Origin of the sequence: Pseudomonas sp. Je.1.5.c, assembly GCF_051129895.1 — a bacterium.
Taxonomy (GTDB): domain Bacteria; phylum Pseudomonadota; class Gammaproteobacteria; order Pseudomonadales; family Pseudomonadaceae; genus Aquipseudomonas; species Aquipseudomonas urmiensis.
The window spans coordinates 1-57,671 of the sequence record NZ_JBCPSP010000016.1 but is presented as its reverse complement, the minus strand read 5'-3'; the positions used below and the strand labels follow the sequence as shown (position 1 = coordinate 57,671).

Annotated in this window: 51 protein-coding genes (1 of these 51 running past the window's edge); 50 read left to right on the top strand and 1 reads right to left on the bottom strand. The window is 61.2% G+C overall.

What is annotated here, in order from left to right; all coding sequences use genetic code 11:
* Positions 1-923, top strand: partial view of a chemotaxis protein CheV gene (locus AAZU54_RS13955; protein WP_186555938.1) — the 3' portion only. Its footprint begins 7 nt before the window's first position; 923 of the gene's 930 nt are visible here — the last part of the coding sequence; its start codon lies off the left edge, out of view; the stop codon is at positions 921-923.
* 50 nt (positions 924-973) lie between these two features.
* Entirely contained in the window at positions 974-1,801 is an 828-nt protein-coding gene (gene cheR, locus AAZU54_RS13950; protein ID WP_186555939.1) for a protein-glutamate O-methyltransferase CheR, read from the top strand.
* A 107-nt stretch (positions 1,802-1,908) separates the two neighbouring features.
* Here the strand turns inward: cheR and AAZU54_RS13945 are convergent, their stop codons facing one another.
* Positions 1,909-4,509 (bottom strand): autotransporter domain-containing protein, encoded by a 2,601-nt coding sequence (locus tag AAZU54_RS13945; protein ID WP_405129330.1) that lies wholly within the window; start codon positions 4,507-4,509, stop codon positions 1,909-1,911.
* A gap of 361 nt (positions 4,510-4,870) precedes the next feature.
* Between AAZU54_RS13945 and flgB the strand changes: the two genes are divergently transcribed.
* The 48 genes from flgB to flhB all read left to right on the top strand — a co-directional run bounded on the left by flgB (position 4,871) and on the right by flhB (position 57,411).
* Positions 4,871-5,278, top strand: coding sequence for a flagellar basal body rod protein FlgB (flgB, locus tag AAZU54_RS13940; RefSeq protein WP_186555941.1), 408 nt, complete (start codon positions 4,871-4,873; stop codon positions 5,276-5,278).
* 2 nt (positions 5,279-5,280) lie between these two features.
* Positions 5,281-5,724 carry a flagellar basal body rod protein FlgC gene (flgC, locus tag AAZU54_RS13935; RefSeq protein ID WP_186555942.1) on the top strand — a complete coding sequence of 148 codons (444 nt, stop codon included), beginning with the start codon at positions 5,281-5,283 and terminating at the stop codon, positions 5,722-5,724.
* 15 nt (positions 5,725-5,739) lie between these two features.
* A complete protein-coding gene (gene flgD, locus AAZU54_RS13930) occupies positions 5,740-6,450 on the top strand; it encodes a flagellar hook assembly protein FlgD (protein WP_186555943.1) in 711 nt (236 codons plus the stop codon).
* A 31-nt stretch (positions 6,451-6,481) separates the two neighbouring features.
* Positions 6,482-7,849 carry a flagellar hook protein FlgE gene (gene flgE, locus AAZU54_RS13925; protein ID WP_186555944.1) on the top strand — a complete coding sequence of 456 codons (1,368 nt, stop codon included), beginning with the start codon at positions 6,482-6,484 and terminating at the stop codon, positions 7,847-7,849.
* 61 nt (positions 7,850-7,910) lie between these two features.
* Positions 7,911-8,096, top strand: a complete 186-nt coding sequence (locus AAZU54_RS13920) for a hypothetical protein (protein ID WP_186555945.1) — start codon at positions 7,911-7,913, stop codon at positions 8,094-8,096.
* A 181-nt stretch (positions 8,097-8,277) separates the two neighbouring features.
* Complete coding sequence (locus AAZU54_RS13915) at positions 8,278-9,018, top strand: flagellar basal body rod protein FlgF (RefSeq protein WP_186555946.1); 741 nt, start codon at positions 8,278-8,280, stop codon at positions 9,016-9,018.
* A gap of 48 nt (positions 9,019-9,066) precedes the next feature.
* Positions 9,067-9,852 carry a flagellar basal-body rod protein FlgG gene (gene flgG / locus AAZU54_RS13910; RefSeq protein ID WP_186555947.1) on the top strand — a complete coding sequence of 262 codons (786 nt, stop codon included), beginning with the start codon at positions 9,067-9,069 and terminating at the stop codon, positions 9,850-9,852.
* Between the two features lie 47 nt (positions 9,853-9,899).
* On the top strand, positions 9,900-10,595 hold the full coding sequence (gene flgH / locus AAZU54_RS13905) for a flagellar basal body L-ring protein FlgH (RefSeq protein ID WP_186555948.1): 696 nt from the start codon (positions 9,900-9,902) through the stop codon (positions 10,593-10,595).
* Between the two features lie 12 nt (positions 10,596-10,607).
* Positions 10,608-11,717, top strand: coding sequence for a flagellar basal body P-ring protein FlgI (locus tag AAZU54_RS13900; RefSeq protein ID WP_186555949.1), 1,110 nt, complete (start codon positions 10,608-10,610; stop codon positions 11,715-11,717).
* Between the two features lie 9 nt (positions 11,718-11,726).
* Complete coding sequence (gene flgJ, locus AAZU54_RS13895) at positions 11,727-12,923, top strand: flagellar assembly peptidoglycan hydrolase FlgJ (protein ID WP_186555950.1); 1,197 nt, start codon at positions 11,727-11,729, stop codon at positions 12,921-12,923.
* Positions 12,924-12,935: 12 nt separating this feature from the next.
* Complete coding sequence (gene flgK / locus AAZU54_RS13890; RefSeq protein ID WP_428625411.1) at positions 12,936-14,969, top strand: flagellar hook-associated protein FlgK; 2,034 nt, start codon at positions 12,936-12,938, stop codon at positions 14,967-14,969.
* A gap of 13 nt (positions 14,970-14,982) precedes the next feature.
* On the top strand, positions 14,983-16,581 hold the full coding sequence (locus AAZU54_RS13885) for a flagellar hook-associated protein 3 (RefSeq protein WP_434727283.1): 1,599 nt from the start codon (positions 14,983-14,985) through the stop codon (positions 16,579-16,581).
* 178 nt (positions 16,582-16,759) lie between these two features.
* A complete protein-coding gene (locus AAZU54_RS13880) occupies positions 16,760-20,335 on the top strand; it encodes a glycosyltransferase (RefSeq protein WP_434727282.1) in 3,576 nt (1,191 codons plus the stop codon).
* A 54-nt stretch (positions 20,336-20,389) separates the two neighbouring features.
* Entirely contained in the window at positions 20,390-23,131 is a 2,742-nt protein-coding gene (locus tag AAZU54_RS13875) for a glycosyltransferase (RefSeq protein ID WP_186555954.1), read from the top strand.
* A gap of 134 nt (positions 23,132-23,265) precedes the next feature.
* The gene (locus tag AAZU54_RS13870; protein WP_434727281.1) at positions 23,266-23,967 is read left to right on the top strand and encodes a WbqC family protein; all 702 of its coding nucleotides are present in this window, start codon (positions 23,266-23,268) and stop codon (positions 23,965-23,967) included.
* A 55-nt stretch (positions 23,968-24,022) separates the two neighbouring features.
* Entirely contained in the window at positions 24,023-27,568 is a 3,546-nt protein-coding gene (locus AAZU54_RS13865) for a glycosyltransferase (RefSeq protein ID WP_434727280.1), read from the top strand.
* A 59-nt stretch (positions 27,569-27,627) separates the two neighbouring features.
* Positions 27,628-28,356 (top strand): class I SAM-dependent methyltransferase, encoded by a 729-nt coding sequence (locus AAZU54_RS13860; RefSeq protein ID WP_312151908.1) that lies wholly within the window; start codon positions 27,628-27,630, stop codon positions 28,354-28,356.
* Positions 28,353-29,201, top strand: coding sequence for an NAD-dependent epimerase/dehydratase family protein (locus AAZU54_RS13855; protein WP_434727279.1), 849 nt, complete (start codon positions 28,353-28,355; stop codon positions 29,199-29,201). The genes AAZU54_RS13860 and AAZU54_RS13855 overlap by 4 nt, the downstream gene beginning before the upstream one ends.
* Positions 29,198-30,175 (top strand): ATP-grasp domain-containing protein, encoded by a 978-nt coding sequence (locus AAZU54_RS13850; protein WP_434727278.1) that lies wholly within the window; start codon positions 29,198-29,200, stop codon positions 30,173-30,175. The genes AAZU54_RS13855 and AAZU54_RS13850 overlap by 4 nt, the downstream gene beginning before the upstream one ends.
* On the top strand, positions 30,156-30,842 hold the full coding sequence (locus tag AAZU54_RS13845; protein WP_434727277.1) for a metallophosphoesterase family protein: 687 nt from the start codon (positions 30,156-30,158) through the stop codon (positions 30,840-30,842). The genes AAZU54_RS13850 and AAZU54_RS13845 overlap by 20 nt, the downstream gene beginning before the upstream one ends.
* Before the next feature lie 50 nt (positions 30,843-30,892).
* Positions 30,893-32,038 (top strand): dTDP-4-amino-4,6-dideoxygalactose transaminase, encoded by a 1,146-nt coding sequence (gene rffA, locus AAZU54_RS13840; protein WP_312152184.1) that lies wholly within the window; start codon positions 30,893-30,895, stop codon positions 32,036-32,038.
* Positions 32,039-32,256: 218 nt separating this feature from the next.
* On the top strand, positions 32,257-33,192 hold the full coding sequence (locus AAZU54_RS13835; protein WP_312152183.1) for a ketoacyl-ACP synthase III: 936 nt from the start codon (positions 32,257-32,259) through the stop codon (positions 33,190-33,192).
* Positions 33,193-33,546: 354 nt separating this feature from the next.
* A complete protein-coding gene (locus tag AAZU54_RS13830) occupies positions 33,547-34,407 on the top strand; it encodes a flagellin domain-containing protein (RefSeq protein ID WP_186555963.1) in 861 nt (286 codons plus the stop codon).
* Positions 34,408-34,478: 71 nt separating this feature from the next.
* A complete protein-coding gene (locus AAZU54_RS13825; protein WP_186555964.1) occupies positions 34,479-34,865 on the top strand; it encodes a flagellar protein FlaG in 387 nt (128 codons plus the stop codon).
* A gap of 78 nt (positions 34,866-34,943) precedes the next feature.
* Positions 34,944-36,344, top strand: coding sequence for a flagellar filament capping protein FliD (fliD, locus tag AAZU54_RS13820; RefSeq protein WP_186555965.1), 1,401 nt, complete (start codon positions 34,944-34,946; stop codon positions 36,342-36,344).
* Between the two features lie 133 nt (positions 36,345-36,477).
* The gene (gene fliS / locus AAZU54_RS13815; RefSeq protein ID WP_186555966.1) at positions 36,478-36,873 is read left to right on the top strand and encodes a flagellar export chaperone FliS; all 396 of its coding nucleotides are present in this window, start codon (positions 36,478-36,480) and stop codon (positions 36,871-36,873) included.
* Positions 36,874-36,888: 15 nt separating this feature from the next.
* Positions 36,889-37,185: a flagellar protein FliT gene (locus AAZU54_RS13810; protein ID WP_186555967.1), complete on the top strand. Its 297-nt coding sequence runs from the start codon at positions 36,889-36,891 to the stop codon at positions 37,183-37,185.
* Positions 37,186-37,351: 166 nt separating this feature from the next.
* Complete coding sequence (gene fleQ / locus AAZU54_RS13805; protein WP_312152182.1) at positions 37,352-38,827, top strand: transcriptional regulator FleQ; 1,476 nt, start codon at positions 37,352-37,354, stop codon at positions 38,825-38,827.
* A 203-nt stretch (positions 38,828-39,030) separates the two neighbouring features.
* On the top strand, positions 39,031-40,248 hold the full coding sequence (locus tag AAZU54_RS13800; RefSeq protein ID WP_434727276.1) for a sensor histidine kinase: 1,218 nt from the start codon (positions 39,031-39,033) through the stop codon (positions 40,246-40,248).
* The gene (locus AAZU54_RS13795; RefSeq protein WP_186555970.1) at positions 40,248-41,624 is read left to right on the top strand and encodes a sigma-54-dependent transcriptional regulator; all 1,377 of its coding nucleotides are present in this window, start codon (positions 40,248-40,250) and stop codon (positions 41,622-41,624) included. Before AAZU54_RS13800 ends, AAZU54_RS13795 begins: the two co-directional genes overlap by 1 nt.
* Before the next feature lie 108 nt (positions 41,625-41,732).
* Complete coding sequence (gene fliE, locus AAZU54_RS13790) at positions 41,733-42,065, top strand: flagellar hook-basal body complex protein FliE (RefSeq protein WP_186555971.1); 333 nt, start codon at positions 41,733-41,735, stop codon at positions 42,063-42,065.
* A gap of 14 nt (positions 42,066-42,079) precedes the next feature.
* Complete coding sequence (gene fliF, locus AAZU54_RS13785; protein ID WP_186555972.1) at positions 42,080-43,858, top strand: flagellar basal-body MS-ring/collar protein FliF; 1,779 nt, start codon at positions 42,080-42,082, stop codon at positions 43,856-43,858.
* Positions 43,851-44,870, top strand: a complete 1,020-nt coding sequence (gene fliG, locus AAZU54_RS13780; RefSeq protein ID WP_186555973.1) for a flagellar motor switch protein FliG — start codon at positions 43,851-43,853, stop codon at positions 44,868-44,870. The genes fliF and fliG overlap by 8 nt, the downstream gene beginning before the upstream one ends.
* Positions 44,871-45,014: 144 nt before the next feature.
* A complete protein-coding gene (gene fliH, locus AAZU54_RS13775) occupies positions 45,015-45,788 on the top strand; it encodes a flagellar assembly protein FliH (protein ID WP_186555974.1) in 774 nt (257 codons plus the stop codon).
* A complete protein-coding gene (fliI, locus tag AAZU54_RS13770) occupies positions 45,778-47,136 on the top strand; it encodes a flagellar protein export ATPase FliI (RefSeq protein WP_186555975.1) in 1,359 nt (452 codons plus the stop codon). The genes fliH and fliI overlap by 11 nt, the downstream gene beginning before the upstream one ends.
* Before the next feature lie 6 nt (positions 47,137-47,142).
* On the top strand, positions 47,143-47,595 hold the full coding sequence (gene fliJ / locus AAZU54_RS13765; protein WP_186555976.1) for a flagellar export protein FliJ: 453 nt from the start codon (positions 47,143-47,145) through the stop codon (positions 47,593-47,595).
* 360 nt (positions 47,596-47,955) lie between these two features.
* Positions 47,956-48,261, top strand: a complete 306-nt coding sequence (locus AAZU54_RS13760) for an STAS domain-containing protein (RefSeq protein ID WP_186555977.1) — start codon at positions 47,956-47,958, stop codon at positions 48,259-48,261.
* Positions 48,262-48,269: 8 nt separating this feature from the next.
* Positions 48,270-49,961, top strand: coding sequence for an ATP-binding SpoIIE family protein phosphatase (locus AAZU54_RS13755; RefSeq protein ID WP_312152595.1), 1,692 nt, complete (start codon positions 48,270-48,272; stop codon positions 49,959-49,961).
* A 58-nt stretch (positions 49,962-50,019) separates the two neighbouring features.
* On the top strand, positions 50,020-50,367 hold the full coding sequence (locus tag AAZU54_RS13750) for an Hpt domain-containing protein (RefSeq protein ID WP_186555979.1): 348 nt from the start codon (positions 50,020-50,022) through the stop codon (positions 50,365-50,367).
* 72 nt (positions 50,368-50,439) lie between these two features.
* Complete coding sequence (locus AAZU54_RS13745; protein ID WP_186555980.1) at positions 50,440-51,741, top strand: flagellar hook-length control protein FliK; 1,302 nt, start codon at positions 50,440-50,442, stop codon at positions 51,739-51,741.
* Positions 51,742-51,989: 248 nt separating this feature from the next.
* Entirely contained in the window at positions 51,990-52,487 is a 498-nt protein-coding gene (gene fliL, locus AAZU54_RS13740) for a flagellar basal body-associated protein FliL (RefSeq protein ID WP_186555981.1), read from the top strand.
* A gap of 9 nt (positions 52,488-52,496) precedes the next feature.
* Positions 52,497-53,465, top strand: coding sequence for a flagellar motor switch protein FliM (gene fliM, locus AAZU54_RS13735; protein WP_186555982.1), 969 nt, complete (start codon positions 52,497-52,499; stop codon positions 53,463-53,465).
* 47 nt (positions 53,466-53,512) lie between these two features.
* On the top strand, positions 53,513-53,977 hold the full coding sequence (gene fliN, locus AAZU54_RS13730; protein WP_186555983.1) for a flagellar motor switch protein FliN: 465 nt from the start codon (positions 53,513-53,515) through the stop codon (positions 53,975-53,977).
* Between the two features lie 12 nt (positions 53,978-53,989).
* Positions 53,990-54,424: a flagellar biosynthetic protein FliO gene (fliO, locus tag AAZU54_RS13725; RefSeq protein WP_186555984.1), complete on the top strand. Its 435-nt coding sequence runs from the start codon at positions 53,990-53,992 to the stop codon at positions 54,422-54,424.
* A complete protein-coding gene (gene fliP, locus AAZU54_RS13720) occupies positions 54,424-55,191 on the top strand; it encodes a flagellar type III secretion system pore protein FliP (RefSeq protein ID WP_186555985.1) in 768 nt (255 codons plus the stop codon). The genes fliO and fliP overlap by 1 nt, the downstream gene beginning before the upstream one ends.
* A gap of 21 nt (positions 55,192-55,212) precedes the next feature.
* Positions 55,213-55,482 (top strand): flagellar biosynthesis protein FliQ, encoded by a 270-nt coding sequence (gene fliQ, locus AAZU54_RS13715; protein ID WP_312152603.1) that lies wholly within the window; start codon positions 55,213-55,215, stop codon positions 55,480-55,482.
* 7 nt (positions 55,483-55,489) lie between these two features.
* Positions 55,490-56,266 carry a flagellar biosynthetic protein FliR gene (gene fliR, locus AAZU54_RS13710; RefSeq protein WP_186555987.1) on the top strand — a complete coding sequence of 259 codons (777 nt, stop codon included), beginning with the start codon at positions 55,490-55,492 and terminating at the stop codon, positions 56,264-56,266.
* Positions 56,267-56,268: 2 nt separating this feature from the next.
* Positions 56,269-57,411: a flagellar biosynthesis protein FlhB gene (flhB, locus tag AAZU54_RS13705; RefSeq protein WP_186555988.1), complete on the top strand. Its 1,143-nt coding sequence runs from the start codon at positions 56,269-56,271 to the stop codon at positions 57,409-57,411.
* The last annotated feature ends 260 nt before the right edge of the window (positions 57,412-57,671 follow it).

Here is a 57,671-nt window from a genome sequence, read left to right as displayed (position 1 = left end):
GTGTTATGGATTCGGTCAACCAGCGCACGCAGCTGGTTGGGCAGAATCGCCTGGAACTCTTGCTGTTCCGCCTCAATGGCGATCAGCTTTATGGCATCAACGTGTTCAAGGTCCGGGAGGTGCTGCAGTGCCCGGAATTGACCGTGTTGCCCAAGTCTCATCCGGTGGTACGCGGCGTTGCCAACATACGCGGGGCGACCATCCCAATTCTTGACCTGTCGATGGCTACCGGCTTGCCGGGCCTGAAGGAAGAAACCCGCAACAGCTTCGTGATCATCACCGAGTACAACACCAAGACCCAGGGCTTTCTGGTGCATTCGGTCGAACGCATCGTCAACATGAACTGGGAAGAGATTCATCCGCCACCCAAGGGCACCGGTCGCGACCATTACCTGACCGCGGTTACCCGGGTCGACAACCGCATGGTGGAAATCATCGACGTCGAGAAGGTGCTGGCCGAAGTGTCGCCGTCGTCCGAGTCGGTGTCTGCCGGCGTGGTCGATGCCGAGGTGCAGGACAAGGCGGTACTGCTGCGAGTGCTGACAGTCGACGATTCGTCGGTGGCGCGCAAGCAGGTCAGTCGCTGCCTGCAAACCGTCGGGGTCGAGGTGGTGGCGCTCAATGATGGCCGTCAGGCGTTGGATTACCTGCGTAAGCTGGTCGATGAGGGTAAGCGTCCGGAAGATGAGTTCCTGATGATGATCTCGGACATTGAAATGCCAGAAATGGATGGCTACACCCTTACCGCAGAGATTCGCAGCGATCCGCGCATGCAAAAATTGCACATCGTCCTGCATACTTCCCTGTCTGGGGTGTTCAACCAGGCCATGGTCAAGAAAGTCGGCGCCGACGACTTCCTGGCCAAGTTCAAGCCGGACGACCTTGCCCAACGGGTGGTCGACCGGATCAACGCGACGCATTGAAACGGCCGGGGCACGTCCCCGGCCCCAGCGATTGAAAAGAGGCGGCAGCATTGTCTACGGGTAATTTGGATTTCGAACAGTTCCGGGTCTTCCTGGAGAAAGCCTGTGGCATCCTGCTGGGCGAGAATAAGCAGTACCTGGTCTCCAGCCGTCTCAACAAGCTGATGGAGCAGCAGGGCATCAAGTCTCTGGGTGAGCTGGTGCAGCGCATTCAGAGCCAACCGCGAAGCGGCCTGCGTGAGCAGGTGGTCGACGCCATGACCACCAACGAAACCCTGTGGTTTCGCGATACCTATCCATTCGAAGTGCTCAAGAACAAAGTCATCCCTGAGTTCCTCAAGGGTAACCCTGGGCAGCGTCTGCGCATCTGGTCGGCGGCTTGCTCCTCCGGGCAGGAGCCGTACTCGCTGTCGATGGCCATCGACGAGTTCGAGCGCAGCAACCTTGGCCAGTTGAAAATGGGCGCGCAGATTGTCGCCACCGACCTATCCGGGGCGATGCTGACCAACTGCAAAAGTGGTGAATACGACAGCCTGGCGATTGCCCGTGGCCTCTCGCAAGAGCGTCTGCAGCGTTATTTCGACCCGAAAGGGCCGGGGCGCTGGGCGGTCAAGGCGCCGATTCGCAGCCGGGTCGAGTTCCGCTCGTTCAACCTGCTCGATAGTTACGCGAGCCTGGGCAAGTTCGATGTGGTGTTCTGCCGCAACGTGCTGATCTACTTCTCGGCTCAGGTCAAGAAGGACATCCTGCTGCGTATTCACAGCACGCTCAAGCCTGGCGGGTATCTGTTCCTGGGCGCTTCGGAGGCGCTCAACGGTTTGCCGGATCACTACCAGATGGTTCAGTGCAGTCCGGGGATCATCTATCAGGCCAAGTGATTGGCCCATGTAAAAAGGCCGGTGTCGCGAGACACCGGCCTTTTTGTTTTGCGTTGCTTGCACTGGGCTTATCGCCAGACAAGCCGCAGCGCTATCTCAGGGCAGGCTTAGAAGTCGTAGCGCACCTTGGCCGAGAACACGTCGGCATCAAAGCCCGACTTGCCGATGTAGTCGTAGTTCAGGCCCAGGGTCACCGCGCCCAGCTTGTAGTCCGCGCCCACACCCGCTTCATAGCTGTCACGCACGGCGCTGGCGCCATGGGTCACGAACGGCGTGTTGCCAAGCAGGAAGGTCGAAGTGCTGCTGGCCTCGTCGGCGGCAAAGTCGTGATAGGCCATCAGCTTGAACTGCGGCTCCAGGGTGCCGGCGCCCAGGTTGTAACTGCCCGCAACACGCATGCCGGCGCCCAGCTCGATGGCTTCGTAACGCTGGTCCTCGACCTTCAGAGCTGCAGACGAGCCCTTCTCGCGGTAGCCGTCGATTTCCACGCGGCTGTAACGCGCAGCCAAGCGTGGCTCGACCAGCAACTGCGGGCTGATCCGGTAGGTGTAGCCACCGACCAGGTTCAGGCCGAGCAGGTCGCTGTCATAGTCAGCCTTGGCCTTGGTGCCAGCGATCTCGCGTTTGCCTTGGTTGTCGTTCAAGCCATAGGTCAAGCTGGCATCGACGAAGTAGTTGCCTTGCTCGAAGCCGCCATACAGGGTGAAGGCGTGGCTGTCGACTTCAGTCTGGTTACCGCCTTTGCCGTTGACGTCGGTGTTGATGAAGCTATACGCCAGGCCCAGGGTGAGCTGGTCGTTGAGCTTGCCATCGGCGCCGACGGCGATACCGCGGCTGTAGGCGTTGTAACCGGCGATGCCGTCACGCTGACCTTGAGTGGCATCGCTGTACAGCGATTGCACCCACACGCCGGTCTCTTTGAAGGCTTCACCGGAAGAGGCGCCGCGCAGGCCGCTGGTGCGGCTACTGGTGACACTGCTGACCAGGCTTTGGCTGGTGGTGGCAGCCTGGGTGGCGCCGCCGTTGGTTTCCGGGGTCAGTTGCTCGGCGAGCTTGGCCAGCTCGGCGCCGCTGGCATTTGCCGCGGCGCGCAGCAGTGGATCGTTTTCGCCCAGCTTGCCCAGGATGCCGTCCTGGACCAGGGCGCCAAGCGAGCGCTTGTGGTTGTCCGAGCCACCATGCTGCTCAAGGATCTGGTCGATGCCTTGCTGGCTCTTGGTGGTGACCACCGCCACCACTTGATTGTCACGAATGACGCTGCTGTCGACATTGAGCAGGGCCGACGTGCTGGTGACGGCGATGGTGCCTTGTGGGTCGACATTCTCGCCGCTGGCATCGAGCACTTGCAGTTTGCCAGCCTCGATCAAGGTGTAGCTGCTGCCGTTGGCGCTGAAGTCGTTGCCGCGCGCGGCCAGTTTCAACTGGGCGCCTTGACCGAATTCGGCAGTGCCGCTGACCTGTACCACCGCCCGCGACGGATCGGTGTCGGCACCCAGGGTCAGGCCCAGTGCCGAGTTGCCCGCTACGTACAGGTTGCCGGCAATGCTGGTGTGCGCCGACTGCAGCGACAGCGTGGTGGCCAGGTTGTCGCTGGCCGAGCCGACATTGATCCAGCCGTTATCCTTCAGGCGAATGTTGGCGCCATCGGCGCTGCTGTCGGTGCCGGTGAACGAGGTGTCGCCCTCGACTTCGATGTTCGACAGGTCGATCAGGTTGCCGACGATGACGCTGCCTTTGCGGAGGATCAGCTCGACCGGGCGGTTAGCCTCGGAAGCGTCGATGGCTTCATCCTGGGAAATGATGCTGCCGCTGTTGTAGATGTTCAGGTCGCCGTGTTGCTGATACCAAGGCTGCAGACCAGGGCCATCGAAATCGACGTTGCCAATGGTGATCGCGGCGTCTTGGGCAATGATCTTGCCGGTGTTGAGCAGGTGGACACCGTCGGCGCTGCTCAGGCTGGCGCCATCGAGCATGATGCCGTTGGCATCTTCACCGGTGGCGATGATGGTGCCGTGGTTTTCGATGCCCGCCAGGTCAACCATGTCGCCGTACTTGCTGGTGGTGGCGTCGATGGCCGTGGCGCCATCGCCGCTGACTTCGATAGTGCCGAAGTTGATCAGCTTGCCCTTGATGGTGCCGCCTTCGAGGTTGATCCCGCGCGAGTCTTCACCTTTGGCGACGATGCGGCCGGTGCTGGCATTGACCAGGTCGCCTTCGATCAGCGAGGTGCCGGAGAAGTCCAGGGCACGGGCCACGTCGATTTCGCCATCGTCATCCAGCGGTTCGCCAATCGCTGCCAGCAAGCCTTGGTTGATTACGCTGCCGCCGATGTAGGCCGGATCGATCATCAGCGCGTTGGCGCCACCGCCCGTGGCGGTGATGCTGCCTTTGTTGATCACGTCGCCTTCGATGGTGTTGCGTGCCCAGCCCAGGTTGTCTTCCCAGCTGTCCATGTCGACGCCACCGGCAAAATCACCGGTGCTGTTAATGGTGCTGTTGAGGATCAGGTTGCCGGTGATGGTCGAGCCATTGAGCTCGATAGCGTCTTCGTCACTGCCGCCGGTATAGCTGCCAGTGAATTCGAGGTCGCCGTTATGGGTCTGGTGTTCGCTCTTGTAGCCGGCATTGGTCAGTTGCACGGTTTCGGCGAAGGCGGGCAGGGCGCTGGTGGTGATGGCCAGGGCCAGCAAGGTTTTGCGGAAGGTCAACGGAGCCACGGGTTCTTTCCTTGGAAAACAGTGGGAAAACAACGCGCATCCATGCGTGGCGTGAGACCTTCGATCCATAAGATAGTGGCCTCATGCCACATATCAGCGCGGTCGCGGATGCTAGCGTAATTGATGGCTAATTGACACTTTTGCCTGGCGTCAATTTTTTGCTTTGCCGCTTTTGCCGCTGATCGATTGCCGCTTGCCGCTGCGTGAGCGGAAGCAGTTTGCCGCTTTTCTGGCATGACGGCGTTGGCCGAGGTGGACCAAGCCCAGGCTTTCCGGGCTTTTCCAAGATTGGCACAGGCCTTGCTATAGCTTGGCCAACGACACTCCGGTCAACCGTCGAAGGTTTCCAGACATGAGCATCAGTTTCGACAAGGCGCTTGGCATTCACGAAAAGGCTCTGAGCTTCCGCGCCCAGCGCGCTGAAGTGCTGGCCAACAACATTACCAACGCCGACACGCCCAACTTCAAAGCGCGCGACTTGGATTTCTCCTCGGTGCTGGCCGCCGAGGCCGACAAGCAGCAGAAGGGGCGTATTGCCCTGGACCGGACCAACACCCGGCATATCGAGGCCGAAGGCCTGGCCATGGCCGACGACACCCTGCAATACCGCACGCCGATGCAGCCGTCGATCGACCAGAACACCGTGGATGCCCAGATCGAGCAGGCCAACTATGCCGAAAACGCGATCGGTTTCCAGGCCAGCTTCACCATGCTCAACAGTAAATTCAAAGGGCTGGTATCGGCCCTGCGCGGAGAGTGACCATGTCCCTTGCCAACGTTTTCAATATCGCCGGTAGCGGCATGAGTGCGCAGAACACCCGCCTCAACACCGTGGCGTCGAACATCGCCAACGCCGAGACCGTGTCCTCGAGCATCGACCAGACCTACCGTGCGCGTCACCCCGTGTTCGCCACCACCTTCCAGCAGGCCCAGGGTGGCGTAGGCCAGTCGCTGTTCCAGGATCAGGGTGAAGCCGGTCAGGGTGTGCAGGTCATGGGCATCGTGGAAGATCAGAGCAACCTTGAAGCGCGCTACGAGCCGAATCATCCGGCGGCGAACAAGGATGGCTACGTCTACTACCCGAACGTCAACGTGGTTGAAGAGATGGCTGACATGATCTCCGCCAACCGTTCGTTCCAGACCAACGCCGAGCTGATGAACACTGCCAAGACCATGATGCAGAAAGTACTGACCCTGGGTCAGTGATAAGGAATCCGGACCATGGCAATCGATACTTCAAACGGTGTGAACCTCAACGATGTGATCTCGGCATCGGGCGTCAGCACCGGCACTAAAAAGACCACGACCGATACGGCGTCCAAGACCGGTACCGATAGCTTGGGCAAGGATGCGTTCCTGCAGCTGCTGGTTACCCAGATGCAGCACCAGAACCCGCTGGACCCACAGGAAAACGGCGAGTTCGTTGCCCAGCTGGCGCAGTTCAGCAGCCTGGAAGGCATCACCTCGTTGAACGAGTCGGTCAATACCATTACCAACTCGCTGGGCTCGTCCCAGGCCCTGCAGGCCTCTTCGCTGGTCGGTCGCTCGGTGATCGTGCAGAACGACAAGGCGGTGGTCGACACGGCTGAGAGCTTCAATGCCCAGTTCGTTGTGCCGCAGGCCATCAGCGAAGCGAAGATCACCATCAAGGACAAGGACGGCAACACCGTCAAGACCATCGAGTTGGGCGAGCAGAAAGCCGGTTATGCCGACTTCATCTGGGATGGCACCAACGACAAGGGCGAGAAGGTCGATCCGGGTACCTATACCTTCACTGCCTCCACCACCGTGGAAGGCCAGTCGGTGCAGATGAACACCCTGCTGCCGGCCAAGGTAACCAGCGTCAGCTTCAGTGCCAATGGCGAGATGGTGCTCAACCTTGCAGGGGTGGGGAAAGTTTCCCTGTCCGACGTCCAAACCATCGGGATTTAAGGCCGACTAGAACGGCAAAAGGAGTAGCTATATGTCTTTCAATATCGGTCTTAGCGGTCTGTACGCGGCCAACAAGCAACTGGACGTTACCGGCAACAACATTGCCAACGTCAACACCACCGGCTTCAAATCCTCGCGCGCCGAGTTCGCCGACGTCTACGCTGGCGCCAACCGCCTGGGCGTGGGCAAGAACCAGATCGGTAACGGCGTGCGTCTGGCTGCGGTGTCCCAGCAGTTCTCCCAGGGCGACATCAACAACACCGGCAACGTGTTGGACATGGGTATCCAGGGCCAGGGCTTCTTCGTTCTTTCCGACAACGGCTCGCGGGTGTATACCCGTGCTGGCGCCTTCCAGACCAACAAGGACAACTTCGTGGTCACCTCGGACGGCCTGCGCCTGCAAGGCTACGCCGCCGACTCGAGCGGCAAGATCCAGAAGGGCGTGTTGAGCGACCTGAAGATCGACACCTCGGCGCTGGCGCCGAAGTCCACTACCCTGATCGACCAAGGCATCAACCTCAACTCCTCGGCTGATTCCATTCCGCTGATGGTCGATGACGGCAACAACTCCACGCCGCCGGTGCTGGTGCCCAACAAGGTCTTCGACCCGTCGGATGAAACCACCTATACCAAGTCGTTCCCGACCAAGGTCTACGACAGCCAGGGTAACGAGCACACGATGGAGCAGTTCTATCGTAAGACCGGTACCAACGAGTGGACCATGTACACCCTGGTCGATGGGCGCAACCCGTTCGACCCAAGCAGTGAGGTCCCGCTGACTGGCACCATCAGCTTCAACAGCGACGGTTCGGTAAGCTCCATGAGCGCAGATAACACCGGTCACCCAGCTGGCGCCTCGTTCAGCGTTACCAACAATGTCTTCACCATGACTGGCTGGGTGCCAGCGGCCAAAGATGCCTCGGGTAACTGGGCGGCCAATGGTGCTGAAGGCAATGCCGCAGGCATGCGTCTGTCGATGAACAGCACCACCTCCTACAACACTGAGACTGCGCGTATGTCGCAATCCCAGGATGGTTATGCCACCGGTATCCTGTCGAGCTTGAGCATCGACTCCACGGGTGTGATGTTCGCAAGCTTCAGCAACCAGCAATCTCGCGCCATTGGCCAGGTAGCGATTGCCAGTTTCGCCAACGAGCAGGGTCTGCAGCAGGTTGGTGGTACGCGCTGGACCGAGACCTTCTCCTCGGGTATCCCGGGCATCGATGCGCCGAAGACCGGCACCTTGGGTAGCGTTGAATCCAACTCGCTGGAAGCCTCCAACGTCAACCTGACCCAAGAGCTGGTCGAGCTGATCAAGGCGCAGAGCAACTACCAGGCCAACGCCAAGACCATCTCCACTGAAAGCACCATCATGCAGACCATCATTCAGATGACCTGATGGTTGTCTTGGGGGTTGGGGTTGCTGTGCAGCCCCACTTCCCCAGCGTACGGAATAGTCCATGAAAAAACTGATCATCACCTGCGCCGCCGCCTTCTTCCTGCTCCAGGCCCAGGCGGCCACTGCGCCCTGGTGGCGCTGGGAAAGCCAGGTCGATGGTCGTTTGGTCTGCTCCCAATGGTCGCCAGGGGAGGGGTGGAAGAAATTTGCCGGCCCGTTCAACAACGGCGGTTGCCGCGACATGTAATCGGTTTGCCGTCATCGGCAAGCAGGCGCCGGATATCCGGCGTCGACCTTTCCCTGATGTACCGCAAAGGCCCGTATTTACGGGCTTTTTAATGCTTTTGAAAAGTTGGTTCGGAACTTGCTTTATTGCCTGTACAGCAACGGCGAGCGGTAAGCAATCGCCAGTGCAGCGGAGGATGACTGTGGACAAGATGCTTTACGTGGCCATGACCGGCGCCAGCCAGAACGCGCTGGCGCAGAAGGCCCATGCCAACAACCTGGCGAACATTTCCACCAACGGCTTCCAGCGTGACCTGGAGCAGGCGCGTTCGATGCCGGTGTTCGGTGACAGCTTTCCGGCGCGCGCCTTTGCCATGAGCGAGCGTCCAGCCACTGATTTCAGTGCTGGTGCCATGGTCGAAACCGGCCGTGAGTTGGATGTCGCTGTCAGCGGTGACGGATTTATCGCGGTCCAGGCGCCAGATGGCAGCGAAGCTTATGTGCGCACTGGCAGCCTGAACATCGACGCACTTGGCGTGCTGCGTGCCGGCAACGGCATGCCGGTAATCGGCAACGGCGGCCCGATCGCCATTCCGCCAGAGCAGAAAGTTGAGGTCGGCGAAGACGGCACCATCAGTGTCCGTGCCATGGGTGAAGACCCGCGGGTGATGGCCGAGGTCGACCGGATCAAACTGGTCAATCCGGACACCAAGGGCCTGACCAAGGGTCTGGACGGAATGATCCACACCACCAATGGCCAGCCAGCCGATGTCGACAACAACGTCAAGGTTGTGTCGGGCTTCCTGGAGTCGAGCAACGTCAACGCCGTCGAGGAAATGACCTCGGTGCTGGCGCTGTCCCGTCAGTTCGAGCTGCACGTCAAGATGATGAACACGGCCAAGGAAGGCGATGAAGCCATGGCGCGTGTTTTGCAAATCGGCTAACCACATTTGAACGGGTGCCGTAAAACAGGCGCACGAGGAGAACACTAAATGCTTCCGGCTCTTTGGGTCGCTAAAACCGGCCTGTCCGCCCAGGACACCAACCTCACGGTCATCTCCAACAACCTGGCCAACGTCTCGACCACCGGCTTCAAACGTGATCGCGCCGAGTTCCAGGACCTGCTGTACCAGACCAAGCGCCAGCCAGGTGCCCAGTCGACCCAGGACAGCGAGCTGCCGTCGGGTCTGCAGGTCGGTACCGGTGTGCGCATCGTCGGCACCCAGAAGAACTTCCAGACCGGCAGCCTGCAGACCACCGAGAACCCGCTGGACATGGCAGTCAACGGTCGCGGTTTCTTCCAGATCCTGCAGCCGGATGGCACGGTTTCGTACACCCGTGACGGTACCTTCCACCTGAACTCCGACGGCCAGATCGTCAACGCCGATGGCTTCGCCCTGGAGCCTGCGATTGTCGTGCCCAACGATGCCCAGACCTTCACCGTCGGCCAGGACGGCACTGTGTCGATCACCACCGCCGGCAACCCGGCCGCGCAGATCATCGGCAACCTGCAGACCGCCGACTTCATCAACCCGGCCGGCTTGCAGGCGATTGGTAACAACCTGTTCCTGGAGACCGCCGCCAGTGGCGCGCCGCAGGTCGGTACCCCAGGCCTGAACGGCTTCGGCACCACCCTGCAGCAGACCCTGGAGAACTCCAACGTCAGCACCGTGGAAGAGCTGGTCAACATGATCACCACCCAGCGTGCCTACGAGATGAACTCCAAGGTCATTTCCACCGCTGATCAGATGCTGTCGTTCGTTACCCAGCAGCTCTAACCCTAAGGTCGCTGTCGCAGCGTCTGTTCCACCGTGAGGTAAGCGTCATGAATCGTCTGTTGTCCGTATTCGCCCTGGGGGGGGCGGTGTTGTTGGCCGGTTGCGTCGCGCCGACGCCCAAGCCCAACGACCCGTACTACGCGCCGGTATTGCCGCGCACCCCGTTGCCGGCGTCGGCCAACAACGGTTCGATCTACCAGGCTGGTTTCGAGCAGAACCTGTACAGCGACCGTAAGGCGTTCCGGGTCGGTGACATCATCACCATCACCCTCAATGAGCGCACCTCGGCGAGCAAGAGCGCCAACTCGCAGATCGACAAGGACAGCACCGCCAATCTCGGGCTGACCTCGTTGTTCGGCGCCGTGCCCAACACCAACAATCCGTTCGGCAGCGGCGACCTGTCGCTCGAAGCCGGCTACAGCGGCAGCCGTGCGACCAAGGGTGACAGCAAGGCAGCCCAGGGCAATACCCTGACCGGCTCCATCACTGTGACCGTGGCCGAAGTGCTGCCCAACGGTATCGTCGCGGTGCGCGGTGAGAAGTGGATGACGCTCAATACCGGTGACGAGCTGGTGCGTATCGCAGGGTTGGTGCGCGCCGATGACATTGCCACTGACAACACCGTGCCCTCGACCCGTGTCGCCGATGCGCGCATCACCTACTCGGGGACGGGTTCGTTTGCCGACGCCAGCCAGCCCGGGTGGTTGGATCGCTTCTTCATCAGCCCGCTTTGGCCTTTCTGAGTGCGGATGCCCATGTTCAACTTCAGGCAGCTGATTGCCGCAACCGTTCTTTTGTCCGCAGCGTTCGGCGCTCATGCCGAGCGCCTGAAGGACATCGCCAGCATTTCTGGCGTACGTACCAACCAGCTGATTGGCTATGGCCTGGTGGTGGGCTTGAACGGCACCGGTGACCAGACCACGCAAACCCCGTTCACCCTGCAGACGTTCAACAACATGCTCTCGCAGTTCGGCATCAAGGTGCCGGCGGGCTCCGGTAACGTGCAGCTCAAGAACGTCGCCGCGGTGTCGGTGCATGCCGACCTGCCAGCGTTTGCCAAGCCGGGCCAGGTGGTGGATATCACCGTCTCCTCGATTGGTAACTCCAAGAGCTTGCGCGGTGGCAGCCTGTTGATGACCCCGCTCAAGGGGATCGACGGCAACGTCTACGCCATCGCCCAGGGCAACCTGGTGGTCGGCGGCTTTGACGCCGAAGGCCGCGACGGCTCGAAGATTACCGTCAACGTACCGTCGGCCGGTCGGATTCCAGGTGGCGCCAGTGTCGAGCGTGCAGTGCCGAGCGGTTTCAACCAGGGCAATAGCCTGACCTTGAACCTCAATCGCCCTGACTTCACCACCGCCAAGCGCATCGTCGACAAGGTCAATGATTTGCTCGGCCCAGGCGTCGCCCAGGCGGTCGATGGTGGTTCGGTGCGCGTGACTGCGCCGATGGATCCAAGCCAGCGGGTCGATTACCTGTCGATCCTGGAGAACCTTGAGATCGATCCGGGCCAGGCGGTGGCCAAGGTCATCATCAACTCGCGCACCGGCACCATCGTTATCGGTCAGAACGTCAAGGTTTCGCCAGCAGCGGTCACTCACGGCAGCCTGACTGTAACCATTACCGAAGATCCGATCGTCAGTCAGCCAGGGCCATTCTCCAATGGCCAGACTGCCGTGGTGCCGCGTTCGCGGGTCAACGCCGAGCAAGAAGCCAAGCCGATGTTCAAGTTCGGCCCCGGCACCACGCTGGATGAAATCGTCCGCGCGGTGAACCAGGTCGGCGCGGCACCCAGCGACTTGATGGCGATCCTTGAAGCGCTCAAGCAGGCTGGCGCGTTGCAAGCTGACCTGATCGTGATCTGAGGACCGAGCATGAACTCCAAGAGCCTGGTTTCCAGCCCAGCCGACAGCGGTGCCTACACCGACCTCAATCGCCTGACGTCACTCAAGCACGGAGATCGCGACAGCGAGGCCAACGTGCGCAAGGTGGCTCAGGAGTTCGAGTCGCTGTTCATCAGCGAGATGCTCAAAGCCTCGCGCAAGGCCACCGATGTGCTGGCCGAAGACAACCCGATGAACACCGAGACGGTCAAGCAGTACCGCGACATGTACGACCAGCAGTTGGCGGTGAGCATGTCCCGCGAAGGTGGCGGTATTGGTTTGCAGGACGTGCTGGTGCGCCAGCTGTCCAAGCAGAAGAGCCCAGTGGCCAGTACCAGCCCGTTCCCTCGTGGCGAGGGCGCTGGCCCGGCCTTGTGGGGCAATAGGGTTGCCGAGCCGGTCCATGCAAGCTCCGGCAGCGCTGCGCGCAACGATGTGGCGGCGCTCAATTCGCGGCGCCTGTCGTTGCCGGGCAAGCTTACCGATCGGTTGCTGGCAGGTATCGTGCCGTCGGCGGGCAACCCTGCGGTTGCAACCAATACAGCGGCGATTCCTGCCCGCGATGGGCAGTTGGTCAATGGTGTGGTCAAGGGCGACTGGGAGCCGGCGCAAGCCTTCGCTGCTGCCGATGGCGGCACGCGCATCCTCGGCCGGGCCATGGCCCAGCCACCGCTGGCGCCGAAGAAAGCCTTTGGCAACAGCGACGAGTTCGTCGCCACCATGTTGCCGATGGCCGAGCAAGCCGCCAAGCGAATCGGCATCGATCCGCGCTACCTGGTGGCCCAGGCGGCGCTGGAAACCGGTTGGGGCAAGTCGGTCATGCGCAACACCGATGGCAGCAGTAGCCACAACCTGTTTGGCATCAAGGCCACCGGTAGTTGGCAGGGCGGTGAGGCGCGGGCGATCACCAGCGAGTTCCGCGACGGCCAGTTCGTCAAGGAGACCGCAGCGTTCCGTTCCTACGACTCCTACCAGGACAGCTTCCACGACCTGGTTAGCCTGCTGCAGAACAATTCGCGCTATCAAGATGCGGTGAAGTCAGCCGATAACCCAGAACAGTTCGTGCGAGAACTGCAAAAGGCCGGGTACGCCACCGACCCGAACTACGCCAGCAAGATCTCGCAAATCGCAAGACAGATGAAGTCGTACGAGAGCTACGCAATGCTCGGTACCACAACGCAACTTTAAGGGTAGGGATCCATGGCGAGTTTGATCAATATTGGCATGTCCGGGCTGGGAGCTGCCCAGTCCGGGATGTATACCCTGGGTAACAACATCGCCAACGCCGATGTCGAGAGCTACTCGCGCCAGCAAAACGTGCAGAAGACCAAGGGCGGCCAGCAGACCGGCCAGGTCTTCATCGGTACCGGGACAACCCTGGCCGACGTGCGCCGGGTGTACAACGCCTACCTGGAAAACCAGCTGCGTACCACCACTTCGCTGTCCAGCGACGCCACTTCCTACCTGAACCAGATCACGCCGCTCGATACCGCCCTGTCGAGCGCTGACACCGGTATTACCGCCGCCCTGCAGAGCTTCTTCAGCGCCATGCAGGATGCCTCGGCGAAGCCGACCGAAGATGCGTCGCGCCAGTTGCTGCTGACCAGTGCCCAGACCCTGGCCAAGCGCTTCAACACCCTGTCGTCGCAGCTCAACCAGCAGAACAGCAACCTCAACAGCAACATGGCCTCGCTCGCCACTCAGGTGAACAACCTGACCAAGACCATTGCCGATCTCAACGAGCAGATCTCCAAGGTCGGCGCCATTACCGGTCAGCCCAATGACTTGCTCGACCAGCGTGACGGCGCAGTGCGTGAGTTGACCGCACTGATCGGTGCCGATGTCGTCGAGCAGAAAAACGGCAACTACGACATCTACCTGAAGAACGGTCAGGCACTGGTGCTGGGCAGTACCACCCAGACCATCGGCGTTGAGCCAAGCGCGACCGATCCGACCCGCATGAGCCTGATCCTCAATCGCGGCTCGACCAAGATGGACATCACCAACAGCACCACCGGTGGTGAGCTGGGCGGGCTGATTCGCTACCGCAAGGAAACCCTCGACCCTGCGCTCAACGAGCTCGGCCGGGTGGCCTTGGTCGTCGCCGACGCAATCAACAGCCAGCTGGCCCAGGGCATCGACAAGAACGGCAACTTTGGCGCCAGCCTGTTCGGTGACATCAACAGCCTCAAGGCCATCAGCGAGCGCAGCGTGCCCAAGCTGGGCAACAGCGCAGGCTCCGGCAACCTCGATGTGACCATCAAGGACACCGGCAAGCTGACCACCAACGACTATCAGGTGACCTTCACCAGCGCCACCGAATACACCGTGCGCCGCCTGCCCGACAACACCGAGATGGGCAGTTTCGACCTCACCACCACGCCGCCACCGGTGATCGACGGCTTCACCCTGTCGCTCAATGGCGGCGGCTTGGCGGCCGGTGACAGCTTCAAGATCACCCCGACCCGCAATGCTGCGGCGAGCATCGAATCGGTGCTGACCGATCCCAAGCGCCTGGCCTTGGCCTCGCCGTTGACCGCCACCAGTGGCTCGGGCAACAAAGGTACCGGGGTGATCACCCAGCCGACCCTGACCACTGAACTGGACATCTACGATTCGGCCCAGCTCAGCGCCATGCAAAATGGCCTGAAGTACTCGACGCCGGTCAAGCTGGTGTTCGGTGACGACGCCAGCTCGCCGCAGTCGTACACAATGTTCGACGCCCAGGGTAACTCCATCGGCAGTGGCACCATCATCCCAGGCCAGGAAAACAAGCTGCAGCTGTCGGTGCCGATGCGCGACGCCAGCGGCAACGCGACGGGCGAAAGCTTCAGCTTCGAAATGAGCGTCTCCGGCGCGCCGAAGAATGGCGATAACTACACCGTATCGCTGACCGGCGCAGGTTCTGCCGATAACCGCAACGCCCAGTCGGTGATCGACCTGCAGACCAAGTCGACGGTCGATGTCGGGGACAACGGCAAAGGCATCAGCTTTACCGATGCCTACGCCAAGCTTGTGTCCAACGTCGGTGGCAAGGCCGGTCAGGCGAAGATGGACAGCGATGCCACCACCGCGCTGCACACCTCTGCACTGGACAGCCGCAACTCGTTGTCGGGCGTCTCGATCGACGAAGAAACCGGCAACCTGATCAAGTTCCAGCAGTACTACACCGCGTCGTCGCAGATCATCAAGGCGGCCCAGGAAACCTTCGCCACCTTGATCAACAGCCTTTAAGGAGCCGTAGACCGTGCGCATTTCCACTTCGCAGTTCTACAACACCAACAGCGCCAACTATCAGCGCAATTTCGCCAACACGGTGAAGACCCAGCAGGAAGCCAGCGACGGCATCCGCGTGCGCACTGCCGCAGACGATCCGGTTGGCGCTGCGCGCCTGCTGCAGCTTGAGCAGCAGCAGAACATGCTCAAGCAGTATTCGGGCAACATCACCAACGTGCGCAATGCGTTGGGCACGGCCGAAAGCACCTTGAACTCGATTGGCACCATCCTGCAGCGGGTCAATGAACTGGCAGTGAGCTCTGGTAACGCAAGCTTCACCGATGCCGATCGCAAGGCCAATGCCGATGAGCTGTCTTCGCTGGAAGACCAACTGTTCTCGCTGATGAACAGCAAGGACGAAAACGGCAAGTACCTGTTCTCCGGCTCCAAGGGCGACACCCCACCCTACGTTCGCAATGCTGATGGCACCTACAGCTACCAGGGCGATCAGAGCAGCCTGATGCTGCAGGTCGGCGACATGCTCAGCCTGGCCGCCAATGAGACTGGTTATGACGCTTTCGAGCAAGCGCTGAATACCAGCCGCAGCGAAACCAAGCTGACCGTGCCGAGCACTGACGATGGCCGCATCAGTCTGTCCAATGGCCAGGTCTCGGGTAGCTCGACGTTCAACGATCGCTTCCGCAGTGGCGAGCCGTACAGCATCGAGTTCACCAGTAGCACCCAGTTCAAGATTACCGATACCAACGGCAACGACGTCACCCTGGAAGCGACCCAGGGCGGCAAGTTCGACCCTAATGGCGAGAACACCTCGATCAATTTCCGTGGAGTCGACCTGCGTCTGGACATCACCTTCAAGCCCGGTGACGAGGTCGACTACGATGCCGCCCTGGCGGGTCATACCTTCACTTTGGGGGCCAAGCCAGACTCCATCAGCGGCACCCGCAGCCCAGGCAACGGTGCTTCCGGCAGCCAGGTCACCGGCGCCAGCATTACCGATGAGTCGCTGTACAAGGCCGCATTCCCAGGCGGTGGGGCGATCCTGAAGATTTCCGACAGCGATCCGACCAAGTTCGATTTGTATGCCGCCCCCTTGGATGCAAACAGTCGGCCGATCGGCAGTGGCACGCTGGCGGGTACCGGCTCCGCCGCCGACCCATTCACCGCGACTGCGGCAGGCGTGACATTCGAGCTCTCCACAGCCCCGGATGCCGGCGACTCGTTCGCGATCAAGGCGGATACCCACCAGACCCAGAATGTCCTCGATACCATCGGCCAGCTGCGTACCGCGCTGATGACACCGATGGACAAGGATCCGGCGGCCCGGCAGAACTTCCTCGCCTCCCTGGACTCGGCCATCGGCAACATCGCCAGCGCTACCAACCAGGTGTCCTCGTCGATCAGTGCCATTGGTGGTCGCGGCCAGGCGCTTGACGTCCAGGCCGAGACCAACGAAGCCTTGAGCACCGAGAATCTGAAGACGCAGAGCTCGATCCGCGAAAGCGATCCGGCCGAAGTAATGCTGCGCCTGCAAATGCAGACCAACATGCTCCAGGCCTCGTTGCAGGCCTACGCCAAGGTCGCAGGCCTGTCGCTGGTCAACTACATCTGATCGAAACCTGGTAAGCGAGGGGCCTGCTCGCCGGGCCTTCCTCGCCGCCGCTGAATGGTTTGGCGGCGGCCGCACCCAAAGGATTGCGGCTCATGCGGGGCCTAGGGAGCAATCACTCCCGCCTCGATGGAGTGCCAATCACTTCGAACAGATTGAACAACCGCTTAAGTGAGCCCTCGTGAACGCAAGCCCCCTCGTCAGTATTGCCATCCCAGCGTTCAATCCTGAGTTTTTCCGCAGCACGTTGAGCAGTGCGCTGTATCAGGACTACCCCAACCTTGAGATTGTCGTCTGCGATGATAGTCGAGGGCCTGAGATCGAGGCGATCTGCCGAGAGCTGGGCGAGGGATCGGCAGTGCCGGTGCGCTATCAGCGCAATTCCGAGCGGTTGGGCTTTGCACGTAACCTGCTGGCGTGCCTTGAGCAATCCTCAGGGCAGATGATCAAGTTCCTATGTGACGACGACACCCTGTTCGGTGGCTGTGTGCGTGCCCAGGCAAAGGTTATGCAGGACTGGCCGCACATCAGTCTGGTGATCTGCCAGCGCCTGCTGTGCGCTGCCGATGACGTGCTGTTGCCGTCGCGGGCGCTTAACTTTGTCATTTCGACGCGTAGCGCAGTGCTCAATGGCACTGATCTGTTGGCCAGTATCGCCGACAGCGCCCCTAATCTGTTTGGCGGGCTGAGCCACGCCTTGCTGCGTCGTGCTCAGGTCGAGCAGTACATGGCGACCTTGGTTCAGGACGGGCAAGGCTTTGCTGCGCGCCTGGACCTGGCCTTGTATGCCTGTGTGTTGCGCCGTGGCCACTTGTGCAGCCTGGATCAGGTGCTGAGCCTGGAGCGCGTTCACCCCGGCCGATTGAGCCATCAATCGAGCATGACCAGTGCCTACCAGGCCGAAACCGAGTGGCTGACGCAAATGCTCGGTGCCAGTACTGCCGAGGCCGCCCCGGCCGATGGTTGGGTGCGCTACCAGTCACTAGCTGATTATGCCGGCGAGGCGCAACCTGCCTGGGAGGAGTTCGACCTGCGCCGTTATTTTGCCGGGCAGATGGCTAACTTCAATCAATACGTCGGCACCAACAGCCTCAGCTTTGCCGAGCTGTATGGCGAGTGGCTCGAGTGCCGCAGCCTCACAGCGGGCCAGCAGCGCCTTCTGCCCAAGCGCATCGAGCAATGGCCAAGTCAGCCACGGATCGTGCCCGTGGTGTTCTGTGAGGAGGGCGACCAGGCTGGGTTACGTCTGACCCTCGACAGCCTGGCCGGGCAATCCTACCCCGCGCATCGGCTGTTGGTGGTAGGCCCTGCATCGCTGCAGGCGGTGGCAGGCGGCCAGGCCCAGTACCTGAGCGCTGAGCAGGCGACGGCGGCTACGCTCAACCCTTGGCTGCTAGGTGCTGATCAGGTCGACTGGATGTTCTTGCTGCGTGCGGGTGATCGCTTGCATGAACATGCCTTGGTGATCATGGCCGAGCGCATGGCGCTGCGCACTGACAGCGTGTGCCTGTACACCGATGAGGGTGCCAATGACAATCTGGCGCCCTCCAGCCCAATCTTCAAACCCGACTTCAACCTGGACCTGATGCGCAGCGTGCCCTATGTGGGGCGAATGCTTGCATTCAACGTACCCGCCATTCGTGCGCTGGGCGGCTTCGATGGCCAGTTCGCCAGCTTGGCGCCCCAGGATCTGCTCTGGCGTCTGGTCGAAGCCCATGGCTTGCAAGTGGTCGAGCATATCGCCGAAGTGCTGGTGCAGTGTCAGCACAGCTACGCCGATTGGTTGACTGAAGCCAGCGCCCAACTACACGCACCGCGTGTCGTGCAGGCGCATTTACAGCGCCTGGGGGTGAGTGCTCAAGTGTCTGGCGGCGAGGGTGGTATGACCGCGCGCGTGACTTACCTGCATGAGCAGGCCGCTGGAGTATCGATTCTGATCCTGGCCATGGACGATGTGCAAAGGTTGATGCGCTGTGTGGAATCGCTGCTTGAGCATACTGCCTACAGCCATTTCGAGATCATCCTGATTGCACATGACGATACCTCAGCGGATGTACGCGACTGGTTGCGGGCCATGGCTGAGCTTGGCAGCGCGCAAGTGCGCTGTGTCGCAGTTGCTGCCCAGGGCCGTGCTGCCAGTCTCAATCAGGCTAGCCAGCACGCCCGAGGCGAGTACCTGTTGCTGCTCGATGACGCTTGCCTGCTGTTCGATAAGCAATGGCTACAAGAGTTGATGCAGCATGCCCAGCGTCCTGAAGTCGGTGTGGTCGGACCTAAACTGCTCGATGGTGATGGCGCGGTGGTGTCCGCCGGGTTGGTGCTGGGCATGCACGGGGCAGCTGGTAGTTCGCAGGTCGGTTGCGCGGCCAATGCTGACAGCTACATGAACCGTCTGCGCCTGGTGCAGAACTGGAACGCGCTGGCCCTGGATTGCCTGTTGATCCGCCGCGCACTGTTCGATGAGTTGCAAGGCTTGGAGGCAGACGCCTTGCAGCACGGCCTGTTCGATGCCGATCTGTGCTTACGGGTGCGTACATCAGGCTATCTGGTGGTGTGGACGCCGTTCTCGAAGGTCGCCAAAGTGTCCGCCGCCGAGCCGCTGGCGCTCTGTGCGCAGGGCCTGGAAGCGGATCGAGATGCCTTCTACGAACGCTGGCTGGCCTGGGTCGCCGCTGATCCGGCATACAACCGCAACCTCAGTCTGAAACTTGCCAACTTCAACTTCGAGCCAGGCCTTCGTACCGGCTGGAACCCCTTCATTGCCAGAGCCATGCCCTCGGTGCTGGCCCTGCCGAGCAATGCCACGGCCATCGGCCACTATCGGGTAGTGCAGCCGTTCAGTGAGCTTGAGCGAGCGGGCTGGATTCAGGGGCGGATCGACTACAGCAGCTCTGACCTAATAGAGCTTGAGCGGGAAAAACCCGATGTGGTGATCCTGCAGTGTCGCTACACACCGGCCAATCTCAAGGACATGGCGCAGTTTAAGCGCTTCTCCAGTGCGCGTCGGATCTACGAGTTGGACGATTACATCATCGAGCCACCGAAGAAGAACGACCATGCCCGCAACATGCCCAGCAACATGCGCGAGCTGGTCAGCGGCGCGATTGCCCTGTGTGATCGGGTGGTGGTTTCGACCGAGCCGCTGGCCGATGCTTTGTCGCACCTGCATCACGACATTCGCGTCGTGCCGAACATGCTTGCCGCTTCCTTGTGGAGCGGCCTGAGCAGTCAGCGCCAGAGTAGCGCGCGGCCACGGGTGGGCTGGGCCGGGGGCACTAGTCATCGCGGCGATCTGGAACTGCTGCTGGACGTGGTCAAGACCCTCGCTGATGAAGTCGACTGGGTATTCTTCGGCATGTGCCCGGAGGGCTTGCGTCCCTACATCAAAGAGTTCTACGACACCCTGTCGTTTGCCCGCTATCCGCAAAAGCTGGCCAGCCTCAACTTGGATCTGGCCCTGGCGCCGCTTGAGCAGAACCTGTTCAACGACTGCAAGAGCAACCTGCGCTTGCTCGAATATGGCGCCTGCGGGTTCCCGGTAATCTGCACTGACACCAAAGCCTATGCCGGCTATCTGCCCTGCACGCGGGTGCAAGAAAACACTACCGAGCAGTGGCTGGAGGCAATCCGCATGCACTTGAACGACCCGCTGGCCAGCTACCGCCAGGGCGACGCGCTGCGTGAAGCGGTGCTGCGCGATTACGTGCTCAATGAACACCATCTGCAGCACTGGGCCAACGCCTGGCTGGCAGACTGAACCTTGGCACCCGGCGCTGCCGGGTGCTGCAACGACAACCTCGACAGGTGCTCTATGATCGAAATCGCAACCGGGTCGCCCGCTGATGTGACCGTTGTCCTGCTTGGCCATGACCAGGCAGATCACCGCGCCCGAGCGCTTCACTACTATGCCCAGGCCGGTATCGCTTGCCATGCCCTGGAACCTTTGCTGAGCACCTGCACCGGCGCTGTCTGCAAGGCGCGCCTGGAACTGGTGGTGGCGCAGCTGGACACGCCCCTGGTCAGCTTGGCGCTCGATGCCGACTTCATCCTGCCAGCGGCGCTGGCTGGCGCTGCAAAAGCCCTAAGCGCGCAACCGCAAGCAGTAGCGGCCCAGGGCTATGCGCTGGTGTATGCCGCGGGCAAAGGGCAGGTGGCCTACCACCGGCGGGGTTCGGCGTTCGCTGCTGGCCAGGTCTGCGGCACCCGAGCGCGTCTGCAGCAGTATGCCCAGGCCGGCCAGCAGGCGTGGCGTGCGCTGCTGCGGGTACCGGTACTGCAGGCGGCATTGGCCAGTGTCCCGGATGAACTGGACTTTGCCGGCTTCCGGGTTGCCCTGTCCTGCGCGATCCTCGCCCAGGGGGCCGTCGCTCACCTCGAGCAAACCGACGTAGTATGTGAGTTCAGCCCCTGCACCCTGACTGCCGCGGCGCGCGAAGAGCGGTTGGCGCAGACGGTTCGCGTCCTGCGCCAATGGGATGCGCAGCAGCAGGCTGCGTGCGCGGATGATACCGGCTTTGCCGTGCTCAATCAGTTCGTGCGTGGCACTTACGATCAAGGTGAGGCCGACCTCTTGTTCACCTCGCGCTGGACCAGCGTGATCGATGATCCCGAGCGCGATTTCGAGCCTCGTCAGTACGTCGAGCTGCCGTACTACAACGCCCCATTGTTTACTCGGCTGAGCGCGATTGAGTTCCTGTGTCACGCATGGCCGACCGGCCTGGCGCAGCACAAAGCCTTGGAAGGTGTGTGGGTACGCCAGCGTGAGCTGGTGCAAACGCATCCCAACGATACGCCGGAAAGTCTGCAAGAGCGTTACTGGCAGGCGCTGGCGCTTGGCCTGTTCAACCCGCAGATCTGTCAGTTGCTGCAGCCGATGCTCGACGCTGACAGCGCCCGTGCCCGCGAAATGGCTGACTGGCTGGGGCGTCTTGAACAGGTGCCAGGCGTCAACCCGCAGCAATGGTTGCAGGCCACAGCCTCCGGTCAGGCCCTGGCGGCCATTGCCGCGGCCACTCCGGACGAAGCAGGCCGTCAGCGTGTTCTGGCGCACCTTGCGCGCAATCCGGGAGCGACGATCGCTTTCGTCGTGGTCGATCTGAAAAATGATGACGCGGCCCTGCAGGCCACCTTCGACAGTCTGTTGGCCAGTGGTATACGCAACTTCAAGCTGGTCGTGCTCAAGGCAGGCAAGCCGCCAGCGATCACCACGGCGCGCGATACCTTGCATTTCATTCAGGTTAGCGAAAGCAACTGGGTGACTCATCTGAACCAGGCGGTTCGACAACTGCCGAGCGAGTGGCTGCTTCTGATGCAGGCGGGTGAAGTGTTGCTTGCTGGTGGCCTGCTGCGCCTGTTGGTGGAACTGGGAGAAGCGCCTGCTTGCCACGCCATCGTTGCCGATGAAGTGCAGCGTGATGAGCCGGGGCGGTTGCTCACTGTTCGTCGTCCAGGTAGTGACCTGGACCTGTTGCGCAGCCAGCCGGGCTTGATGTCGCGGCATTGGCTGGTGCGCCGCGAAGCAGTGCTGGAACTTGGCGGTTACAGCGAAGAGCAGCGCGAAGCGCTGGAATACGACTTGTTGCTGCGTCTGGTCGAGGCGCATGGCACCGGCGTGTTGGCCCATATGGACGAATATCTGCTGATTGCCGCGCAAGCACCGCAAGCCCTCACGGCGCAGGCGCGCGGCATCCTCGGTCGGCACCTGGGCAACTTGGGTTACCGTGCCCAGGTTAGCGAGCAGGACGGGTCGGGGCTGGTCATCGACTTCCGTCATTCGGCGACGCCCCTGGTGAGTATTCTGGTCGCCAGCCAGCCCGGCTCTAGCCAATTACAGGCATGCTTGACGGGCATACTGCAGCGCACCCGTTATCCACGTTACGAAGTCGTCGTGGCAGTTGCCAGCGAGACCGGTGGGGAGTCTGTGCAGGCTTCGGGCAACCGTGTACGGGTGGTGGGCGGCCCGGCGCAAGCCACTGCCGAGCAGTTGCTCAACCTGGCGGCTAGTCATGCCCAGGGCGAATTCCTGGTGGTGCTGTCCGAGCACAGCCAAGTGATTTCTCCGGCCTGGATCGAAGGCCTGCTCAATGAAGCACAGCGTCCTGAGGTTGGCCTGGTAGGTGCGCGCTTGCTGGCGCAGGACGGCACATTGGTCCATGCCGGTTATGAGTTGTTGGCACACGCCCAAGTGTACAGCCCATGGCAGGGTCTGCTGGGGACTGAAGTGCAAGATAATCCTTGGGTACAGTCGGTACGCAGTTGTGCGGCTGTTTCGGCGCAGTGCCTGATGATCCGCAAGGAGCTGTTCGAGCAGTGTGAAGGCCTGCAGTCTGGGCCGGATGCTGCTATCGAGCTGAGCTTGAAAGTGCGCGATGCTGGCCTGATAGTGCTCGGCACGCCGCGTTCGCAACTGCTGGTGAGCAGTGGGCGAGGAGAGCAGGGCGAGCAAGCGCCGGAGTTGGCGCAACGGTGGCCTGGGTCATTCACGGGTCGCTCGCGGTTTGCCAGCGTCGCGCCGGTGGCTGACGCGCCTGAGTGGCTGGCCCAGCTAGGTTAACTGGCGCGGGATTTGCAAAGTCGGGCCAAGTGCCCGACTTTTTTATGTCTGAGTGGCAGGATATTGACGTAGCAAAACGCGCTCTTTGTGCTTGCAGGGGCGCGTGGAGATCCGGCTTGCGGTAGAGGTTGGCGATGCAAAAGAAAGTGGCGATAGTGCAATCGAACTACATCCCGTGGAAGGGATATTTCGACCTGATCCGCAGTGTCGATGCGTTCGTGCTGTACGACGACGTGCAGTACACCCGCTCCGATTGGCGCAACCGCAACAAGATCAAGACCGCCCAGGGTGAACACTGGTTGAGCATCGCGGTGCAGAAAAAGGGTCGACTGGGCCAGCTCATCAACGAAGTGCAGATCAGCGATGCAGGCTGGGCCGCAGCGCATTGGAAAACCATCGAGCAGAGCTACCGGCGTGCCCCTTGCTTTGCGCAGATGGAAGGCCCTATTCGCGCCCTCTACGAACAGGCGGCCAGCTTGCCCGGGTTATCGCAGGTCAACCACCTGTTCATCGCCGGTTTGTGCCAGTTGCTCGGTATCCATACGCCGTTGTACCGCTCTGAAGCGCTTGGCCAGGTAGAAGGACGCAACGAACGCCTGGTGCACCTGTGCCAGGCATTGGGTGCCAGTGAGTATCTCTCAGGCCCAGCTGCCAGTTGTTACCTAGACCAAGCGGCATTCGCCGCATCGGGTATTGCGGTTTCCTATATGAGCTATGCCGGCTATCCGGAGTATCGGCAAGTGTTTGGCGAATTTCAGCACGCGGTGAGCGTGATCGACCTGTTGTTCAACACTGGCGCCGATGCTCCGGCTTTCCTTGAGCGCCATGGTGCCTGATCGCCGCAGTCGGTGATTGGCGTACTAACGACTTTACCTTGGAGTTTTCAGCTCGATGTCGACACCCTTGCAGTTGGATGGGCAGGACCTGGAACTGGCCAAGGCGCGTCTGCGTCTGATGTATGCCAAGCCCGAGCATCCCTACTACATCATGGCACCTGCCTACCGTGAGACGTCCTCGGGTATCGTGGCGCTGCACTACCTCTGTCACATGCTCAACCTCAGCGGCCGTGAGGCCTATATCTGCCGGACCGAGACAGTCAATCCTGAACTGAAGACGCCGTTGCTGGACTCAGCTATCGCCGTGCGCCATTTGAGCGAAGGTAAGACGCCGATCGCCATTTACCCTGAAGTGGTCGAGGGCAATCCTTTGGGGTGCGCAGTGGTTTCGCGCTTTTTGCTCAATTTCGAAGGGGCGATCTCTGGTCGCGGCATGCAGGCGCGCAGCGACGATCTGCTGTTCTTTTATGCAGCGCCTCTGGCCGAACGATTGGGGCTGAGCGAGTTCGACCTGTTGTGCCTGCCGGCGATCGACATCGGGCTGTTCTCGCCGCCGCCGGCAGGCGCGGTGCGTGAAGGTCGTTACCTCTATCAGAACCGCCATCCGCTGGAGCAGATCGACTACACGCAATTGCCTGACGATATTCGCCTGCTCAGTGTCGCCAATCCACTGAGCCTGTCCGAGTTGGCCAGTTTGCTGCGCAAGGCCGAGGTGCTGTACAGCCATGAGTGGTCGATGACCTGCGTGATGGCTGTGCTCTGCGGGTGTCCGGTGCTCTTCATCCCGGGGCACGGGATTGACGAGCAGTTCCTCAACCTGGGGTTCTTTGGCAATGTCGGCTTCGCCATGCTCGACCAACCGCAAGCGCTTGAGCAGGCCCGTTCGACCCTGCCACAGGCGTTGACGCAATACGTCCAGCGCACCGCAGGGTTCTGGCAGCAATTGGATGTTTTCATCGCCAAGACTCAAGCGGCTGCCGAGCGCGAGACGCAGGGCAATCGGCGCGGTGCGCTCGACTGGCTGCGCCAGCGCTATCCGCAGCCGACGCCGCTGCAACTGATCCAGCAACGCCTGGCCAGTCCAGCGGCACCGACTCTTGCCATCGTGGTGCGCGACGGGGCAGATCCGCAGGCGTTGGCCCGCACCCTGCAGAGCCTGCAGCAAAGCTTGTATCAGCGTTATACGGTACATGTGCTGGGCAACTCGCGGCCAAGTCAGGCTCAGGTCGATTGGCTGGAGGGTGGGGTCGAGCAAGCTGTGCCATTGATCAACGGTCTGCTCGAACGCAGTGATTGCCAGTGGTTGATGATTGTCGATGCTGGCGAGACGTTCACCCCCTGTGGCCTGCTGGCGGCCGCCCTGAAACTGCTGGACGGCGACCCCACTTGCCTGGCGATGTATGCCGATGAAGCCGTGCAGGTGAAGGACGGTTTGGTCGATATTGCCCTGCGCCCGGATCTGGACCTGGACTTGCTGCTGGCGTTTCCAGCCAGTCTGTCTCGCCATTGGTGCTACCGACGCGAGGCCCTGTTACAGCAGCATGGCTTTGCTCCTGAGGGTGGGCGCGCCTTCGAGCTGCATGCTCAACTGCGTCTGATCCAAGCACATGGCCAGGCAGCCGTGGAGCACGTCAGTGATGCGCTGCTGGTGGCCAACGCGGTGCGGGCGCAGATCTGCGCCGATGAGCATGCGGTGATCACCGACCATCTGCGCACCAGCGGTTATCCGCAGGCTCAGGTGATCGACTTGCCCGGCGCGCCGGGTCGTTACCGCATCGATTATGGCCATCAGCAAGACGCCACCGTCAGTGTACTGATCTACCTGGAAGGATCTTTGCTGGCGTTTCAGCGCTGTCTGGAAAGCCTGCTGATGCACACCACCCACAACGCCTATGAAGTGATCCTGATCGATCCTGGCAGCGATGACCCGGACTTGCTGGCCTGGCTGCAAATGGTCAGTCAGATGGATGAGGCGCGCTTTGCGGTGTTCCAGTTCATGCCTGGTCAGTCGCGTGCGGCCATGTGCAATGCCGCGGCGCAAGAGGCGCGGGGTGACTACCTGGTGTTGCTCGATGCGGCCAGCGCAGTGCTTGAGCCCGACTGGCTGCAAGCGCTGCTCAACCACGCCCAGCGCGCCGAAGTGGGCGCGGTGGGTGGCAAGTTGTTCGACCGCGAAGGCAGCATCCAGCAGGCCGCGTTGCTGCTTGGCGCTAGCGCCAGCATTGGCCAGTTGTTCCGCGGCATGCCAGCCCAGGATGCCGGCTACATGGGCCGGCTTGGCCTCGAACAGCGCTGCGCGGCGCTGGGCGGTAAATGCCTGATGATCAGGCGCGAACTGTTCCTGCAGGCGGCAGGGCTGGATGTCGATCCGCTGCTGGCGCCATGGGCCGAGGCTGATTTGTGCTTGCGCCTGCACCAGGGCGGTTACGTCAACGTGTGGACCCCGCATGCCCGCCTTCTACAGGACGCGCGCGGCCAGCGCAGGCCGAGCGCCGAGCAGGAAGATGCCTTGTATGCGCGCTGGCTGCCGCTGCTAGCCCGAGATCCTGGCTATAACCGAAATTTTTCCCTGCGCGATGGCGAGGCATTCGCTCTGCAGGACAACGCCCTGTGCTGGTCGCCATCAGCTGATGCTTTGCCTAAAGTGCTGGCTTGCCTGGGCGAGCAGCAGCCAGGCTCTGCGACACGCTTATTAGAGCCGCTAACGGCCCTTGAGCGGGCCGGGCAGATCGAAGCTGCAGCCACCACCGGTTGGTTGTCGGCAGTTGAAATCGAGCGCTTTTCGCCGGCAACGGTGGTTATGCAGCGGCCGCTCGACGATGACGGGCTATTGGCCTTGCGCAGGCTGCGGGCCTTCTCGACGGCGTTCAAGGTATATGACCTTGATGGCTATCTGCCGGCGATGGATCTGGCCATTGGCATGAATGCCGAGCAACTGCTCGAGCGTCTACAGCAGGGCATGCTCCAGGCCGACCGGGTAATGGTCGCAAGCCCAATGCTGGCCGAACTGCTTCAGGGCCAGCACGAAGACGTGTGCCTGTTGCAGAGCGCCCTGCCAACAAGCTGGGGGCGTTTGAGCGCGCAGCGCGGCGTGGCCGACAAGCCCCGCGTGGGCTGGTTGGGTGGCAAGGACAGCGGTTTGCTCAGCGAGGTGCTGCCGGCGCTGGCCAATGAGGTGCAGTGGGTAGTGCTTGGCGATTGCCCGGCGTCACTGCAGCCATTGCTTGCCGAGCGTCACCCGGCACCCCAGTGGAACGACCTGGGGCCTGCATTGGCGGCGCTGGATCTCGACCTGGCCCTGGTGCCGATGAGTGACAGCTTGAGCAACCACTGCTCGGCAGACCTGCGCGTGCTTCAACATGCAGCCTGTGGTCATCCGCTGATCTGCAGCAGGAGCCCCGGTTTGGTCGGCAGCGATGTACTGCCGCTGAGCCGCGTCGACAACACGGCCAATGATTGGATACGGGCGATCCGTCTGCACCTTGAGGATCCTCAGGCGTCAGCGGCGCTGGGCGAAGAGCTGCGCAACCAGGTGCGTCACAACTGGTTGCTGCAGGGTGAGCGACTGCAAGCCTGGCGGCGAGCTTGGCTGCCCGGATAAGGCAGGCCAGTCATTGAATTGCGCACATCGATCCGACTCATGCGAGAACAGAGGCACAGATGAACAACACGCTTGATACCTATATCGCGGCATACAGCGACAGCTTTGGCTACGCCTATGACAACAACATCATGCTGAACTGGTATCCGCGGCGCATCATGCAGTTGTGCGGGCCACAGCTCAGCCTGCTCGAGTTGGGTATCGGTCATGGCTTCTCGACCCAGCGGTTTTCCAGTTACTTTCGCACGCACACGGTGATCGACGGTTCAGCGTCGGTGATTGCCCAGTTCCAGGAACAGTATCCGGACTGTCAGGCGCACATTATCGAAAGCTACTTCGAGACCTTCGAAACCGAGCAGCGTTTTGACCTCATCGTCATGGGTTTTGTCCTTGAGCATGTACAAGATCCGCAGCAGGTGCTGCGCAAATTCAAGCAGTACCTGGCACCCGGTGGGCGCTGCTTCGTGCTTGTGCCGAATGCGCAATCGCTGCACCGTCGCTTTGGTCACGCTGCCGGGTTGCTTGATGACATGATGACGCTGGGGGCCGGTGATCATCAGCTTGGGCATCTGCGTGCCTACTCGCTGGCGACCCTGACCGAGGAGCTGGAGCAAGCAGGGCTGCGCGTCGTGCGCAAAGAGGGGCTGTTCCTCAAGCCATTCATGACCTCGCAGATGAGGAGCCTGAACCTCAGCGATAACATCACCACCGCCATGTGTACCGTGGCTATCGACTACCCTGAGCTCAGCTGCGCGCTGATGCTCGAAGCGACCCTCGCCGACCAATGAACAGCTTGGTGATCGGCAGTACCTCGACGCTAGGCAAGGCCATTGCTCAAGCGCTGTCACGGCATGGCCCGGTGAAAATGGCTGGGCGTCGGCAGGCAGACGTGGCGTTCGACCTAATTCACGGCGCGCCAGCCGACATCAGCGACACGTTTGACGTGGTGGTGCATGCCGCTGCCGATTTTGGCGGCAACGCACCAGAGGACTTGATTCGCGCCGAACAGGCTAATAGCGTCGGCACCCTGGCTGCCTGTCAACTGGCGGAACGCTGTGGTGCACGGCAGGTGATCCTGCTGTCCTCACGCTCGGCCGGTTATCAGCCGGGCGATCGATATTTCGGTATCTACGCACTGTCCAAGCGCCATGCAGAGGAGGTCGCGAGCTTGTACTGCACGACCCGCGGCATGACCCTATGCATTCTGCGCCTCAGCCAGGTGTATGACAGTCAGGCCCTGTGCCGTGCGCACCAACCCTTGCTCTATGCCATCGCCGACAACGCTGCTGCTGGCAATACCGTCAACCTCCATGGGGGCAACGATGCCCGGCGCAGTTACTTGCACCTGGATGATCTGGCCGAGATTTGTGCGCGCGTGGCCAGTGGGGGTATCGGCGGCCTGTACAACTGCGCTCATCCGCAAGACCCACGGCTTTCCGAGATAGCCTTGGCGGCCATCGCGGCTTTTGGCCAGCCTGGCGATGTGCGCTTTCTCGCAGACAAAGACGATATTCCCGATCTGCCGCCCTTCGTTTGCTCGCAGGATCTGTTCGAGCAAATCGGCTACGTGCCGCAGATCGATATTCAGCGAGGTTTCGAGTTGATGCGAATTCATCGGGAGAGCGACGCATGAGGACCGTGATGGTCACCGGGGTTGGCGCGATCATGGGCTATGGCCTGCTCAGGTCGCTGCGTGCCGCCGACCCGTCGTTGCGCCTGATTGGCGCCGACATCTTCGATGATGCGGTCGGCCAAGCCTGGTGCGATGTGTTCGAGCAAGCGCCGTTGACTGCCGACAAAAACTATCAGCAATGGCTGCTGGACGTGCTCCAGCGGCATGCCGTCGACTTGTTGATTCCGGGCATTGAACAAGATGTGCACTGGCTGTCGCAGCAGCGTGAGGCGTTCGCCCAGACCGGCTGCCAGCTGGCGCTCAACGCCGCGCAACTGATCGAGCTGTCGCAAGACAAGTGGGCGATGCATGAGGCCTTGCTCGGCATGGATGAGGCATGCCGGATCCCCAGCCTGCTCAAGGGCGATTTTCGCTCGCTCAAGGAAGCCTTTGGCCTGCCATTTCTGCTCAAGCCGCGCCGCAGCTATGCCTCCAAAGGCCTGGTCTGGGTGGGCGAGGAGCGCGACTTCAGTGCCTATGCGCCACTACTCGGTGAAGTGCTGATGGCCCAGCCGATCATCGGCAACGCTGCTCAGGAGTACACTGTTGCAGTGTTCGGTGATGGCCGGGGCGGCAGTGGCCCGAGCATCACCTTCCAGCGCAGTCTGGCCTCCGATGGCTCGACCGCCAAGGCGCGGGTTTGCCAGCACGCAAGCCTCGACGTGGTAGTCGCCCGGTTGTGCCGCGCGTTCAAACCGGTAGGTCCGACTAATTTGCAGTTTCGCCGTGGCAGCGACGGCAACTGGTACCTGCTGGAGATCAATCCGCGTATTTCCTCGACCAGTTCCATTCGCCGCGCTTTCGGTTACAACGAGGCGAAGATGTGCCTGGAGTTCTATCTCGATCGGCAGACGCCGCAGGCGCCAACGCTGCGTCAGGGCTTCGCCGTACGCTACATAGAGGATTATGTGATTCATGATCGGGATCATTTCTGACGTCCACGGCAACTACAGCGCATTGCGCGCCGTACTCGCAAAGCTCGATGCGCTGGGGGTGTCACGGATCATCTGCCTGGGCGACACCGCGGGTTACTACTGTCAGGTCAATCAATGCTGCGACGCCCTGCGCGAGCGCCAAGTGTTTTCAGTGATGGGCAATCATGACTGGTACCTGGCCCGGGGTGCGCGCTGCCCGCGCTCCAACAGTGCCAATCGCTGCCTGGATTATCAGGCGCAGGTCATCACCGCGCAAAACCTGGCCTGGCTCGAAGGCCTTGATCTTCAGGCCAAGCAGCTGGGCATCAGCCTGGTGCACGGTGGCTGGGCCGACCCACTGGACGAGTACCTGCAGCCGTCCCAGGCCTATTTCGATGCGTTGCCCGGCAGCGTTTTTGTCTCCGGGCATACCCATGTCCAGTGCCTCTGGCAGGGCCGGGGCAAGGTCTATTGCAACCCAGGTTCGGTGGGCCAGCCGCGTGACGGTGATCCGCGGGCAGGCTTCGCCACTTGGGATGGACAAGCCTTCGAGTTGCACCGTCTGGAGTACGACATCGGCGAGATTCAACGGGCGATGGCTGCAGCCGGCTTCACCTCGTACTTTTATGAAAACCTCGAACAGGGAACTCAGATCGGTGGACGTATCAGTACATCCCCGGTGTGCTGAGCAGCAACCTGTGCTCCCACCCACTCTGGCGCCAACTGCGGAATTCAGCAATGAGCACTGAAAAAATTCTCTTCAACCGCCCGCACATGACCGGTAAGGAGCTGTTCTACATTGCCGAAGCCAAATTCGGCAACATGCTCGCCGGCGATGGTCCTTTTACCAAGCGCTGCCATCAATGGCTGCAGACGCAGACTGGGTGCCAAAAGGCGTTGCTGACCCATTCGTGCACCGCCGCGCTGGAAATGTCTGCCTTGATGCTGGATATCCAGCCGGGCGATGAAGTCATCATGCCCTCGTACACCTTCGTCTCCACCGCTAACGCCTTTGTGCTGCGTGGCGCGGTGCCGGTGTTCGTCGATATTCGCGCCGACACCCTCAATCTCGATGAGCGCCTGATCGAAGCAGCAATCACGCCTCGGACCAAGGCTATCGTGCCTGTGCACTACGCTGGGGTCGCATGCGAAATGGACAGCATCATGGCGATTGCCCGCAAGCATGGCCTGCGGGTGGTCGAAGATGCCGCTCAAGGCGTGATGTCCAGCTATAAAGGACGGGCGTTGGGCAGTATTGGCGATCTGGGGGCATTCAGCTTCCATGAGACCAAGAACGTCATCTCTGGCGAAGGCGGGGCATTGCTGGTCAATGACCCACAGCAAGTCCAGCGCGCCGAAATCATCCGTGAGAAGGGTACTGATCGGAGTCGCTTCTTCCGCGGTGAAGTGGACAAGTACACGTGGCAGGAAGTGGGATCGTCGTTCTTGCCGGGCGAGCTGATCGCAGCATTTCTCTGGGCTCAGCTCGAAGAAGCACGAGCCATCACCGACAAGCGCCTGGCCAGCTGGGATTACTATCATGACGCCTTGGCAGGGCTTGAGCAGCAAGGCCTGCTGCGCCGCCCGATCATCCCGCACCACTGCCAACACAATGCCCATATGTACTATGTATTGCTGGCTCCGGGTATCAATCGGCAACAGGTGCTCAATGTGCTCAAGCAGCATGAGATCTATGCGGTGTTCCACTACGTGCCACTGCATTCGTCGCCGGCAGGTGAGCGCTATGGGCGTACCCATGGCAACATGCAGGTGACCGAGCACAGTTGCGAGCGACTGTTGCGCCTGCCTTTGTGGTGGGGTTTACCCACGTCCGATCAGGACCGTGTAGTGCAGGTTCTTGGCCAAACCCTCAGCAGCTTTTGAACGTCACCTGGTACAGGCGCAAGGCGGTGCCCGGCTATTCGACAAAAAGAGCGTGACTTGAGAGTCAGAACGCGCATCTTCACTGTATATTGTCGAAAACCGGGAGCCGCTGCGTCGCACCTGGACACGCTGTCAGGGATCGGTTGCCGCCGTATCGCCTGGCGTTTTGTCGTTGCGCAGGCAGTGGGTATTTCGCTGTAATTGAATTGGGAAGCCATATGATTGGCATTAAAAGCATCGCCAGCTACGTGCCTACCGAAGGGGTGGACAACTACGCCCAGGGCGCGAAATTCGGCAAAGACCAGGATTTCATCTTCGGCAAGATCGGTTCGACCTTCTTGCCGCGCAAGGACGATGGCCAGGAAACCTCCGACCTGTGTGTCGAAGCTGCTAAAAATCTGTTTGCTGCCAATCCCTCGCTTGATCCGGCATCCATCGACATCGTCATCGTCGTCACCCAGAACGGCGATGCCGAAGGTCTGCCCCATACCGCAGCTATCGTTCAGCACAAGCTTGGCCTGCCGACCGCGATCGCTGCTTTCGATATCTCCCTGGGCTGCTCCGGCTATGTCTATGGCATCTATGCCATGAAAGGCTTCATGGAGGCGGCTGGGCTGAAGAATGGCTTGCTGCTCACCGCTGACCCATATTCGAAGATCGTCGACCCTGAAGATCGCAACACCACCATGCTGTTCGGTGACGCAGCCACGGCGACCTGGATGTGCGAGGATGCCGTTTGGCAGCTCGGTAAGTCGCTGTTCGGTAGCGATGGTTCGGGCGCTGAACATCTGCGTACCACTGATGGCAAGTTCTTCATGAATGGTCGTCAGGTCTACAATTTCGCCCTGGTCAAAGTGCCGGCGCATTTGCAACAGCTGCTTGAAGCTAGCCAGCTGCAGGCCGAGGACATTGATCTGTACTGCCTGCATCAAGGTAGCGCGGCGATCGTCGATGCGGTTTCGGCGCGCTTCGATGAGGGTGAACACAAGACGAAGTTCGTCAAGGACATGGTCGAGACCGGCAATACCGTGTCGTCGAGCATCCCGCTCCTGCTTGAGAAGCATGTGCTCGGCTCGCAGCACAGGCGCGTTGCCTTGAGTGGCTTTGGCGTGGGCTTGTCGTGGGGCTCGGCCATCGTCGAGCGTCGTGACTGACAGCTGCCACCCGTAAAACGCCGCCGATTCCAGGGCGGCGTTTTTGTTTTGGTTACTGAGTTATTCCTGTCGGCCTCTTCGCGAGTAAAACCGCTCACACCCCGATTGCGCTAAATCCTCCGAAGGCCAGCTCAGGCTCTACCACAAGACTCATACAAGGGGACATTTGGTTGCCTGGATCTTGGCGTCAACTCCTTGATTTCATTGGGCTGGCAGGATGCCAGTAAATTTTTTCGAAAATCCGCTAAAGCAACCCGCCCTGACGACGATAACTATTACGAAGGTTCTCTGTGCCACACCCGGCGAATTGCCAAGGCCGGAAGCCGTAGTACCCAATCCAACGAGGAATTCGTCATGGCTTTGACTGTTAACACCAACACCACCTCTCTGGGCGTTCAGAAAAACCTGAACCGTGCTTCCGATGCACTGAGCACCTCGATGACCCGTCTGTCCTCCGGCCTGAAAATCAACAGCGCCAAAGACGACGCTGCTGGCCTGCAGATCGCTACCCGCATGACCTCGCAGATCCGTGGTCAGACCATGGCTATCAAAAACGCCAACGACGGTGTCTCCATCGCCCAGACCGCTGAAGGCGCGATGCAAGAGCAGACCAACATTCTGCAGCGTATGCGTGAACTGGCCGTTCAGTCGCGAAACGACTCGAACAGCTCGACCGACCGTGACGCTCTGAACAAAGAATTCCAGTCCATGCTGCTGGAAATCGACCGTATCGCCGACAGCACCCAGCTCAACGGCAAAAACCTGCTGGACGGCACCGCTGGCGTCATGACCTTCCAGGTCGGCTCCAACAACGGTACTGCCAACCAGATCACCATCAGCCTGAGCGGCGCGATGAAAACCACCGGTGCCAACGCTGCTCTGACCGGCCTGGCTGGTAAGACCATCGCTGGTGCTGACAGCACCACCGCGCAGAACAACTTCAGCGCCGCCATCAGCGCCATCGACGACGCTCTGAATGCAATCAACAGCTCGCGTGCTGACCTGGGTGCTTCGCAGAACCGTCTGACCAGCACCATCAACAACCTGCAAAACATCAACGAAAACGCCGAAGCTGCTCGTGGCCGTGTACAGGACACCGACTTCGCTGCTGAAACTGCCCAGCTGACCAAGCAGCAGACCCTGCAGCAAGCTTCGACTTCGGTTCTGGCTCAGGCCAACCAGCTGCCATCCGCTGTTCTGAAACTGCTCGGCTAATAGCAGATGATAGCTGGCGGGGGAGTGCACTTTGAGGCGCTTCCCCGCCTTTTCATTGCGAGGTGGTGGACATGGACATGAGCGTAAAGCTGAATCTATCCTACCCGGCCGCACGTCCGGTCGAGCAGGTCGCCGAAAAATCGGTCGCCGAAAAATCGGCCTCCGAAAAGGCGGTTAACCGGTCGGTGGACACCAGTGGTGGCAAGGGTTCGCACCCAGCTTCGGTAGTCGATGATGCCGAAAAGGTGCGCAACGCAGTTACCGAGATTGAAAAGTTTCTCAGTTCGACTCGACGCAACCTGGAATTCTCCACGGATGAAGAATCCGGCAAGATCGTGGTCAAAGTCATCGCCAGCGAAACCGGTGAGTTGATTCGCCAGCTGCCCTCAGAAGAGGCACTGCGAATTGCCAATAGCCTGAGCGATGTCAATAGTATTCTGTTCGACGCTAAGGTTTGATTGGTGGCGAACATCATGATGCAGTGAAGGCCAGGTCCACGGGAGTGGCACTGGCGTATTTACGAGAGGGAACATAGCATGGCAAGCCCGATTCTTCCCAGTACAGGCGTTGGGTCTGGTCTCAACATTACCGAGATCGTGACTGCCCTGGTCCAGGCTGATACTGCCGCCAAGCAGGCGCAGATCACTCGCCAGACCAGCAACAATACTGCGTATATATCCGGGGTTGGTGCGCTGCGCAGTGCCCTTACTGCATTTACCACTGCCATGGGCAAGCTCAACGAAAAGGACGCCCCGTCGTTCAATGCCTATGCGGCAACCTCGGCGAGCGACAGTATCGTCAAAGCCACTGCTGGTAATACGGCGGTGGCAGGCAGCTATAGCATCGAGGTGGCGAATCTGGCCACCGGTTCCAAGGTGGCGAGCCAGGCCTTTGTGGGGGGGGCGAGTACCTCTATCCCTAAAGGCGACCTGCTCATCAGCCAGGGCGGTAAAAACTACACCGTCAGTGTCGGTGATGGTGCAACGCTGCAATCGGTGCGTGATCAAATCAACAGCGAACTGAGCGCCAGCGGCATTTCTGCCAACATCGTGACGGGTAAAGATGGTGCGCGCCTGGTCCTGGGTTCGTCTACCACCGGTAAAGGCAGCGATATTTCGGTAAGTGGCATTACTGCGTTGAATATTGACGGCACCAAGTCGATGGCCACCGAAGGCGCGGGCTATATCGATGATGTTGCCAAGGATGCCGTGCTGAAGGTCGATGGTCTGGAAGTTACCAGTGCCTCGAACACAGTCAAGGATGCGATCAGCGGCCTGACCTTGGAGCTGACTGGCAAAAGCGTGGTCGGCTCGCCAACCACGGTGACTGTCGCAGCTAACAACGATGGCCTGAAGACGTCCATTCAGGGCTTTGTGGATGCCTACAATACCCTGCAGAACGCAATCACAACGCTGACCAAGACCACCACTGATGCTGATGGCAACATGGTCCTGGCGTCCCTGACCAACGATCCGACTACGCGTTCGCTGCTCAAGGATATCCGCGGTGTTCTGGCAGAGGTCGGCTCTGGGGATCGCCTGACGACCCTGAGTCAGTTAGGTATCAATACCCAGAAAGATGGCACTCTGGAGTTCAATAGCACTAAATTCACCGCGGCGATGAACGACAAGAAGCTCGGCGCCGAAGTGCAGGAGCTGTTCACCGGCACCAACGGTATCTTTGAGCGCATGAACAAGGCTATTGATCCGTACAACGCCACCGACGGCAGCCTGGCCACGCGTAAGAACAACCTTGACCAAGTCGCCAAGAACCTCACGGAACAACAGGCTGCCCTCGACCGTCGCACCGAGTCGCTGACCGAGTCGCTGACCAAGAAATACGTAGCGCTGGACACCGCCCTGGGCAAGATGAAAGCCCAGGCCGACCAGATCACCTCGATCTTCGAAGCGATCAACGCGCAAGCCAAGAAATCCTGATTCGCGGCAGCGGCACAAAGCCCGGTAGCGTCATATCGACGCACCGGGCTTTTCGCTTTGGCGCTAAAGTTTTTTGACGTGACGGCGATACACAGGGTATACGCAACCTTTTTCGCTGCAACGAGGTAGATCCATGAACCCGATGTTGGCCCTTCGGCAATACCAGAAAGTCAATGGCGTGGCGCAGACCTCCGAGGCCAGCCCGCACCGTCTGGTACAGATGCTCATGCAGGGTGGCCTGGACCGCTTGGCTCAGGCAAAGGGCGCCATTGCGCGCAAGGACGTGGCCCAGAAGGGTATTCTGATCGGCAAGGCCATCGACATCATCGGCGGTCTGCGCGAAGGCCTGGACCTGGAAAACCACGCCGACAGCTTGACCGACCTGGACAACCTCTACACCTACATGAGCCGCCGTCTGGTCGAGGCCAACGTCAACAGTGATCCGGCGATCATCGACGAAGTCGCGCGCCTGCTGATCACGGTCAAGGAAGGTTGGGATGCAATCGCCGACCAGCAGCCTGAAGGCTGATTCAAGGAGAGTGTCATGAGCGAGGTTATCGAGCGCATCGAACAGACCCGTGAGGCGTTGTTGGCCGCCCTGGCCGGACGCGATTGGGATGCGGTGGGCGAGCTCGACCTCGAATGCCGCTTGTGCGTCGAGGACGTGCTGGCAGAGGCATCGCAAAACGAAGGCGCGGTGCGGGCAAGTCTTGAGCAATTGCTGGAGACTTACCGGCACCTAATCGAGGTTGCAAGTGGTGAGCGTCAATCAATAGTCGACGAGATGACGCAAATCCGTCAGGCGAAAAACGCGGCTAAGGTATACCATCTGTTCAGCTGACACTGAAAGATGCAAAAAGCTGCGCGCCATAAATTTGACTATGTGCTGTTTTTTGACTTTACTAGTGGCTGTTTTCGAATTTCAGACGTCCGAACACTGACCATTCAGTCGGAATGATGTCGAGCACGCCCTCGGGCGCCGATATGACTAGGGAAGTTGCTATTGCATGTGGCGTGAAACCAAGATTCTCCTGATCGATGACGACAGCGCCCGCCGCCGCGATCTGGCGGTGGTGTTGAACTTCCTCGGCGAAGAAAACCTCCCGTGCTCCAGCCAGGATTGGCAGCAAGCGGTGGAGTCGTTGTCTTCCAGTCGTGAAGTGCTCTGCGTACTCATCGGAACCGTAAATGCGCCAGCCAGTGTGCTGGGGCTCCTTAAGACAGTGGCTGCCTGGGATGAGTTCCTTCCGGTTCTGCTTCTGGGTGAAATTTCTTCTGCGGAGTTCCCGGAAGATCTGCGCCGCCGCGTCTTGTCCAACCTGGAAATGCCGCCCAGCTACAGCCAGCTGCTCGACTCGCTGCACCGTGCCCAGGTCTATCGCGAGATGTACGACCAGGCCCGTGAGCGTGGTCGTCAGCGCGAGCCGAACCTGTTCCGCAGCCTGGTCGGGACCAGCCGCGCCATCCAGCATGTGCGCCAGATGATGCAGCAGGTCGCCGATACCGACGCCAGCGTGCTGATCCTGGGTGAGTCGGGCACCGGCAAGGAAGTGGTGGCGCGCAACCTGCACTATCACTCCAAGCGCCGCGAAGCGCCGTTCGTGCCGGTCAACTGTGGGGCGATCCCGGCCGAGTTGCTCGAAAGCGAGCTGTTCGGTCACGAGAAGGGCGCCTTCACCGGGGCGATCACCAGCCGTGCCGGGCGTTTCGAGCTGGCCAACGGCGGCACCCTGTTCCTCGACGAGATCGGCGACATGCCGCTGCCGATGCAGGTCAAGCTGCTGCGCGTGCTACAGGAGCGTACCTTCGAGCGGGTGGGCAGCAACAAGACCCAAAGCATCGATGTGCGCATCATTGCCGCGACGCACAAGAACCTCGAGACCATGATCGAGGACGGCACCTTCCGCGAAGACCTGTACTACCGCTTGAACGTCTTCCCCATCGAGATGGCCCCGCTGCGCGAGCGCGTCGAGGATATCCCGCTGCTGATGAACGAGCTGATCTCGCGCATGGAGCACGAAAAGCGCGGCTCGATCCGCTTCAACTCGGCATCGATCATGTCGCTGTGCCGGCATGGCTGGCCGGGCAACGTGCGTGAGCTGGCCAACCTGGTCGAGCGCATGGCGATCATGCACCCCTATGGGGTGATCGGGGTGTCGGAGCTGCCGAAGAAGTTCCGCTACGTCGATGACGAAGACGAGCAGTTGGTCGACAGCCTGCGCAGCGACCTTGAAGAGCGGGTGGCGATCAATGGCCACGCGCCAGACTTCTCCACCCACGCCATGCTGCCGCCGGAAGGCCTCGACCTGAAGGACTACCTCGGTAGCCTTGAGCAAGGTTTGATCCAGCAGGCGCTGGACGATGCCAATGGCATCGTTGCTCGGGCCGCCGAGCGCCTGCGTATTCGTCGCACCACGCTGGTCGAGAAGATGCGCAAGTACGGTATGAGCCGTCGTGATGGCGAGGAGCAGGCGGAGGATTGACGCCTGCTTGCTTCGGTCCGGGCAAGGGACGGCCCGCCGAAGCGAATGTCCACACCATTTGCAGGGGCGCAAGGCCCCGTATTCAAGGGGCTCCACGCCCACTTGTGGTTTTCTTCGCAATGCACTCTCGAATCTCCGGCACGGCTATTGCTATATCGCAGGCAACACACCGTTTTTGACGGTCAGTCACGCGAGAGAGCACGATGCCCCAAGTCGCCACGATTTCCCGAGCCCCCGATCCGCAGGGGCGTACCCCGGTCGAGCAGGAAAGTCGACTGGGCCTTGAACAGGCCTTCGCGCTGTTCAGCCAGGTCTCCAGCCAGCTCAGCGAGTCGTACGGCATGCTCGAGGCGCGAGTCAGTGAGCTCAAGGGCGAGCTGGCGGTGGTCAGTGCCCAGCGCATGGCTGAGCTGGACGAGAAGGAGCGCCTGGCCAATCGTTTGCAAAACCTGCTCGACCTGCTGCCCGGCGGCGTGATCGTGATCGATGCCCAGGGCTTTGTGCGCGAAGCCAATCCGGCCGCGTGCGAGCTGCTCGGTGAGCCGCTGATTGGTCAGCTGTGGCGGCAGGTCATCGCCCGCAGCTTTGCCCCGCGCAAGGACGATGGGCATGAGGTGTCTCTGCGTGATGGTCGGCGCTTGTCGATCGCCACCCGTTCGCTGGATGCTGAGCCGGGCCAGTTGGTGCTGCTCAATGATTTGACTGAAACCCGCCGCCTGCAAGATCAGTTGGCCCGCCATGAGCGGCTGTCGTCGCTGGGGCGGATGGTCGCGTCACTGGCCCATCAGATCCGTACGCCGTTGTCGGCGGCCATGCTCTATGCCAGTCACCTGGCCGATGCCGAGCAAGAGCTCCCGCGCGACACGCGCCAGCGCTTTGCCGGCAACTTGAAAGAGCGCCTGCATGAGCTGGAACATCAGGTTCGCGACATGCTGGTATTCGCTCGCGGCGAGCTGCCGGTGTCTGATCGGATCAGCCCAAAGGCCTTGTTCCAGGCGCTGCAGCAAGCGGCGCAGTCACATGTGCAGGGCCATGCGGTGCGCTGGCAGTGCGATATTCACCTGGGAGAGTTGCTGTGCAATCGCGACACCTTGGTGGGGGGCTTGCTCAATCTGATCGAGAACGCGTTGCAGGCCTGCCAGGGCCCGGCGCGGGTCAAGGTTCACCTGTTCCGCCGTGGGCAGTCATTGCACCTGTGCGTGAGTGATGCAGGCACTGGCATTGATGCGCAGCTGTTAGCGCGGCTGGGCGAGCCATTTTTGACTACCAAGGCCACTGGAACTGGTCTGGGCCTGGCGGTAGTGCAGGCGGTGGTGCGGGCCCATCAAGGGACGCTGAAGGTGCGCTCGAAAGTGGGTCGTGGCACCTGTGTGCAGGTTGTTCTGCCGCTGATCGGCGAGCTGCCTGCGGGGGGCGTGTGATGGGCATCAAGGTGCTGCTGGTCGAAGATGATCGAGTCTTGCGTCAAGCCCTGGCCGACACCCTTGAGCTGGGTGGATTTGCCTATCACGCCGCAGGTTCTGCTGAAGAAGCGCTCGAAGCCGTGGCAGGCGAAGCGTTCAGCCTGGTGGTCAGTGACGTCAACATGCCCGGCATGGATGGCCACCAGTTGCTGGCCCAGTTGCGCTGTCATCATCCGCAGTTGCCGGTGCTGTTGATGACCGCTCACGCTGCTGTCGAGCGTGCGGTCGAGGCCATGCGCCAGGGCGCTGCCGATTATCTGGTCAAGCCTTTCGAGCCCAAGGCGCTGCTCAGCCTGGTCGAGCGCCATGCCGGTGGGCGGGTAGGCGGCGTCGACGAAGAAGGGCCGGTAGCCTGCGAGCCTGCCAGTCGCCAGCTGCTGGAGCTGGCCGCGCGGGTTGCGCGCAGCGATTCGACCGTACTGATTTCTGGTGAGTCGGGCACGGGCAAGGAAGTCTTGGCGCGCTACATTCATCAGCAATCGTCGCGCGCGACCCAGGCGTTTGTCGCGATCAACTGCGCGGCGATCCCCGACAACATGCTCGAAGCCACTTTGTTCGGTCATGAGAAGGGCGCATTTACCGGCGCCATCGCCGCCCAGCCGGGCAAGTTCGAACAGGCCGACGGTGGCACTCTGTTGCTCGACGAGATCTCGGAAATGCCGCTGGGCTTGCAGGCCAAGCTGCTGCGCGTGCTGCAGGAGAGAGAAGTGGAGCGGGTGGGTGGGCGCAAGCCGATCGCCCTGGATATTCGCGTGCTGGCCACGACCAACCGCGATCTGGTGGGCGAAGTGGCGGCAGGGCGCTTCCGTGAAGACCTCTACTACCGTTTGTCGGTGTTCCCCTTGGCCTGGAGTCCGCTGCGCCAGCGCAGTGCCGATATCTTACCGTTGGCCGAGCGTCTGCTGGCGCGTCACGTGGCGAAGATGAAGCACGCCCCGGTGCGCCTGTCTGCTGATGCCCGTGCCTGCCTGCAGGGGCACCTGTGGCCGGGCAATGTGCGCGAGCTGGACAACGCGCTGCAGCGAGCGTTGATCCTGCAGCAGGGTGGCGTGATCGAGGCGGCGGATTTCTGTCTGAGTGGCGCCATTGCCTTGTCGGCACCCGTCGCGGTCAGTGGCGAGCCGGCATCCCCTGAAGCCGCAGGCCAAGCCAGTGGCCTGGGCGACGACATGCGCCGTCATGAATACCAGATGATCATCGACACCTTGCGCGCCGAACGTGGTCGACGCAAAGAGGCTGCCGATCGCCTGGGCATCAGCCCGCGCACGTTGCGCTACAAGCTGGCGCAGATGCGTGATGCCGGGCTGGATGTAGAAGCCAGCCTGTTCGGCTGATCGAGGATTTTTAACGCGATTGTCGATTGGGCTGGCACTCTTGTTGCTAGCTCCAGCCTATCCGCTGCATGAGTGTCAAAAAAATGCGGCCGCCGGAGAGAGAAGTTCATGAGCCAAGGTGTTGAATTCAATCGTCTGATGTTGGACATGCGTGCCATGCAGGCCGATGCCATGTCGCTGCCCAAGGTCGCTGCCGCGCCTGAGCTGGCGCCGGGGCAGAGCAGCTTCGCCGATCTGCTCGGCAGTGCCATTGGTGCCGTGCACAATACCCAGCAGGCCTCGTCGCAGATCGCCAATGCCTTCGAAATCGGCAAGAGCGGCGTCGACCTGACCGACGTGATGATCGCTTCGCAAAAAGCCACCGTGTCCTTCCAGGCGCTGACCCAGGTACGCAACAAAGTTGTTCAGTCGTACCAGGACATCATGCAGATGCCGGTTTGAGGACAGATTGAGTCATGGCCGAAGCAGTCGTCGATAACGCCCCCGCCAAAAGTGGCCCGCCAGCGGCAAAGCCGCCGCTGTTTGGCATGGCGTTCCTGGAAAACATCTCGCAGATGCCCATGCTGCGTCAGGTTGGCCTGCTGGTCGGTCTGTCGGCCAGCGTGGCAATCGGCTTTGCCGTGGTGCTCTGGTCGCAACAGCCGGACTACCGGCCGCTGTACGGCAGCCTGGCGGGCATGGATACCAAGCAAGTCATGGAAGTGCTCGGCGCGGCTGACATTCCTTACAACGTGGAACCCAACTCCGGCGCATTGCTGGTCAAGGCCGACGACCTCTCCCGTGCGCGCCTGAAACTGGCTGCCGCTGGCGTGGCGCCGAGCGACGGCAATGTTGGCTTCGAGCTGCTCGACAAAGAGCAGGGCCTGGGCACCAGCCAGTTCATGGAGGCGACCCGCTACCGTCGCAGTCTCGAAGGCGAACTGGCCCGCACCGTCTCTAGCCTGAACAACGTCAAGGCCGCCCGCGTGCACCTGGCGATTCCGAAGAGCTCGGTGTTCGTGCGTGACGAGCGCAAGCCGAGCGCCTCGGTGCTGGTCGAGTTGTATCCGGGCCGTGCCCTGGAATCGGGCCAAGTGATGGCGATCGTCAACCTGGTCGCTACCAGTGTGCCGGAGCTGGACAAGTCGCAGGTCACCGTGGTCGACCAGAAGGGCAACCTGCTCTCCGATCAGTTGCAAGACACTGCCCTGACCATGGCTGGCAAACAGTTCGACTACAGCCGCCGCATGGAAGGCATGCTCACCCAGCGCGTGCACAACATCCTGCAGCCGGTGCTGGGCAACGACCGCTACAAGGCCGAAGTTTCGGCAGACGTCGACTTCAGTGCCACCGAGTCCACCTCCGAGCAGTTCAACCCTGATCAGCCGGCGCTGCGCAGCGAGCAGTCGGTCGATGAGCAGCGCACCAGCAGCCAAGGCCCGCAAGGCGTGCCTGGCGCCTTGAGCAACCAGCCGCCAGCCGGTGCCGCCGCGCCGGAAAACGCGACTGCCGCCGCGCCGCCTGCCGGGGCAGTCCAACCTGGCCAGCCGCTGCTCGATGCCAACGGCGCGCAGATCATGGATCCGGTCACCGGCCAGCCGATGCTCGCACCGTACCCGGCCGACAAGCGCAAGCAGTCGACCAAGAACTTCGAGTTGGATCGCTCGATCAGCCACACCCGTCAGCAGCAAGGGCGTCTGAGCCGCCTGTCGGTGGCCGTGGTAGTCGATGACCAGGCCAAGCTCGATGCCGCCACGGGCGAAATGACTCGTGCGCCGTGGGGTGCCGAAGATCTGGCGCGCTTCACCCGCCTGGTACAGGACGCCGTTGGCTTCGACGCCAGCCGTGGCGACAGCGTGACGGTGATCAACGTGCCGTTCGCCGCCGACCGTGGCACGGAAATCGCTGACATTCCGTTCTACTCGCAGCCGTGGTTCTGGGACATCGTCAAGCAAGTGCTCGGCGTGGTGTTCATCCTGGTGCTGGTGTTCGGTGTGCTGCGTCCTGTGCTCAACAACATCACCGGTGGCGGCAAGCAGGCTGCCAGCGACAGCGACATGGAACTGGGCGGGATGATCGGTCTGGATGGCGAACTGGCCAACGACCGCGTCAGCCTCGGTGGCCCGCAAAGCATTCTGTTGCCGAGCCCAAGCGAGGGTTACGAGGCACAGCTGAACGCAATCAAAGGCCTGGTGGCCGAAGACCCGGGTCGCGTGGCCCAGGTCGTGAAAGAGTGGATCAACGCCGATGAGTGATAACCGAGCCGTTACCGCCAAGCTGAGCCGCACCGACAAAGCGGCGATCCTCCTGCTCTCGCTGGGCGAGACCGATGCCGCCCAGGTGCTGCGGCACATGGGCCCCAAGGAAGTGCAGCGAGTCGGTGTGGCCATGGCGCAGATGGGCAACGTCCATCGCGAGCAGGTTCAGCAGGTGATGAGCGAATTCGTCGAGATCGTCGGCGACCAGACCAGCCTGGGCGTGGGCTCCGACGGCTACATCCGCAAGATGCTCAACCAGGCGCTGGGTGAGGACAAGGCCAACGGCCTGATCGACCGCATCCTGCTGGGTGGTAACACCAGCGGCCTGGACAGCCTGAAGTGGATGGAGCCGCGCGCCGTGGCCGACGTCATCCGCTACGAGCACCCGCAGATCCAGGCGATTGTGGTGGCCTACCTTGACCCTGACCAGGCCGGTGAGGTGCTGGGCAACTTCGACCACAAGGTGCGTCTGGACATCATCTTGCGCGTGTCCTCGCTCAACACCGTGCAACCGGCGGCGCTCAAGGAGCTGAACCAGATCCTCGAGAAGCAGTTCTCCGGCAACTCCAACGCCGCGCGCACCACCTTGGGTGGTATCAAGCGCGCTGCCGACATCATGAACTTCCTCGACAGCTCGGTCGAAGGTCAGCTGATGGATTCGATCCGCGAGATCGACAACGACCTGTCGGAGCAGATCGAAGACTTGATGTTCGTCTTCAACAACTTGGCCGACGTCGACGACCGCGGCATCCAGGCGCTGCTGCGCGAAGTGTCCTCGGACGTGCTGGTGGTGTCGCTCAAGGGCGCCGACGAGCGGGTCAAGGACAAGATCTTCAAGAACATGTCCAAGCGTGCCTCGGAGCTGCTGCGCGACGATCTGGAAGCCAAGGGTCCGGTGCGGGTCAGCGACGTGGAAACGGCGCAGAAAGAAATCCTCACCATCGCCCGGCGCATGGCCGATGCCGGCGAGATCGTGCTTGGCGGCAAGGGCGCCGAAGAGATGATCTAACGAATTCACCGGGTGGTGGCGTAGGCGCGGGCTTGCCCCGCGATAGCATCAGAACAGGCAGCAAGGTTGTCACTGCTATCGCTATCGCGGGGCAAGCCCGCACCCACGCTGCTCTGGTTGAAATTGGTTTCGGGAACATCAAGCATGTCTACTACTGAACACCCCAGCGACCTGATCCGTGCCCGCGACCTCGAGGGCGTCGATGTGTGGGCGCTGCCTAGCTTCGACCCGGCACCTGAGCCGGAGCCGGAACCTGAGCCAGAAGTGATCGAGGAAGAAGTCGAGGAAGTGCCGCTGGAGGAAGTCCAGCCGCTGACCCTCGAAGAGCTCGAAGCGATCCGCCAGGAGGCCTACAACGAAGGCTTCGCCACTGGCGAGCGCGAGGGCTTTCACAGCACTCAGTTGAAGGTGCGCCAGGAGGCTGAAGTGGCCCTGGCCGCCAAGCTGCAAAGCCTGGAACAGCTGATGGGGCATTTGCTCGAGCCCATCGCCGAGCAGGATACCCAGATCGAGAAATCCCTGGTGCATCTGGTCGCCCATGTGACCCGTCAGGTGATCGGTCGCGAATTGCGCAACGACTCCAGCCATATCACCCACGTGTTGCGCGAGGCACTCAAGCTGCTGCCCATGGGCGCCGACAACATTCGCATCCATCTCAATCCGCAAGACTTCGAGCTGGCCAAGGCCCTGCGCGAACGGCATGAGGAGAGTTGGAAGTTGCTTGAAGACGAGGCGCTGCTGCCAGGTGGTTGCCGCATCGAGACGGCCCACAGCCGCATCGATGCCACTGTGGAAACCCGTATGGAGAAGGCCGTGGCGCAACTGTTCGACCAGTTGCATGACCAGGCCCTGCATCCGGCGGCGGCAGATCTGTCCATCGAACTGAATGCCCCTTCTGGAGCTACTGATGCGCCTTGATCGCACCAGTTTCGGCAAGCGCTTGGGCGGATACGCCGAGGCGATCAAGTTGCCTGAGCAGCCCGTGGTGGAGGGGCGTCTGCTGCGCATGGTCGGCCTGACCCTGGAGGCCGAAGGCTTGCGCGGCGCCGTCGGTAGCCGCTGCATGGTGATCAATGACGACAGTTATCACCCGGTCCAGGTCGAGGCCGAGGTGATGGGCTTTTCCGGCAGTAAGGTGTTCCTCATGCCCGTCGGCAGCATCGCCGGCATCGCCCCGGGCGCGCGCGTGGTGCCACTGGATGACAGCGGCCGCCTGCCGATGGGCATGAGCATGCTCGGGCGGGTGCTCGACGGCGCTGGCCGTGCGCTGGACGGCAAGGGCGGGATGAAGGCCGAAGACTGGGTGCCGATGGACGGCCCGGTGATCAACCCGCTCAACCGCGACCCGATCAGCCAGCCGCTGGATGTCGGTATTCGCAGCATCAACGGTTTGTTGACGGTCGGTCGCGGCCAGCGCCTGGGCCTGTTTGCCGGTACCGGTGTGGGTAAGTCGGTGCTGCTGGGCATGATGACCCGCTTCACCGAAGCCGAAATCATCGTGGTCGGGTTGATCGGCGAGCGGGGTCGTGAGGTCAAGGAGTTCATCGAGCACATCCTTGGCGAAGAGGGCCTCAAGCGTTCGGTGGTGGTGGCTTCGCCTGCCGACGATGCGCCGCTGATGCGCTTGCGCGCGGCCATGTACTGCACGCGGATCGCCGAATACTTCCGCGACAAAGGCAAGAATGTCCTGCTGTTGATGGATTCGCTCACCCGTTTCGCCCAAGCTCAGCGGGAAATTGCCCTGGCCATCGGCGAGCCGCCAGCGACCCGTGGCTATCCGCCGTCAGTGTTCGCCAAGCTGCCCAAGTTGGTGGAGCGCGCCGGTAATGGCGAGGCTGGGGGCGGCTCGATCACCGCCTTCTACACCGTGCTCTCGGAAGGTGACGACCAGCAGGATCCGATCGCCGACTCGGCGCGGGGTGTGCTCGATGGTCACTTCGTGTTGTCGCGGCGCCTGGCTGAAGAAGGGCATTATCCGGCGATCGATATCGAAGCGTCGATCAGCCGGGTCATGCCCCAGGTGGTCGATGCCGATCACTTGCGCCAGGCGCAGAAATTCAAGCAATTGTGGTCGCGCCTGTCACAAAGCCGCGACCTGATCAGCGTGGGTGCCTACGTGGCGGGTGGCGATCCGGAGACGGACCTGGCCATCGCGCTGCAGGCCAAGCTGGTCGGCTTCCTGCGCCAAGGCCTGGACGAAAACGTCAGCATGGCGCAGAGCCGCGAACAGCTGGGTGCGGTATTCGCTGCGCCGGCGGGCGGTTGATAGGCCATGGCCATGCCCAGTCGAGCCGCGCGCCTGGCGCCGGTGGTGGAAATGGCCGAGGAGGCCGAGCGCAAGGCCGTGCAACGGCTTGGCCATTTTCAGCAGCAGGTGGCTCAGGCGCAGGCCAAGTTGGCTGAGCTTGAGCGCTTTCGCGAAGATTACCAGGCGCAGTGGATCAATCGCGGCGGGCAGGGGGTCAACGGCAGCTGGTTGCTCAACTACCAGCGCTTCCTTGCGCAACTTGAAACGGCCATGACCCAGCAGCGCCAGAGCCTGACCTGGCACCAGACCAACCTGAACAACGCGCGCAATGCCTGGCAGCAGGCCTATGCGCGGGTCGAGGGGTTGCGCAAGCTGGTCCAGCGTTACCTGGATGAGGCGCGCCGGGCTGAGGACAAGCGCGAGCAGAAGCTGCTGGATGAGTTGTCCCAGCGCTTGCCTCGGCAGAGCTACATGTAGTGCGCGGCGCCCTTTTCGCGGGCAAGCCCGCTCCCACAGGGTTTTGCGTCTAAGCAGTTGTCTTGTGGTGTCAGTGCCATTTTGTCTGCGGGCGGGCGCGTTAATGCGAGGCCTGCGCTGAACCCTGTGGCAAGCCCGCTCCCCCAGGGGTTTGCGTCTAAGCAGTAGTCTTGTGGTGTCAGTGCCATTTTGTCTGCGGGCGGGCGCGTTAATGCGCGGCCTACGCTGAGCCCTGTGGGAGCGGGCTTGCCCGCGAAAAGGGCGCCGCAGATTGCCTGCGGCGCTGTCCGCTTGCGGCATGGCCGCTGGCCTGCTAAACCTTCTGAAGTCGCATTCGCCATCATCGAAGGACTCGCTAGCATGGCAGTCGAAACTGATTTTTCACGGGACGAGAAAAAGCTGACGATCAAGGTCAAGGGCCGCTTCGATTTCGGCAGGCACCAGGAGTTTCGAAGCGCCTATGAGCGCCAACCTGAACGCCCCGATACTGTCGTAGTCGACCTCAAGGAGGCCACCTACCTGGACAGTTCCGCCCTCGGCATGCTGCTGTTGTTGCGCGATCACGAAGGCGGTGATGACTCATGCATCAGCGTGATCAACACCAGCTCCGACGTGCGCAAGATCCTGGCCATTTCCAATTTCGACAAGCTCTTCGACATCAGCTGACAGCCCCAATGCCAGCCGACCAAGCGCTGCGCGTATTGATCGCCGAAGACGGAGCGGCAGATCGGCTATTGCTTGCGCAAATCGTTCGTCGCCAAGGTCACGAAGTGTTCACCGCCGAAAACGGCGAGCAAGCCGTTGCCCTGTTCGCCGAAAAGCGCCCGCAGCTGGTTCTGCTCGATGCGCTGATGCCGGTGATGGACGGTTTCGAGGCCGCCCGCCAGATCAAGGCGCTGGCCGGTCAGGCGCTGGTGCCGATCATCTTTCTCACCTCGCTCAGCGAAGACGACGACCTGGTGCGTTGCCTTGAAGCGGGCGGCGATGACTTCGTGGCCAAGCCCTACAGTGCGGTAATTCTCGGCGCCAAGATCCACGCCATGGACCGTTTGCGCAGGTTGCAAGCAACGGTGCTGGAGCAGCGCGACCAGATAACCCGTCACCACCATCACCTGCTCAATGAACAGCGGGTGGCCAAGGCTGTGTTCGACAAGGTGGCCCACAGCGGTTGCCTGCGCTCACCGAATATTCGTTACTTGCAGTCGCCGTATGCGCTGTTCAACGGCGATCTGTTGTTGGCAGCCTTTACTCCTAGCGGTGACATGCATGTGCTGCTGGGTGACTTCACCGGTCATGGCCTGCCTGCGGCGGTCGGCGCCATGCCCCTGGCAGAAGTGTTCTACGGCATGACTGCCAAGGGCTATGGCCTGGCCGAAACCCTGCGCGAGATGAACGCCAAGCTCAAGCGTATCCTGCCGGTGGACATGTTCTGCTGTGCGCTGTTGCTGAACCTGAGCTTCCAGCGAGCCTGCGTGGAAGTGTGGAATGGCGGCATGCCCGACGGCTATCGGTTGTCGGCCAGTGGCGAGCTGCTGGCGACCCTGGCCTCCAGGCATTTGCCGCTGGGTATCCTGGCGCCAGAGCGATTCGATGACAGCACCGAGGTAATGCCGCTGGGCGTGGGCGAACGGCTGCTGTTGCTATCGGACGGGGTGCTTGATACCAGTGATGAGCAAGAGCGCTTGTTCGGTGTCGAGCGCTTGCAGGCGGTGATGGCCGAGAACCTTGACCCAGAGCGTTTGTTCGATGATGTGTTGCAGGCGCTGAAGCGTTTTGGCGGGCGTGCTCGCGACGATATCAGTCTGTGCGACATCCGCATGGTTGAACCGGGATTCGAGGCGCCTGCGGCAATGCTCTACTCTGACAGTGGTCGATCCAGCCCGCTGGACTGGTCGCTGGGGCTCACGCTGCGGGGCGATAGCTTGAAGCGCTTCAACCCCGTGCCCTACCTGTTGCAGTTGCTGCAAGAGGTCCATGGGCTGCGGCCAAGCAGCGGGGTGTTGCACAGTGTGCTCAGTGAGCTGTATTCCAACGCCTTGGAGCATGGCGTGCTGGGCTTGGATTCGGGCCTCAAGCGCGATGCCAGCGGCTTTGCCGAATACTATCGGCAGCGCGCAGAGCGCCTGGCGCAGCAGGTCGATGGCGATGTGCGCTTTGATTTAAGGGTTGAACCGCACGGCCAAGGCGGGCGTCTGACCATTGAGGTGCGAGACAGTGGCGCAGGCTTTGATGTCGAACAGGTTTTAGCTCGACCTGCGCATGAGCAAGGCTTCAGTGGTCGTGGAGTGAATCTGGTGCGGCGCTTGAGCCAGCACGCGCAATGGCTGGAAGGCGGGCGCTGCGCGCGGATACAAATCTGTTGGTGAGTGCTGGCCCCGGCAGCCGGCCAATACGTCATACTGGACTTGATCAAGGAGTGAGCAAGTGGTGGACATGCATATCGATCACCAGGTCCTGAGCGACCTGCAAGACGTCATGGAGAGCGGCTATCAACAGCTGCTGGAGACCTTTTTGGAGGATTCAGAACGACGCCTGAGTCAACTGCACGGTGCCAAGAATGCGGCTGAGCTCGGCATGGCTGCCCATAGCTTCAAGGGCAGCAGTAGCAACATGGGCGCTGTTGGCTTGGCGGCCCTGTGCCAGCAGCTTGAAGAGCGAGTCCGCCAGTCGCCGTTGTATGGCATCGAAGATCTGATCAACCGCATCGACCAGGAGTACCGTGAGGTTCAGTGCTTCTACCGCGGTGAATGTGCGCGCGTTTCTAGCAGCTGATCAAGACTTGGCGCGACTTTTGCCTGTTTCTGCCCAGACGATTTTTACGCCATCTGGCGCGGAGACTTTTCAATGCCTGTCGCACCCAATCCTTTGTTGCAAGCCAGCGCTATCGCCAAGCAGTCGCGCGCGGCCGACAAGCCCCAGTCGGCGGTGGCCGAGCAGGGTAAAGGGTTCGATCAGGTCATGGCCAAGCAGGGGCGTGATAACAGCCCTGTGCGTGACGACAAGGTTGCCCAGGCCAAGCCCAAAGACAAACCGGATGCTGCAGCCAGCGGCAAGAAAGACGCTGGCGATAAGGCATCGGTTGCCGATGACGGCAAGAATTTGCCAGCGGCCGATGCAGCCCTTGCAGCAGGCGAAGCCGCTCAGGATGACGCTGCCAGTTCACTGGATGCCAGCCTGGTTGCAGGTCAGGTGACCGATGCGCAGCCCGGTGCCCAATTGATCCAGGCGCAAGCCGAGGCAGTGGCGCCGGTGCTCCAGGCGGTGGCCCAACAACCAGCAGCACCGTTGGCGCCAACTGTGGGCGACGAAGCGGCCAATGAAGCATTCGATCCGGAGGCTGACCCCCTGGCGGGCTTGCCCACCCTGCGCTTGGCCCTCGAGCAGAGCGCCCAGGCCAAAGGCACCACCTCGGCCCATGCCAATGGTGCTGATAGCGCCCAGGCGCAGCCTGACGACGGCCAGCCAGCCGTCAATACCTTGGCGAACCTGATCAGCAAATCGCAAACCGAGGGTGAGCAGTCGGAGCCGGGCGATAAAGCCTTTGGCAGTTTGCTTGAAGATGGCCTGAAGGACATCAAGAGTGCCAGCAGTGACACTCGGGTCGACGACTTTGCCGATCGCTTGGCCAGTCTGACCCAGGCGGCCACGGCGAAAACCGCCAATGCGCTGCCGGTCAACCCGGCGCCATTGCATCAGCCGCTGTCGATGAATCAGAACGCCTGGACCGAGGGCTTGGTTAACCGGGTGATGTACCTTTCCAGTCAGAACCTCAAGTCTGCCGAGATTCAACTGGAGCCGGCTGAGTTGGGGCGTCTGGATATTCGCGTCAATGTAGCGGCGGACCAAGCGACCCAAATCACCTTCATCAGCGGCCATGCTGGCGTGCGTGACAGCCTCGACAGTCAGTTGCATCGCCTGCGCGAGCTGTTTGCCCAGCAGGGCCTGGCCCAGCCTGATGTCAACGTTGCCGATCAGTCGCGCGGTCAGCAACAGCAGGCGCAACAAGATAGCTCGCAGCTATCTGGAGTAGCAGCACGGCGTGCACAAGCGGCCTCCGGCGAGCAAGGCGAGCTGGCAGATGCCGCTGCCCAGCCACTCGAGCAGCAAGTGGTGATCGGCGATAGTGCGGTCGACTACTACGCCTGATCGGGGCTTCGCCCTGGTTTGCGGGCAAGCCCGCTCCTGCAGGGGGCGAGCCGGCCACGCGTTAGAGAGACGACGCTAACTCTGTGGGAGCGTGCTTGCCCGCGGACCAGGGCGCAGCCCTGGCCATGCACCACAGCGGTTTATCATTCACCTGGCCCGGCAATCGCCCCTCCCGGCGATTCTGGCATAACACTTGCTCAAGCCACGTCATCCTCCTTTGAAACCCCGATGGACGACGGATTATTGGCATGGCGAAGAGCGACGCAGTGAAAGACCCCGCCACGAAAGGCAAACTCAAGCTGATCCTGCTGCTGGTAGTAGCCCTGCTACTGGCCGTCGGCCTGTCGGTGGGCGCCACCTGGTTCATCATGCACAAGAGCGAGTCGGCTCCGGCAGCGGACCCAGCCCTGGCCAACATCAAGCCGGCAGCGATCTACGAGCCCCTGGCCCCAGCCTTCGTGGTCAACTTCAATCAGAACGGCCGCCAGCGTTACATGCAGGTGAGCATCACCATGCAGGGCCGTAACCAGGCTGACCTGGACGCGCTCAAAGTGCACATGCCGGTCATTCGCAACAACCTGGTGATGATGTTCTCCGGTCAAGGTTTCGACACCTTGGCCAGTAGCTCGGTCGGCCAGGAAATGCTGCGCCAGAAGGCCACTGCGGTGGTTCAGGAAGTGGCGCAAAAGGAAGTCGGCAAGCCGGTCGTCGACCAGCTGCTGTTCACCAATTTCGTATTGCAGTAGGAGTCCGCAATGGCCGTACAGGACCTGCTGTCCCAGGATGAGATCGATGCCCTGTTGCACGGCGTCGATGATGGGCTGGTACAGACTGAAAGCGCAGCCGAGCCCGGTAGCGTCAAAAGCTATGACCTGACCAGCCAGGACCGGATCGTGCGTGGGCGCATGCCGACCCTGGAGATGATCAACGAGCGCTTTGCCCGTTACACCCGGATCAGCATGTTCAACCTGCTGCGCCGCTCCGCCGATGTCGCGGTCGGTGGCGTGCAGGTGATGAAGTTCGGTGAGTACGTGCACTCGCTGTACGTGCCGACCAGCCTCAACCTGGTCAAGATCAAGCCGCTGCGCGGCACCTCGCTGTTCATCCTCGATGCCAAGCTGGTGTTCAAGCTGGTGGACAACTTCTTTGGTGGCGACGGGCGTCACGCCAAGATCGAAGGGCGTGAGTTCACCCCGACTGAGCTGCGGGTAGTGCGCATGGTCTTGGACCAGTGCTTCGTCGACCTCAAGGAGGCCTGGCAGGCGATCATGCCGGTCAACTTCGAGTACATCAACTCCGAGGTCAACCCGGCCATGGCCAACATCGTTGGCCCAAGCGAGGCGGTGGTGGTGTCGACCTTCCACATCGAACTCGATGGCGGTGGCGGCGACCTGCACGTGACCATGCCGTACTCGATGATCGAGCCGGTGCGCGAAATGCTCGACGCGGGCTTCCAGTCCGACCTGGACGATCAGGACGAGCGCTGGGTCAAGGCCCTGCGCGAGGACGTGCTGGACGTCAGCGTGCCGCTCTCGGCCACTGTGGCGCGGCGTCAGCTAAAGCTGCGCGACATCCTGCACATGCAGCCTGGCGATGTGATTCCCGTGGAGCTGCCTGAGCACCTGGTGCTGCGTGCCAACGGCGTGCCGTCGTTCAAGGCGCGGCTGGGGTCGCACAAGGGCACCCTGTCGCTGCAGATCATCGATCCGATCGAGCGCCGCTGAAGGCGTGCCGCTCGCAACCCCCGAATTGAATGCTTGTCGAGGACATTATGGCTAACGAAAACGAGATCAGCTCCCCCGAGGAGCAGGCTTTGGCAGATGAGTGGGCAGCAGCCCTGGAAGAGACCGGCGATGCCGGCCAGTCCGACATCGATGCGCTGCTGGCGGCGGACGCGGGCAACTCCGGTGCCGGCCGACTGCCAATGGAAGAGTTCGCCAGCTCGCCCAAGCCGAACGAAAATGTCAGCCTCGAAGGCCCCAACCTGGATGTGATCCTGGATATTCCGGTGAGCATCTCGATGGAAGTGGGCAGCACCGAAATCAACATCCGCAACCTGCTGCAGCTCAACCAGGGGTCGGTGATCGAGCTTGACCGCCTGGCCGGCGAACCGCTCGACGTGCTGGTCAACGGCACGCTGATCGCCCATGGCGAGGTCGTGGTGGTCAACGAGAAGTTCGGCATTCGCCTGACCGACGTGATCAGCCCAAGCGAACGTATCAAGAAGCTGCGCTGAGTGAAGGCGCTGATGCGGGCCGCGACGGCCCTGGCGGCGCTGCTCGCCAGTGAGGTAGCGATCGCTGCGACGATCCCTGCCACGCCTGCCCCTGGAGCCCCAGGTAGCCTCGGTGGGCAACTGGCGCAGATGGTCTTCGGGCTGTTGCTGGTGGTCGGGCTGATCTTCCTGCTCGCCTGGCTGGTGCGCCGTATGCAAGGCGCCGCGCCGCGTAGTGGGCAAGTGATCGAAATCGTCGGTACGCGCGCCATCGGTCCGCGTGATCGGTTGTTGTTGGTACAGGTGGGCAAGGAGCAGATCCTGATCGGGCATAGCCCGGGCAGCATCGAGGCCCTGCATGTGCTGGCCGAACCGGTCGAGGTGCCCGCCGGTGCCCGTCCGGCCACGCCTGAATTCGCCCAGCGGCTGCTCGAGCTGATGGGCAAGGATCAGAAGGACAAGAAGTAATGAGTGGCGCCCTGCGCATCCTGTTGAGCACCTTGTTGCCAGTCGTGCTGTGGTTGGTGGCGCCGCAGGCGCTGGCCGCCGACCCCCTGTCGATCCCGGCCATCACTCTGTCCAGCGGGGCGGATGGGCAGCAGGAATATTCGGTCAGCCTGCAGATCCTGATGATCATGACGGCGCTGAGTTTCATTCCAGCGTTCGTCATCCTGATGACCAGCTTTACCCGGATCATCATCGTCTTCTCCATCCTGCGTCAGGCCCTGGGCCTGCAACAGACGCCATCGAATCAACTGCTGACCGGCATGGCGCTGTTCCTGACCTTCTTCATCATGGCGCCGGTGTTCGACCGGGTGAACCAGACGGCGATCCAGCCCTATCTGAACGAGCAGATGACTGCCCAGCAGGCCATCGACAAGGCCCAGGTTCCGCTCAAGGACTTCATGCTCGCGCAGACCCGGCAAAGCGATCTGGACATGTTCATGCGCTTGTCCAAGCGTACCGATATCGCCAGCCCGGACCAGGCGCCGCTGACCATCCTGGTGCCGGCGTTCGTGACCTCCGAGCTCAAGACCGCGTTCCAGATCGGCTTCATGATCTTCATCCCGTTTTTGATCATCGACATGGTGGTCGCCAGCGTGCTGATGGCGATGGGTATGATGATGCTGTCGCCGCTGATCATTTCCTTGCCGTTCAAGATCATGCTGTTCGTGCTGGTCGATGGCTGGGCGCTGATCATGGGCACCCTGGCTGGCAGTTTCGGCGGCGTCTGACGCCGTCAAGGAGAGCCTTGCATGACACCTGAAGTTGCTGTCGACCTGTTCCGCGACGCCCTCTGGCTGACCACCCTGATGGTGGGCGTGCTGGTGGTGCCTAGCCTGCTGGTCGGCCTGGTGGTGGCGATGTTCCAGGCCGCCACCCAGATCAACGAACAGACCCTGAGCTTCCTGCCGCGTTTGCTGGTGATGCTGGTGACCTTGATTGTCGTTGGGCCATGGCTTACCCAGAAGTTCATGGAGTACTTCATTGGTCTGTACACCAGCATTCCGCAGCTGATCGGGTGAGGCGGCCATGCTGGAGCTGACCGACGCACAGATTGGGACCTGGGTTGCGACCTTCATGCTGCCGCTGTTCCGCGTCACTGCGGTGCTGATGACCATGCCGATCTTCGGCACCAAGATGCTCCCGGCGCGCATTCGCCTGTATGCGGCCCTGGCCATCACTGTCGTGATCGTGCCGGGTCTGCCGCCATTGCCCGAGTTCGAACCGCTGAGCCTGCGGGGCTTTTTGCTGTGTGGCGAGCAGGTGATCATCGGGGCGGTGTTTGGTTTCTCATTGCAGATGCTGTTTCAGGCGTTCGTGGTGGCGGGGCAGATCATCGCGGTGCAAATGGGGATGGCGTTTGCCTCGATGGTCGATCCGGCCAATGGCGTCAACGTCGCGGTGGTCAGCCAATTCATGACCATGCTGGTCAGTATTCTGTTTTTGCTGATGAACGGCCATCTGGTGGTGTTCGAGGTCTTGACTGAGAGCTTCACGACCTTGCCGGTCGGGAGTGGGCTGTTGGTCAATCACTTCTGGGAGCTGGCTGGGCGCTTGGGCTGGGTGCTGGGGGCCGGATTGTTGCTGGTGCTTCCCATGATCGCTGCGCTGTTGGTGATCAACGTTGCCTTCGGCGTGATGACCCGCGCAGCGCCGCAGTTGAACATCTTCTCGATCGGTTTCCCGCTGACATTGGTGTTGGGCATGGCCATCTTCTGGGTGGGTCTGGCCGACATTCTTTCCCACTACCAGGCATTGGCCAGCGAAGCGCTGCAGTGGCTGCGTGAACTGGCACGGGCGCGCTAAGCATGGCCGAGAGCGAGAGTGGTCAGGACAAGACGGAAGAGCCCACCGACAAGCGCAAGACGCAGGCGCGCGAGAAAGGTGAGGTGGCCCGCTCCAAGGAGCTGAACACCGTCGCCGTCACCCTTGGCGGGGCAGGCGCGCTGTTGGCCTTTGGGGGTTATCTGGGCGAGACCCTGATGGAGCTGATGCGGCTGAACTTCAGCTTGCCGCGTGAGGTGTTGATGGCTGAAGGGTCCATGGCCGCCTATTTGCTCAACTCGGGCAAGATGGCCATCTGGGCTGTGCAGCCGATCCTGGTCCTGTTGTTCGTGGTCGCTTTCATTGCACCGATTGCTCTGGGTGGGTTCCTGTTCTCAGGCAGCTTGCTGCAGCCCAAATTCAGTCGCATGAATCCCTTGGCGGGGATCAAGCGCATGTTCTCCTTGAATGCCTTGACCGAGCTGCTCAAGGCATTGGCGAAGTTTTTCATGATCTTGGTGGTGGCGCTGGTGGTGCTTTCCAACGACCGCCAGGCGTTGCTGGCGATTGCCAATGAGCCGCTTGAGCAGGCGATCATTCACAGTGTCCAGGTGGTCGGATGGAGTGCCATGTGGATGGCAGCGGGGCTGTTGCTGATTGCCGCGCTGGATGTGCCGTTCCAGCTGTGGCAAACGCACAAGAAGTTGAAGATGACCAAGCAGGAAGTGCGCGACGAGTACAAGGACAGTGAAGGCAAGCCTGAGGTCAAGCAGCGGATCCGTCAGTTGCAGCGGGAGGTTTCGCAGCGGCGCATGATGGCTGCGGTGCCTGAGGCTGACGTGATCATTACCAACCCGACGCACTATGCGGTGGCGCTGAAGTATGACCCCGATAAGGGCTCGGCGGCGCCGCTGCTGCTGGCCAAGGGCACCGACTTCATTGCGTTGAAGATGCGTGAGATTGCTGCTGAGCATAAGGTGCAGATTTTGGAGTCGCCGGAGTTGGCGCGGGCGATCTATTACTCTACCGAGCTTGAGCAGGAGATTCCGGCTGGGTTGTATTTGGCGGTGGCGCAGGTGTTGGCTTATGTGTTCCAGATTCGGCAGTACCGGGCTGGCAAGGGGAAGGCGCCGGATCCGTTGAAGAAGGATTTGCCGATTCCGCCGGATTTGCGGCGTGATTCTTGATTCTTGATTCTTGATTCTTGATTCTTGATTTGTAGTTTTTAGGTTTGGGAGCAGATCCATTTGCGATGGAGACGCTGATTCACCTTTCCGCCCTTACGGCGGGTCACTTTTGGCAGTCGCCCCAAAAGTAACCAAAAGGTCTGCGCTCCACCATCCGGCCCTACGCTGCGCTTCGGGTCCCCTCGCTTCGGTGCCTTCCGGGCCCGCGCGGCCTACGATTTGCTGCGCAAATCTACATCTCGCGCCTTCGGCTGCGCCGA

Bases quoted from the DNA above. Each gene is read 5' to 3' on its own strand.
- flgB (WP_186555941.1), top strand. From the start codon at position 4,871: ATGAGCATCAGTTTCGACAAGGCGCTTGGCATTCACGAAAAGGCTCTG.
- flgC (WP_186555942.1), top strand. From the start codon at position 5,281: ATGTCCCTTGCCAACGTTTTCAATATCGCCGGTAGCGGCATGAGTGCG.
- flgD (WP_186555943.1), top strand. From the start codon at position 5,740: ATGGCAATCGATACTTCAAACGGTGTGAACCTCAACGATGTGATCTCG.
- flgE (WP_186555944.1), top strand. From the start codon at position 6,482: ATGTCTTTCAATATCGGTCTTAGCGGTCTGTACGCGGCCAACAAGCAA.
- AAZU54_RS13920 (WP_186555945.1), top strand. From the start codon at position 7,911: ATGAAAAAACTGATCATCACCTGCGCCGCCGCCTTCTTCCTGCTCCAG.
- flgG (WP_186555947.1), top strand. From the start codon at position 9,067: ATGCTTCCGGCTCTTTGGGTCGCTAAAACCGGCCTGTCCGCCCAGGAC.
- flgH (WP_186555948.1), top strand. From the start codon at position 9,900: ATGAATCGTCTGTTGTCCGTATTCGCCCTGGGGGGGGCGGTGTTGTTG.
- AAZU54_RS13900 (WP_186555949.1), top strand. From the start codon at position 10,608: ATGTTCAACTTCAGGCAGCTGATTGCCGCAACCGTTCTTTTGTCCGCA.
- flgJ (WP_186555950.1), top strand. From the start codon at position 11,727: ATGAACTCCAAGAGCCTGGTTTCCAGCCCAGCCGACAGCGGTGCCTAC.
- flgK (WP_428625411.1), top strand. From the start codon at position 12,936: ATGGCGAGTTTGATCAATATTGGCATGTCCGGGCTGGGAGCTGCCCAG.
- AAZU54_RS13875 (WP_186555954.1), top strand. From the start codon at position 20,390: ATGATCGAAATCGCAACCGGGTCGCCCGCTGATGTGACCGTTGTCCTG.
- AAZU54_RS13870 (WP_434727281.1), top strand. From the start codon at position 23,266: ATGCAAAAGAAAGTGGCGATAGTGCAATCGAACTACATCCCGTGGAAG.
- AAZU54_RS13865 (WP_434727280.1), top strand. From the start codon at position 24,023: ATGTCGACACCCTTGCAGTTGGATGGGCAGGACCTGGAACTGGCCAAG.
- AAZU54_RS13860 (WP_312151908.1), top strand. From the start codon at position 27,628: ATGAACAACACGCTTGATACCTATATCGCGGCATACAGCGACAGCTTT.
- AAZU54_RS13855 (WP_434727279.1), top strand. From the start codon at position 28,353: ATGAACAGCTTGGTGATCGGCAGTACCTCGACGCTAGGCAAGGCCATT.
- AAZU54_RS13850 (WP_434727278.1), top strand. From the start codon at position 29,198: ATGAGGACCGTGATGGTCACCGGGGTTGGCGCGATCATGGGCTATGGC.
- AAZU54_RS13845 (WP_434727277.1), top strand. From the start codon at position 30,156: ATGATCGGGATCATTTCTGACGTCCACGGCAACTACAGCGCATTGCGC.
- rffA (WP_312152184.1), top strand. From the start codon at position 30,893: ATGAGCACTGAAAAAATTCTCTTCAACCGCCCGCACATGACCGGTAAG.
- AAZU54_RS13835 (WP_312152183.1), top strand. From the start codon at position 32,257: ATGATTGGCATTAAAAGCATCGCCAGCTACGTGCCTACCGAAGGGGTG.
- AAZU54_RS13830 (WP_186555963.1), top strand. From the start codon at position 33,547: ATGGCTTTGACTGTTAACACCAACACCACCTCTCTGGGCGTTCAGAAA.
- AAZU54_RS13825 (WP_186555964.1), top strand. From the start codon at position 34,479: ATGGACATGAGCGTAAAGCTGAATCTATCCTACCCGGCCGCACGTCCG.
- fliD (WP_186555965.1), top strand. From the start codon at position 34,944: ATGGCAAGCCCGATTCTTCCCAGTACAGGCGTTGGGTCTGGTCTCAAC.
- fliS (WP_186555966.1), top strand. From the start codon at position 36,478: ATGAACCCGATGTTGGCCCTTCGGCAATACCAGAAAGTCAATGGCGTG.
- AAZU54_RS13810 (WP_186555967.1), top strand. From the start codon at position 36,889: ATGAGCGAGGTTATCGAGCGCATCGAACAGACCCGTGAGGCGTTGTTG.
- fleQ (WP_312152182.1), top strand. From the start codon at position 37,352: ATGTGGCGTGAAACCAAGATTCTCCTGATCGATGACGACAGCGCCCGC.
- AAZU54_RS13800 (WP_434727276.1), top strand. From the start codon at position 39,031: ATGCCCCAAGTCGCCACGATTTCCCGAGCCCCCGATCCGCAGGGGCGT.
- AAZU54_RS13795 (WP_186555970.1), top strand. From the start codon at position 40,248: ATGGGCATCAAGGTGCTGCTGGTCGAAGATGATCGAGTCTTGCGTCAA.
- fliE (WP_186555971.1), top strand. From the start codon at position 41,733: ATGAGCCAAGGTGTTGAATTCAATCGTCTGATGTTGGACATGCGTGCC.
- fliF (WP_186555972.1), top strand. From the start codon at position 42,080: ATGGCCGAAGCAGTCGTCGATAACGCCCCCGCCAAAAGTGGCCCGCCA.
- fliG (WP_186555973.1), top strand. From the start codon at position 43,851: ATGAGTGATAACCGAGCCGTTACCGCCAAGCTGAGCCGCACCGACAAA.
- fliH (WP_186555974.1), top strand. From the start codon at position 45,015: ATGTCTACTACTGAACACCCCAGCGACCTGATCCGTGCCCGCGACCTC.
- fliI (WP_186555975.1), top strand. From the start codon at position 45,778: ATGCGCCTTGATCGCACCAGTTTCGGCAAGCGCTTGGGCGGATACGCC.
- fliJ (WP_186555976.1), top strand. From the start codon at position 47,143: ATGGCCATGCCCAGTCGAGCCGCGCGCCTGGCGCCGGTGGTGGAAATG.
- AAZU54_RS13760 (WP_186555977.1), top strand. From the start codon at position 47,956: ATGGCAGTCGAAACTGATTTTTCACGGGACGAGAAAAAGCTGACGATC.
- AAZU54_RS13755 (WP_312152595.1), top strand. From the start codon at position 48,270: ATGCCAGCCGACCAAGCGCTGCGCGTATTGATCGCCGAAGACGGAGCG.
- AAZU54_RS13745 (WP_186555980.1), top strand. From the start codon at position 50,440: ATGCCTGTCGCACCCAATCCTTTGTTGCAAGCCAGCGCTATCGCCAAG.
- fliL (WP_186555981.1), top strand. From the start codon at position 51,990: ATGGCGAAGAGCGACGCAGTGAAAGACCCCGCCACGAAAGGCAAACTC.
- fliM (WP_186555982.1), top strand. From the start codon at position 52,497: ATGGCCGTACAGGACCTGCTGTCCCAGGATGAGATCGATGCCCTGTTG.
- fliN (WP_186555983.1), top strand. From the start codon at position 53,513: ATGGCTAACGAAAACGAGATCAGCTCCCCCGAGGAGCAGGCTTTGGCA.
- fliO (WP_186555984.1), top strand. From the start codon at position 53,990: ATGCGGGCCGCGACGGCCCTGGCGGCGCTGCTCGCCAGTGAGGTAGCG.
- fliP (WP_186555985.1), top strand. From the start codon at position 54,424: ATGAGTGGCGCCCTGCGCATCCTGTTGAGCACCTTGTTGCCAGTCGTG.
- fliQ (WP_312152603.1), top strand. From the start codon at position 55,213: ATGACACCTGAAGTTGCTGTCGACCTGTTCCGCGACGCCCTCTGGCTG.
- fliR (WP_186555987.1), top strand. From the start codon at position 55,490: ATGCTGGAGCTGACCGACGCACAGATTGGGACCTGGGTTGCGACCTTC.
- flhB (WP_186555988.1), top strand. From the start codon at position 56,269: ATGGCCGAGAGCGAGAGTGGTCAGGACAAGACGGAAGAGCCCACCGAC.